The organism is Aliiglaciecola aliphaticivorans (genome assembly GCF_054782055.1).
In genome coordinates, this window is sequence record NZ_BAAGTF010000021.1 from 1 (window position 1) to 57,671 (window position 57,671).

Genomic DNA, 57,671 nt, shown 5'->3' on the forward strand with positions numbered 1-57,671 from the left:
AAGAAAACAGCAGGGATCGTTCCTGTAATCACAGAGACTAATTAAACTAAAACCGCTAAGGGTGGGTCAATTTTACTTTACCGAATTTAGCAGTTTAGTGGGTCAGTTTTGGAATACCGTTGACAATTTACGGGGCTAAAGCACCCGCCTACAGGGTAGCGGTTGAAGCCTGGTCTTTAGGCCATGGGTCTTAATGTGGGATTCAAATTGCATTTACGGGGCTAAAGCACCCGTCTACAGGGTAGCGGTTGTAGCATGGTCTTTAGGCCATGGGTCTTAATGTGGGATTCAAATTGCATTTACGGGGCTAAAGCACCCGCCTACAGGGTAGCGGTTGTAGCATGGTCTTTAGGCCATGGGTCTTAATGTGGGATTCAAATTGCATTTACGGGGCTAAAGCACCCGCCTACAGGGTAGCGGTTGTAGCCTGGTCTTTAGGCCATGGGTCTTAATGTGGGATTCAAATAAAGCACCCGCCTACAGGATAGCGTTTTGTAGCATGGTCTTTAGGCCATGGGTCTTAATGTGGGATTCAAATTGTATTCGCGGGGCTAAAGCACCCGCCTACAGGGTAGCGGTTGTAGCCTGGTCTTTAGGCCATGGAATTTAAAGAGGGATTCAGATTGCATTCACGGGGCTAAAGCACCCGCCTACAGGGTAGCGTTTTGTAGCCTGGTCTTTAGGCCATGTGTTTTAAATAGGCATAAAAAATCCGGCAGCGGCCGGATTTTTATCTTCGAGAAATTATGGAAACTTAGTGTTTAAAATGACGCATGCCGGTAAACACCATGGCTATATCGTGTTCGTCTGCCGCGGCAATAACTTCATTATCACGCATTGAACCGCCTGGCTGGATGACCGCTACTATGCCAGCCGCCGCGGCCGCATCGATACCGTCTCTAAATGGGAAGAACGCATCTGAAGCCATTACTGAACCTTTTACTTCGAGGTTTTCATCTGCAGCTTTGATGCCTGCTATTTTAGCTGAATAAACGCGACTCATTTGTCCCGCGCCCACACCAATTGTCATACTGTCTTTGCAATAAACAATCGCGTTAGATTTAACATATTTGGCCACTTTCCAGGTAAACATGAGGTCTTTTAGTTGCTCTGGAGTTGGTTGGCGTTTACTTACAACGGTCAGGTCTTGCTCTTCAACCATTCCAAAGTCGCGCTCCTGCACTAATAAGCCACCATTGACGCGTTTAAAATCATAACCATCAGTTAATTGACCAGTCCAATCGCCGCACTCCAATAAACGCACGTTTTTCTTGGTTGCGACAATTTCAATGGCTTCTTTGCTTACCACTGGGGCAATAATCACCTCCACGAATTGACGATCAACAATAGCTTGAGCGGTTTTGGCATCCAACTCACGGTTAAACGCTATGATACCGCCAAATGCAGAAGTAGGGTCGGTTTTGTACGCTCGGTCATAAGCGGTATACAAGTCATCACCTAAGGCGACTCCACATGGGTTGGCATGTTTCACTATCACACAAGCGGGTTCTGAAAATTCTTTTACGCATTCTAAAGCTGAATCCGTATCAGCAATGTTGTTAAATGATAACTCTTTGCCCTGTAATTGCTTAGCCGTGGCAACGGATGCTTCTTGAATCTGATTTTCCACATAAAACGCAGCCGATTGATGGCTGTTCTCACCATAGCGAAGATCTTGTTTTTTGCTCAGTTGAATATTGAAAGTCCGCGGGTATTCGCTGTGTTGGTGACCACAATCTTCATCGCAAGATTCGGAGTCTAGGCGCGCGCCAAAATAGTTGGCGATCATGCCGTCATATTCTGCGGTGTGCTCGAAAGCTGCAATGGCTAGGTCAAAACGGGTTTTATAGGTTAATGAGCCTTCATTTTCTGCCATTTCAGACAGAACCCGCTGATAATCTTTAGCATTCACGACTATGGTCACATCTTTGTGATTTTTTGCTGCAGCGCGAACCATTGTTGGGCCGCCGATATCGATGTTCTCGATGGCGTCTTCTAAAGAGCAGTCGTCGTTAGCTACGGTTGCAGCGAATGGATATAGATTGACAACTACTAGGTCAATAGCTTGAATGTCATTTTCTTGCATCACAGCTTCATCGATGCCGCGACGGGCTAAAATACCGCCGTGAACTTTTGGGTGTAATGTTTTAACCCTACCGGCCATAATTTCTGGATGACCAGTGTAATCAGATACTTCAGTTACATTAAGACCGGCTTCAGCAAGCAGTTTGGCAGTGCCACCAGTGGAAAGTAGCTCAACTCCTTGTTCAACTAGAGAGGTGGCAAATTCAACTATGCCTGATTTATCTGAAACACTTAATAGTGCGCGGCGGATGGGTTTAGCAGATGTCATTCTTTTACTCTTGATTGTGTGAAGATTAAATTGACCAAATAGTCAGGTATGGCGAAAACAAAAAGAGCACCATGAGGTGCTCTTTAGATTAAATTGTTACTAGAACCATAACGTGGGAAACCCCGATCATTAGTTCATTCCGTATTGCTTTAACTTTTTACGAAGCGTACCACGGTTGATACCCATCATGATAGCTGCGCGAGTTTGGTTACCGCGAGTGAAAGTCATTATTTCTTCCAATAAAGGCGCTTCCACCTCAGCTAAAACTAATTCATAAACATTTTCAACGTCAGTGTTATCTAACTGTCTCAAATATTTATTAACAGCTTGTTTAACGGAGTCTCTCAAAGGCTTTTGCGCTTGAGTTTGAGATGGAGTTGTCACTGTAGTAGTGAAAGGTGAAGTCACATTTTGATCGAACATAAACATCGTGCTCTTTAGTTGATAAAAAATTAAGCAGCAGGTGACATTGAATGACACTCTGCCAGTTTTTCAAAATACGTATTCAATTGGTCGAGTTGCTCTTGAGCATCTTCGATTAAATTGAATTTAGCTCGAAATACGCGTTCCTTGTCGTGATCTGCTAAATACCACCCCACATGCTTGCGGGCTATTCTGGCTCCCATAAAGTCACCATAAAATTGGTGAACATTACTGACGTGTTCAAGCATAACGCTACGAACTTCATCAATAGTTGGCGCGGGAAGCTCTGCGCCGGTGTTCAGGTAATGTAATATTTCGCGAAATATCCAAGGGTTACCTTGGGCACCGCGACCTATCATCAATGCATCAGCGTTAGTCATATCCAGCACTTCTTTGGCTTTCAACGCACTGCTGATATCACCATTTGCAACAACAGGAATCGATACCGATTGCTTGATTTTGGCAATCGTTTCGAACTCTGCATTGCCTTTATACATACAGGCTCTTGTACGTCCATGCACTGCCAAAGATTGGATACCATTGTTTTCGGCAATCTTCGCGATTTCTACACCGTTCCGATTATCTTGGTTCCAACCCGTTCTAATTTTTAATGTAACGGGTACATCGACAGCATTTACCACTGCTTGAACAATCTCTTCAACCAGTTTTGGGTATTGCAATAACGCAGACCCAGCCATCTTCTTATTCACTTTCTTAGCAGGGCACCCCATATTGATATCAATAATTTGAGCGCCAGTACTAACATTTAATTGTGCTGCTTGAGCCATAAGCTGTGGATCTGCACCGGCTATCTGTACGGAACGAATACCAGATTCACCCGTATGATCCATCCGCTGCTTTGATTTGTCTGTGTTCCAAACTTTCGGATTAGAAGACAGCATTTCTGACACCACAAGCCCAGCACCCAAACGTTTACACATTTGTCTGAAGGGTCTATCTGTTACACCTGCCATAGGTGCTAACATGAGATTATTGTCTAATTCGTACTGACCAATCTGCATGAGTTAGTAGGCCCTTATATTGAACATTAAATGTTCGGCTAGTCAAAACGGGCGCTATGTTACGGTTTTTTGACCGTTTTGAAAAGGCTAATTTTTAAACAAAAGTGTAATTTATTTGCTTTCAATATCTTGACAGACAAGGGTTTCCATGGCCTGACCAGTCTTTGGGTTGTTTTTTAATCTGCTGATTTAAAGAAATATTATTTGTTAAACAAAACCTTATGTTATTTCATATCAATCGGTGAAGTTTTGTTACAAATTTTCCAAATGGACTAATTGGTCTGTTTTTATTTTTAAAAAAAATTTGAATTTGCGCTTTATGTCAAACCAAGATGGTTAAATACTGCTATGAAGTTTCAAATTAAATTAAAAAACGAGCTTGTCTGTCAAAATTAAACAACCCTTAAGAAGGATTTTAACGATTCATTTTTTTACCTGACACCCTTGCCCAATCTCCTTCAATTGCGATGGGTTCCATCTCAAAATCTTCAGCATAAAGTTGATCTATTTCTTCAGCTTGATTAGCCAAAATGCCGGATAAAACGAGTAACCCACCTGGTTTACAATAGTCTGTTATAACGGAGCGCAACTCCCTTAACGGACCGGCTAGAATATTGGCTAAAACAATATCTGCTTGTAAATCAGGCTGGTCTTTAGGTAAGAATACGCTAATTTTATCAGCGACATCATTTCTGCCAGCGTTATCCATACTGGCTAACAGTGCTTGAGGATCGATGTCAATCCCGACCACAGATTCGGCCCCTAATTTTAACGCCGCAATGCCCAGAATACCCGAGCCGCAACCAAAATCGACAACGCTTTTATTGTCTAAACTGAGAGCGTCTAACCAACGCAAACAAAGAGATGTTGTGGGGTGAGTACCTGTACCAAAGGCCAAACCGGGATCCAACATCACGTTGACTGCCGAAGGATCAGGGATGTCTCGCCAACTAGGACAGATCCACAGTCGCTTTCCAAATTGAATTGGATGGAAGTTATCCATCCACTCCCGTTCCCAATCTTTATCTTCCAGTTGATCTAATTTATGGGCGAACCCTTTGCCTAGAATCTTCGATTTTTCAAGTTTGGATACAACGCGCTGCATATCGAATTCCGCATCGTACAAGCCAACCACTTGGGTGTCAGGCCAAAGCATAACTTCCCCTGGCTTAGGTTCATACATAGGGGTATCTTTAGCATCAGTAAAAGTTACAGCTTGGGCTCCATTGGCCGATAACATATTACCTATCTGCTCTGCATTTTCTGCATGTGTGTCGATTATTAGTTGAATCCAAGGCATCTGGGTTTCCTAAAAAGTCAATTTACAATAGTATCAAGTTCAGAAAAGATCGGCTTATTATTTTTTTAACTATTTTGGAATCAACGTTTTTTCATGATAAACAATAACCTATTTATTGCGCTGTTTTGTCTGATAAATTTGATAGTGCCAAATTTTGTTCAGGCGCAACAAAGCCTATTTGTTGCCATTGGCTGGGACAAGCCGCCTTATGTGATGAACAACGCCAAAGCTGGCTTTGAGGTTGAGTTATTGCGCGATGTTATGCAAACCATTGGCTATGAAGTTCAATTTGTTCAGATACCTTACGGCCGATCATATGACATTTTTAATATGAACAATATTGATGCGGTAGCCACTTTGAGCAGTAAGCGTAAGGCTAAACAACTATATCTTTCGAATGCCTATATTCAATATCAGAATGTGGTTGTGACTTTAGCTTCATCCAATATCCAACTCGATAGTGTTGCAGACATGTCTGAGATATCGACTGTTGGATTTCAATCTGCTTACAAACTCTTGGGGGCTGATTTTACCAAAATGACTTCTATTAATCCCGCCTACAGAGAAATACCTGATCAGGGGCGTCAACTAAAACTATTATTTAGTAAAAAGACTCAAGCGATTGTGCTAGATGTTAATATATTCAATCACTTAAGTCGCACAATCATAAAAAAAGCCAATCAACAACCGGTGGTCATTCATCAGCTTTTCTCGCCTAATATGTATCGCGTTGGCTTTCGCAACCCTGAGATTCAAGTTAAATTTGATCAAGGTTTAACAGCATACTTAACCTCTGAAAGGTATGTAGAGTTAAGCAAAAAATACCACTTTTACAGCTCTAACGTTTCTACTGAAAGCCACGCAACGCCATCTTTTACGGAAGAATAAAGGCTCTCATATCCTTAACTAAAGCTTTAAAGGAGGGCTCATGAATATACATCATGTGGCCAGCTTCATAATATTTCATCGTAACACGACTAAGATCTATGCCGTGGTGATTCATAGAATGTTCAGTAGCGAAAAATGGCGTAGCTAAATCGTAATAACCATTGGCCACAAATACTCTAAAATCTTTATTCTGACGCATTCCTTTTGATATGAATGGTGTAACGTTCATAAAGCCTTGGCTGCGTGCTGACTTCTCGTACAACCAATTCCAACTCATGAAAACTTCACCACTTAAAATGTGGTATTGCTCAGACCGTTTCACGTTAATATCATTGGCAAAGTAATGCTGTATGGCCGCTGTATATGCCCCGTCTATAGCATAAGACGACGGGTCAGCTTCAAAGTAGCCCGCTACGATGTTGGCCTCTTCACCTAAATAACGGCTGTCTAACCGACCAATGGCCTTTCCTTCATCTCGCATGAGCTCCTTCATGAATAAAAATTCGCTAATCCGCAGTTTAGATTGTTCAATATATTGTTTTTTTAAGCCGGTATAAGTATGCAGCTTGTTAACTACATTTTTTACTTCTTCAGGCTTAGCTAATGCGCCTTTCAATAAAACCGATGCGTATTCATTTAGGGCAAAATCACGCGTATCGGCTAAAAACTCCTGCAAGTTATTCCACTGTGATTTATTCGGTACTTTGTTGTGATACCAAGCTGTAGCAGCATAGGTAGGCAAGAATGTAACATAGGGTAAATCATTGCCTTCAGTGAAGTCTCCAGTTTGAAAATCAATGATAGATGAAATCAACAAAATTCCGTTTAGATCAATGGACCCCCAACCTTCTTGTAATTCTTTAACCATTGCACCAGCACGGGTGGTGCCATAACTTTCACCCGCTAAAAACTTAGGAGAATTCCAGCGGTTATTTTCAGTGATATACACTCGCACAAATTCAGACAGTATTTCCGCATCTTCTTTAACTCCCCAGAACGCTTTACCTTCATACTCGCCAAGGGGTTTGGAAAATCCGGTGCCAACGGGGTCAATAAAGACTAGATCTGCAATATCCAACAGACTTAACGGATTATCTTTCAAATTGAATGGCGCCGCACCCATGGGTTCAGCATCACTTGGCAACACCACTCGTTTGGGTCCGAATAACCCCATATGCATCCACACTGATGATGAACCAGGGCCGCCATTGAATACAAATAATAAAGGTCTAGATTCGGCGTTCTTTACATCTGTTCGTGTGTAAGCGATATGGAATATGCTGGCTTTAGGTTTACCTTTTGCGTCTAGTAAGTGACTGTCTCCTGCGCTTACTTTGTATTTAACCGTAGTGCCGTTAAATTTTCCTTTGTGCTCAGTAACACTCATTTGCGCTTCGGGAATTTGCTTTACCTCCTTGCTTGATTCTTCTTTAGCATCCGCATGTAAGGTTAAAAACAACGTTGTGGTGAGGATCAGTATTATTTTTTTCATTTAAGTCTACTTATCATCTATTTTTGTTAAAAAATGTTTGTTGATAAACATTTTACCCAACCCAATCTGATTTGGATACGGTTAATGCTCGCTTACCATAAGAATCGCGAGTTTAATGATAAACTGCTCTTATTGAGTTGAAAATAACAGATTGAAATTGAGTGTATTTTCAACAATATTAGTGCGGAAACACCAATCAATAACACTAATATTGTTGTACTAAAAATGTACAATAATAAATTAAATAACAGATTTTATTGAATTAATTAACAGATTTAATTTGACAGAATCTCAGAGTAGGGTATGCTGCCCCTAGCTAAGAAAACCTCGTTAAAGATCTACATGTTCGTTGTTATATCGTTGTTCTTCGTCCTGTCGTTTTTAAGTTCGGTCTCTTTTTATGCTAAACCTGCCAATTATGGCACCCAATTTAATTTTTACAGGAAGATATAATATGTCTGATAAAGTAGTAGGAACTGTTAAGTGGTTCAATGAAGATAAAGGTTTTGGTTTCATCGAGCAGCAAGGCGGCCCTGATGTTTTCGCTCATTTCCGTTCAATCGTTGGTGACGGCTTCAAGACTCTTAAAGAAGGTCAAAAAGTTGAATTCACTATCGGCCAAGGCCAAAAAGGTCCTCAAGCTGAGAACATTCAAGTTATCTAATTCAATTTATCGTTAGATTTTTCTAACGAATTGATAGAGAACTCAAAAAAGGCAATCTAATGATTGCCTTTTTTATTGTCTTTTTAACGCCTTTGGTATGCCATTCTTATTCGCTAATCTTGTTTCGATGGTACAAATGGGCTAATCCGCTGCCATACCTCACTGGGCTCCAGTCGTGACTTACTACCCACTACACAGAAAAGCCCTGGGCAGTCTGATGAAAAGCTTTTGGCCGTATCCCACGTTTCGTAGGGATGAGAATCATGGATCAGCAATAATTGTGGGTGGCTTTGACTTCCTGCGGTGATATGGAACTTATCTAGATTATTTTTTTTCATCGCGCACAAATAATACAGTGAATACTCTGTCCATTTAAGCATCAGAAAGCGTGATATCCGCCAGTTTCTGGGGTCTTTAGGGTTATGTAACGAACACAACGCTTTTACCCAATCTTTTTTCCAAAGGGCACTTAATTCTTCGGTTAACTGGCTTGCCAATTTAGTCGACAGTATTGCCGGTGTAACATGCATTCCTTTGGATGTGTCGCCCACATTTGCCGACATTTTTAAAAGGCGCGCCGATGACTTCCACCATTTTGGATGAAAACTTCGAGGTTCGTATTGCAGCAGCGCTTTACCCTGATCAATCAGCTTTTCTATGGACAGAGGTTTTAAACAAATTACGTCGGCGTCAAAGGTAATGTAAAATTCATCAGTGAATTGTGTATGTGCAGCAATTTTGACAACTTGTTGTTTCCGCCAACCGCGCATATGCTGATGTTTAGCCAATTCAGGGACAAGATCTTCTTCAGACATCACAACCGGATTAAACTGCGCCCAACGCTGCACTTTTTCCCTGACTATTTGTACTTCGTCTGGCGGAGTCACAATCAAAAACTTAGAGAATAAACCGGGTTCGCAGAACGCATCTAGGGTTTTAAATAGGATTTCAGTTCTACCTAAGTCATCTACATCGTAACTGCCCCTAACACTCAATGGTAAAATTGCACCAATTGTCATTCTATTATCCTATTAAATTTTCTGATGTATTAACTGTAAACGACTCTCATTACCTAAAACTGGCAGTGACCACTTACCTAGGCTACTTTACTAGAGGTTTGAATGAAAAGGCAATCCATTGAATTGCCTTAAATTTACCTTATAACCTATGTGTTACTTTTTTAACTCGGAGCGCAATTTTTTAGTTGAAGCCTCTTTGTGCAGGTATGTCATTGCCAATTGCTGAGCGGCATCTTTTAATTCAAGTTGCTCGATGTGTGCTTGCCTGAGTGAAATATAGATTTCGGCTAAGGTTTCCAGCGCAACAAACAACGATTCTTTGTCATTTTGCGCCACTGTTTTGACTAACTTTTGAGATAATTTGGGTAGCTTGAATTCAATTTTACGAAGACCATTGGGTTCAAACCCGCTGTTATACATTCCTAAGGGACCAATTACTGTTTGTCGTATAAAGGAAACAAAATCTAAGGCTTCGTAGAGTTCGCCGCGGGCTACTTTCGTTACGCCATAGTGCATCCATATCCAAAACCGGTCTTCAAACCATTGGGGAGAATGGATGGGGTAATGCCCTTCGCCCTGCTCATATATATGGCTTAAGCAATTATCAATTTCCCATAATATTAACGGGTTATCTACTCGCTGATGGGCGTCTTCAATGGACACAAACTTCAAATCTACGTGTAAAGGCTCGACTGTATCGAATAGACAAATTAATAATCTGGGTTCCCCTACATGTTCTCCTGTCGCACAAGCGACTAGTGTACCCAGATTTGCTGCTATTGCCTCACGTTGCAGCATTACCTGCTCAACTTGAGATGGTACAACAGCAATGACTAAATCAAGATCACTGAATCTATCGACTTTATTTTCAGCAGCAGATCCAGATAGGGCTAACCCCATAAAACGATTATCTGTTGATATTTGTGGGATCAATTCCGTTAAAAAACGTCGTTGGTGGTCAAGTAAAGAACTTGGAATATTTGACATGAAAGCATGCTCCTTCGCTGGCTTGAATTGGCTGTTCGGTATACAGCCAATTCAAGCCTAATTTTCAATCCCTTCGGCTTCTCCTTTCTACTATGCAAAGCAGCATTTTAGAATCGCATTAATTTTTGAAGGAGTAAATAGGTTGGGGACAAAAAAGAGGTTACCAAAAACACCAGTGTTTGCAGTTTTGTTGCTGCAGAAAATGCTCGGCATTTTGGCCTTGCAATAGTGCCAATGTGGCGAGTAACCCACTTTGAATACATTGTTGCGCTGCAACTGTTACCGATCGTGGTGCCTGTTGGATAGGGTAACCGGTTTTAGGATTCAAAACATGACCATAGCGTACCCCATTTTTAAGTAGGTACCGATTCGCATCGCCACTTGTTGCCAGTCCTCCACTGGCAATATTCACCATGGCTATGCCTCCCGAAGTATTGCTCGGATCCTCAATTCCTACTTGCCAATAGGGATGATCTTTGCGGGCTTGAGTAACTTGTATATCCCCACCGAAATTAACTAAAACGGATACCTGTGTTGCGATTTTCTGGCAAGTTTTGGCGACGCAATCTACAGCGTATTCTTTGCCAATACCGCCGAAGTCCAATTCGAAACCGACTGGTAAGGTAATTGACTCTGAGGTGTATTTAACACGTTGCCAACCTAAAAAGGGTAGCAATGCTGTCACTTGTTCTTGTTTCGGGAGGTTATCGGAACCATCAAATTTCCAAACCTTTCTTAATACGCCTGAAGTGATATCAAATAATCCATCACTAATTTGATAACAGGTATCTGCAAACGTCAGTAGTTTTGCCGTTTCTGCATCAATTGCAACAGGCCGATTGTTACTTTGGTTTATCTGGAACATCAGATTGTTATTCTGATAACGACTATATTTGTTTTCGATGCGTTTGGTTTCGGTGTAAGCCATTTTAGTGAGTTTTTTAGCTAGGTTTGTATCCGTACTGTCCACTAATATTTCACAAGGACTGGCCATCGCAGAAAAGCGACCACAAATATGGTCGCCTCGCTTTTCTATCGTGAAAGGCAGTTTAGTGTTATGCATTTCTTGTCGATCTCAACAAGCGGCTAAAAACTGTAGCTTACCTGCGCAATGACCGCTTTTAAAGCTGGATATAAGTCTTCATCAGCTAATGTCCCAGGTTGCTCGAATCCGGCATTCTCTGGGGTTTGCTGATAATATTCCAAACGAAATGCCAGTTCGTTACCGTTTTCTAACTGCATGCCGTACTTCAATCCTAGGGTAATAGCGGTCATTTTCCCGAGTCGGTAGTCTGCGCTGGCATGTTCAGGAAGAGGTGTTCCTTGGGATAAAAAGGGGTTGTAAAATTCCGCCTCATTCTGTTGATAGTAACGAATGTGTGGCTGGATATAGCTGGTTTCCGATAGGTTATATCGAAAACGCGTGTCAATTGTATGGGAGTCTATTTCCCAATCATCCGTAGCAAACCGATAGGAAAAGTCCATTACACCTTGATCAAGAGCATATTTAGTTTGCCAATACACACTGTGCTTGGTTCTTTCTGTGGGGCGAGATTCATGCACTATGTCTTGGGTCAAACCTTGTTGGTCAACTATGCTGAGTACTTTGTACGGGTCATTGTGATAACCATCAGACATCGACAAACTATAGTTAAATTGCATTAACATCCGGCGATTAATTACTTGGGTGACACCAAACAGCAAATCTATGGTGTCTTTTTGTTCACTACCTTGTGATCGCGTCGCATCAAACGCTTGTTGATAGGCTTCAGTACTATCGAATTGTCCGTTATCAATGACCATGCTGGAAAAATCAACTGGACGCCCACCTACAGGATCTATGCTATCAAACGCATAGGATACACCCGCCGATAGGGTGGTGTTTTTCTGATTTAAGTCCATATCTAAAGAGCCATTACCGACAATAGATAAATAATCATATTCTTTGGAAGCTTGTAAACCAGCGCTGATACGGTAATTTTCAGCTAAAGGCTGAGTCCACTGTCCACTAGCTTGCACACGGGTATCTCTAAATGTGTCATCTAGTGGTGTTTCGCCACCTTCTACAGTATATGAATCGTTGCCGGAAGGGCGTGTGAATGTTTGCACTCCAGACTGCGCAACCGCGCCTGAGGCAGAAGCGCCAGTGAGTGTATCGATGACCAATTTACCATTAAAGTAGTGTTCATCACCGAAGTCTTTATTGGCATTAAATACTCCCTCAACTAATTGGACCCGATCTGTTTCGCCGTAATACAAGATGGCTGTATCAAACTGCCATTCATCACCTCTGTCTTGTGCTTGCACAGGCGCACCTAACAAAGCACACGAAGCTGCGGCGAGAATAGCACTGACGTTGTTATTTTGTTTTAGTTGCATCCACAACCTCCGCCTGCAAATGAACGGCCACCACTGGTCGCTTCTTTACTAAAGTAAATGTGATCATCTAAGCCAATATCGACACCTTCTGAATCAAGGGCCATTTCATCCTTTGCGAGTAAATCACGCTCCCAAGGTTGGACACCTAAATTTGCACAACCTGCGAGTTGCAGTACTGCCATCATGGCAATAAAAATCGTATATTTTCGTTTCATTTCTAGGTTCTCCTATTGTTTTAATAGCGCGACAATTTCTTGTTCATAAGTTGCGGATTTATCTATATGAAATCCTTTGTGAGCGACCACCAGTTCCCCTTGTCTGTTGATTAAGTAGCTTGTTGGCATACCGGGAATTTTATATTGGCTGGCTAAACTGCCGTGGGGATCGAACGCAATGTGAAATTGAGCTGGGTATTTGCTTAAAAATTTTTGTGCTAACTTAGCATCCTTATCCAAATTTACAGCTAAAACGACCAATCCTTCAGACTCGTATTTACGGGTCATTTCATTCATCCATGGAAACGATTTTCGGCAGGGCTTACACCATGAGGCCCAGAAGTCTAGATAGACTACTTTGCCGCTGTAATCACTTAATTTAATGTCTTGCAATTGAAAGTCAGGTGCAGGTAAAGCACTGGATTGAAAAGGTAGAAGTAGAACCAAAGTGAACAAGAAAAGACGCATAAAATACTTACTCTAAACAACAATGGCTATAGGGTAAGTTATCAACCTTAAGGGAACCTTAAGCTCAATGAATAGGGACGTTTTTCGCCTTGGTGAATCGAATTTACAGTACCAAGATTAAAATTCGTACTCGAGAACAAAGCGCAAAGTATGATCTTTACTATCGCCATTCAAACCAGAAATAAAACCCAATTCCCATTTTAATTGCTTTTGACCTTGGTAGCGCTGGATCCCCATAAATGCAGGACCAATTCCAACGAAGTCTTCTCCCGTATATATTTCTACTGAAGGTTGCAGCCAGGGGTGCCAGCGGTATCTATATTTTAGTCTGAATTGAGGGATGATCTCGCTTTCGGATTCGCTATCTCTATCATTTCCCCATGTATAGGCGAGTAAAAAGTTGGTGGTTAAACTGGTTTGGCCAAACTCCTTTTCAATCAAGATACCAGATGTTGCTTCCCAAAGATCTCGGTGATGGGCTTTCTCAATTTCAAACAGTGCACCCCAGTCAGCCCAATATTGACCTTGCTCTGTTAGCATCCAGCGTGCTTCTACTTCATATGATGCTAAATCAAAGTCATCGTATTCATCTCTGGCTCCGACTAAATAAAACTCTAACATCACATGTTCTGAAACCGCTTTTCCAAATGCCAAACGTTGGGTAAGTAGATTACCATCATCATTCTGGCGAGAGGCAAATCGCCATTCCACTTCGCGCTCATTGGGTAAAACGTAGGGGTGGTAAACTTTGTCTACTGAACCTTCATCGGCGAAAGCTAGTGGCTCATATATTAGGGATGCGAGTAAACTCAAAAAACTGAAAAGCCTCATTTCATTGACTCCTTATTCCCTTTTCTCATTGAATTGATAAAAAGTCTTAGCAAATTTGGCGTTATTAACGCGATTAAGTAGATCAAAATATATAGTCCTGTGGGAGATGACTCATAACCTATTAATGTGGCAAGAAACTGACCTATTTCATTTTCATCTGAAATGAATTGTTTGCTATTCCAAATTTGTTGTGAAGTGACTAAGTCTGTTTGTTGTAACAAGTAGGCAATGTGGGAAAACTGACCAACAATAAATACTAAAAATAGGTAACGGGCTACTTTGACTTTTTGCAGGGGTTTTAATAGCAATACCAGCAAGGTAGCGATGCTTGTGCAGATACCGATACCTAAAATTAAACCTAAAAATAGCGAATGAGTCTGTTCGTTGAGACGCCAGAAACTGACATAGAACAGGAGTAGATTACTGGCATTTAGAATAATAATACAAATGATGAAAAGCGCTGCCAAAAGCCCAGCTAATAAACTGTACCTGAGCTGATTATTCACGAAAAAGGCCACAGCAATGAGGTAAGCAATGATAAGTAACAGGATCTTTAGAAACTCAAACCCCAAACCATCAGCGTATTGAGAGATAATTCCGATGTTATTGAACACAAGTAAACAAACAATAATGCCACTCACAATGCCAAAATACAGCCAGTGCTGCCACTTCGGTATCAATACAATTAGGATGGCTATTGACCAAAATATTGGTAAAGCATCTTTTAAAATCAGCACCACTGTATTACTTAGCATCTTGATGCTCCTCAGTGGACACGACATTCACGAAGCCTATTGCCGTATTCGGGTGATACTCTCCAAAGTAGCGATATCTCCCCGCTTCTAGAGGACCGACAAAGATACTCGAACGGCTATTAGCAAACACAACTTTTTCCCGATTGAGGTCAAAACTATCAATCTCTTCAGGGGTGTCATCTTGATTGATAAAGTTAATTTTGACTTTTTTGTGCTCAGGAATATCAATTTCAGGTGGGTAAAATAGGTGATTTCGAATGGTAATAGTAATTTCGTCGATTGCAATGGCGTTAAACGACAAGGTAAGTAACACTAACATCATGAATTTTTGCATGATGTTTTTAAGCTCATGACGGCGCACTTTACTCATGCAGAATTGAGCTCAACAAGCACACTTAAACCACCTAAGTCTGATTTACCTAGTTTGAGTTTGCCATTGTGCATAGCGACTATTTGCTCGACTATGGATAGTCCTAGCCCACTCCCTTCAATTTTACTTTTTTGATGATTCTGACCGCGATAAAAGCGCGCTGTAGACTTTATTTGTTCGTGTTCGGGAATTCCCGTTCCTGAATCTTCAACAAGAATGCTTAGACATTTATCCTTGAGGCTTATGTTTATGCGTATATCACTATTTTCTGGCGTGTATTTATTGGCATTACTAATCAGGTTTTGTAGCAAAGTATATACAGCAAACTCATTGCCTCTAAATTCACAGGATTCACCATTAAGTTCAATATTTTGGTTTTTCTTATCAATATTCACATAGATATCGGATATCACTTTTTGAGCAATTTTGAAGGGGTCACAAATATCAAAGTTAGCAGAGATGATTTCAGGGTTGGTGCGACTGAGTAGTAAAATTTGGTTAACTACGTGAATCATTCTATCTGTATCTTGTTGTAATTGCTCAACTTCCTCGTGTTCAGCGCTCTGACTCTGTTGTAAATTATGTAAATTTATTTTCATTACGCTAAGTGGTGTTCTTAGTTCATGGGCGGCATGGCTGGCGAATTGTTTTTCTCGCTCAAATGCTGAATTTAAGCGGCTCAGTAAGCTATTTAGGGTACTCACCGTGGGCAGTAATTCTGCAGGTGTTCGCGACAGCGCAATGTTGGAAAAATCATTTTCTCGACGTTTTGATAACTGAGTCGTGAGTTCTCGTAGCGGTGCCAAACCGTAGGTAACGAGAAGGAATATTGCAAGGGCTAACACCGGGATGGCTAGAAAAAATGGGGTCATCGCCGAAATCATCATTTCCTCAGTTAGCTCAAATCTGGTTTTTAATGGTTGAGCGACAAAAACCCATAAAGAAGTTTGCTGATTGAAACTGGCATATACCCGCCATCGTTGAGCATTAAAATTCTGGTCAGAATAACCCACTTCAAAGGGAGCTATAGCAGTCAAAGGGACGTTACTGGTGCGTAAAACTAGTTCATTGTCTGACCAACTTTGAATGGCCAAGTCTTCATTGGAAGCGCCAATGGCATGGCTTATTTGATTGGGTAAGTTAGTAATACTTTGGGCAAGGGTTTTTAATTCAGCATCGAACAACTCTGACGACATTTGCATACCTGAGCGATATCCTTGCAAAGCAGCCATAAAGCTAATCAGCGCAATAGCACTGATAAGAAGTAGGGTCAGATATTTGCGAATTGAATCCATTTAGTCAGTAGGATCGTTGATTAATACTGTAGCCTACACCACGAACGGTTTTAATAAACTCCTTTGGTAATTTTTTACGTAAGTTATGGATATGCACTTCAATTGTATTGCTCGCCACCTCATCACCCCATTCATAAAGCTTGGATTCCAGTTGTTGTTTGGATTGAATACGCCCTAGGTTTTCCATCAATGACTTAAGCAAGGTAAATTCGCGACGAGAGGTTTCTACTTGCTGATTATTAATAAGCAGTAAGTGGTGGGTAATATCAAGGCTAACCGGACCGCAGCTTACTAAAGATTGTTGAGAGGTGCCTAACCGTCTTTCCATTACGCGCAAACGTGCCAATAACTCAGACATCTCAAAAGGCTTAGGCAAATAGTCATCAGCGCCTTTGTCCAAACCTTGGATTTTATCCGAGGTGGAGTCCCGCGCAGTTAGAATCAATGTTGGTATCGTATTTTTTTGTTTGCGGATTTTATCGAGTAAGGTTAATCCGTCCATATCAGGCAAGCCAAGGTCTAAAATCAATAAATTACAATCATCTATCTCTAGCGCGGCTATGGCGTCTTTGCCATTAAATACACAGTTTACGGCATAACTTTGCTTGCGCAATGATTTGCTTAGGGCTTCAGATAAAGCAAGGTCGTCCTCTACTAATAATATACGCATAATAGTTGGTTCTTATTCATAAACTGCAACGGGGTAGCAAATCGATAATAAAGTAATTCCATCGAAATTTGCATATTGATTGTCCCTATAAGGATAGAAGCTTTACCTTAAATTAGCCTTAACACCGAATTTTTAATATCGATGTTTTCAAGCTCCAATAAAAAGGGGCACTAGCGTGCCCCTTTCATGCGTATTGAACAGGTTTAGAATTTATAACCTACGGTGAGTGAATAAACAAAGGGGTCAATATCCACATCTACTGTGCCTGCAGTACCATCATTGGTAAATGTCGCTTCAGTACTGATATCGATATAGCGAGCAGAAGCGTTAACAAACCAATTGTCATCCAACATATAGTCAAAACCAATTTGCGCAGACAAACCAACAGAGTCGTCTAATTCTAGGTCACTAAAGCCTGCTTCTTGATTGGCAGCAGTGAAATCTTCACTGAAGAAAATAGTGTAGTTGATGCCCAAACCTACATAAGGTTGAAAGGCACTATCACCGTCTAAAAAGTGATAATTAGCTGAAACAGTAGGGGGTAAGTGTTTAGTGGAACCTAAAGCACCAACGGTATTTAAACCAATATCGTGCTCAAAAGGGGTTGCTGCTAATACTTCAATTGCCCAATTAGGAGATAGGAAGTACGCAAAATTTAAGCCTAATTGAGAGTTATTATCAACGTTTACACCTACTCCAACATCCGCTCCGCCGATAAAAACATTGCTGCTAGATTCGTCTGGGGCAACGGTTGTTACACCAGCACGTATGATCATATCACCGGTTGTGTAGGCTTGTGCATTCGTTGCACCAAGTGCGACTGCGACTGCTAGATAAACTGCGAGTTTTTTCATGTGTTTCTCCATCGAAATAATGTGTTTAAATTTGATGGAGAAAGCTTACCGAATTGAATTTTTATGATATTGATCTGGCTCAACCAAAAAGATTCAAAACATTGATGTAAATCAAAGTTTTATAATAGGCTTCTAAAAATCGATATTGGCGAGCAAATGTATGACGTTTAGTTTTGGTATTCAGTGCTTTTTCTAATCTGCCAAACGATTCCTGCGCCAAACGCATAATTGTTGTTATCTACGAGCAGGGGGCTATGGATATTGGCGGCGTTATTTTGTAAACGATAAGATGCACTCATAAACATGCGAACTGTTGGGGTTACATTGAACATGTAACCGCCAGATAGTGAGACTCCTAGATAGCCCGGTTTTGCATCATATTCAGGTCGTTGTGCCGTGGCGAATTGAGCATCGACTTGATAAAAATAATCGTGTAATTTTTCTGTTCCCCAAATGGGCGATATGCTGATTCGAAAGCGATCTTCTGATTGCAATGCACCAATATATTGGTAGGTTAATTCTGGGTTTAGTACATATCCACGGTGGGTAATAGATGAAAAGTCAGTGGAGAATACTCCACGGCTTTGTAGTTTAAATTGAATTTGTTGGATACCGGTTGCTTTTTTACCGCTTTCGAACAGTTTAACACGAATTTGTGGCCCTACTTCAAACACAAAATCGAGATCTGGCATGCCTGCTCGTACTGAATCATCGCTAGAGTCTGCGCTAAATGCGGCATCTAAAGACAAGTCTATTTCCAACCAGCTTTTTTCTACTGCCACTGCACGAATAACACTGTTTTCTCCTACTCTGATAATGTCACCACGGTAGATGAAAAAAGGTAATACAAAACCATTGTTATGATTGTCAGCTGCTCCAGGGTATTCCGGCGTGCTGAAGCCTGCGCCTATAATACCGGCTTCCCAGCGTGGTTTTTTAATATAATCTTCATCCATCGATGTATCAATTTGCGCAAAACAAGGGAAGTTAATAAGGATTGCAATTAGCCATAATAGACTCAGTTTGAGAGACACAAAAATACCGTTTGAATGGGAATAGTAATGAAAATTTACTACAGCAGATGTAACTAGCTCAAGCTTAATATTATAAAAATGAAAAAGTATAAGACTAATTCGTGAGGGAGTGGAGTATGGCTACAACGAATGAGGTGATAGAGCCGGTAAATAATAATCAGAGCCTACCTAATTTTCACTAGGTAGACCCTGAGAAGCATAAACTACAATCAGAGTTTCAGCTTTTTCTCTAGATAGTGGATATTTGTGCCACCGTTAAAGAAGTTTTCATCTGCCATAATGCTTTGTTGTAAAGAGATGTTAGTTTTAATTCCATCCACAACAAGTTCATCTAGGGCATGACGCATTCTGGCTATAGCCACATCACGATTTTCTCCATAGGCAATCAACTTGCCAATCATAGAGTCGTAATGAGGTGGGACACTGTAACCTGCATAGATGTGAGATTCCCAGCGAATACCAAAACCACCTGGTGAATGGAACATATCAATTTTGCCAGGGCTAGGCATAAAGGTCTCAGGATCTTCTGCATTAATTCGACATTCAATAGCATGACCGCGAATTTGCACATCTTTTTGTTCGATGGATAAAGGTTGACCAGCGGCAATACGAAGTTGCTCTTTGATCAAGTCCACGCCGGTAATCATTTCTGTTACTGGGTGCTCAACCTGAATACGGGTATTCATTTCAATGAAATAAAAATCACCGTTTTCATAAAGGAATTCAAAGGTTCCCGCACCACGATAGCCGATTTCAATACAGGCTCTACGGCAGCGCTCACCGATTCGTTCACGGGTTTCTGAATTAATTCCTGGTGCTGGTGCTTCTTCAACGACTTTTTGATGGCGTCGTTGCATTGAGCAATCACGTTCACCTAAATGAACCGCGTTACCTTGACCGTCGGAGAGTACTTGAATTTCAACGTGACGTGGATTTTCTAAGAATTTTTCCATGTACACAGTCGCATTACCAAAGGCTGCTCCTGCTTCGGCCTGAGTCATTGAAATAGCTTCAATTAGCTCTGACTCTTCACGCACCACGCGCATTCCTCTACCACCACCGCCACCAGCGGCTTTAACGATAATTGGGTAACCAATGCGTTTGGCGATACTTTTGTTGCGTTCTGGATCGTCATTAAGAGGACCATCAGAACCAGGTACACAAGGCACTCCTGCTTCTTTCATGGACTTAATGGCCGAGACCTTGTCGCCCATCAAAGTAATGGTTTCTGCTTTTGGACCAATGAAAATAAAACCACTTTTTTCAACTGCTTCTGCAAACTCTGCATTTTCAGCTAAAAAACCGTATCCTGGGTGGATAGCAACTGAATTAGATACTTCAGCGGCGGCAATGATTCGGGGGATATTTAAATAGCTTTCTGTGGCTGAAGCTTTACCTATACAGATAGATTCATCTGCAAGCAAAACGTGTTTCAGATCCTTATCTGCAGTGGAATGTACAGCGACGGTTTTGATCCCCATCTCCTTACATGCACGCAGAATACGAAGTGCTATTTCACCCCGGTTCGCAATTAAGACTTTATCAAGCATGGCAATTCGCTCGCTTATTCGATTACGAACATGGGTTGATCAAATTCAACAGGTTCTTGGTTTTCTACCAATATTTGTTTTATAACACCTGTTTTATCGGCTTCTATTTGGTTCATCATTTTCATTGCTTCAACAATACATAATGTGTCACCAACATTCACTTTTTGACCCACTTCAACAAATGCAGGTGAAGTAGGTGAAGCTGAGCGATAAAAGGTACCGACCATAGGCGATTTCACAACATGACCTGATATTTCAGGACTTGCTGCAGGAGTGGCAGGAGCTGCGGCTGGAGCAGCGGCTACTGGAGCAGGTGCTGGAGCATACTGTATAGGCGCTTGTGAAGAAGCACTCGCCCGATGAATACGTACTGACTCTTCACCTTCGGTAATTTCAAGTTCAGAAATACCTGACTCTTCTACTAGTTCTATCAATTTCTTTATTTTACGAATATCCATTTAAGCTCTCTTTAGTTACTCATTAAATTAATTTTGGCAATGGCCTTTGGCAGCAATTAATGCAGCTTTATAACCGTAATCTCCCAATCCACAAATTACCCCTTGGGCAACATCTGATAAGTAGGAGTGTTTTCTAAATTCTTCGCGCGCGTGCACATTTGATAAATGCACTTCTATAAAGGGTATACTCACACTCAATAGCGCGTCTCTAATCGCAACGCTTGTATGGGTAAATGCTCCAGGATTTATAATAATAAAATCGACATTCCCCATGGCATTGTGAATTGTGTCTATCAATTCATGTTCAGCATTTGATTGCAAATGCACTAGCTCAATGCTTTCCTGATTTGCTAGTATTGTTAATTCATCTACAATATCTTGTAACGTCTTCGACCCATATATGCCGGGTTCACGCTTTCCCAACATATTGAGGTTTGGACCGTTTAATAATAAAAATTTCACGAATTTGTCGCTATCTTCTTTTAAATTTCATTGTAGTGATACTCTTAACGTAAATTTGTTCAAAGTCAAATAAGAATCGAACGAAAATTGGTCAATTAAAAGTTGTCTAGAGTAATTATAGAGAATAGTGCCCAATTAGCAGCAAAATACTGGTCTTATCAGCGAAGTTTACTGCATCTTTTCTAAGTTATAGCTCAAAAGGTAAGGTTTTTGAATTATTTAGCCCATATCCACCTAGCGCATGTTTCACAAACGAGCCTGTTGGGTAACTTTTTAGGAGATTTTGTAAAAGGAAGCAATTTAGATCATCTACCCACTTCTTTACAGCACGGCATTCGCTTACACAGGAAAATTGATTCATATACCGATAATCACCCTGTTGTTAAATCACTTCGAAAGCAGTTTTCTGCTAATTTACGCCGTATGTCAGGGGTTATGATTGATATTTACTTTGATCACTTACTTTCACTGCACTGGCCAAGTTTTACAGTCCAACCCCAGCAAGTGGTCTTGTCTGCATTTTACCAACAATTGAAAGAAGAGCCGTCTAAGCATAGTCAACATTTTGCTTCTGTGCGTGCGGGTTTGTTAAAGCATCAGTGGTTACAAAATTATAATGAACGAAAAAGTTGTTTAGGCGCTTATCAACAAATTGAGAAACGATTAAATAGGCGAATTGAATTCGCTCAGGAAGGGTATCAATTCATGAATTTATACCATGCTCAGATAGAACAAGATTTTTTGGCGTTCTATCCTGAACTCATACATTATGTGCAAACAGTAGAACTAGATTAAAGGATGAATTATGGCAGTCCACGAAATTAAACACCCATTAATTTTACACAAAATTGGCTTGATGCGAGCGAAGGGTATTAGTAGTAAAGATTTTCGAGAACTCGCGAGTGAAGTTGGCAACCTTTTGACCTATGAAGCGACTCGGGATCTGCAAACCGAGCAAGCAAGTATTCCAGGTTGGACTGGCGAATCCATCGAAGTGGCCAAAATTAAAGGCAAAAAGATCACTGTTGTACCAATTCTGCGGGCTGGATTAGGAATGTTAGATGGTGTTTTGCAATTAATTCCCAATGCCAAAATAAGCGTCGTAGGATTATATCGCAACGAAGAAACACTGGAGCCTGTCGCGTATTTTGACAAAGTGGTTAAGGATGTTGATTTGCGTACTGCGTTAATTGTTGACCCCATGTTGGCAACTGGAGGCACTTTAATCGCTACCATAGACCTATTGAAGCAGAAGCAATGTAAAAAAATACTAGGCTTATTTTTGGTCGCCGCGCCAGAAGGCATTGCAGAGGTTGTTAAAAAACATCCAGATGTAGATATATATGTGGCAGCAATTGATGAAAAGTTAGACCACCGAGGTTATATATTGCCAGGGTTGGGAGATGCTGGAGATAAAATATTTGGCACCCGTTGATATTGGCTTCGTTTGTTAGCAGGTATTAATCGCAAATTCCGCTGTTGTATAGGTCAAGTTATAAAATAGTTGGTTAGCAAGCTATATTGAGTAATAATCAAGTTTTGCTTTTTAGTGTATTTATTCAACATGTTTGGCTAAAACTAGTACAACCTTGGGGCGTTACCAACTTTGCTTGAAAATTCTAAAAATAGCGTTGCATGTTGCGGAAGAAATTTATGTCAGTTGATTAGTTCTGCTTTTATTGCTTGTATTTCAATTCTCTGGGGATTGCATGTTGCAGCAGACCCACTAATTAGTGAACCCAAATTTGTACAATTATCAACCGTACAAGGGTTGTCGCAAGATACAATTAATGACTTACTAATTGATTCCAGCGGCTTCCTTTGGCTAGCCACTCAAGCTGGATTAAATCGATTTGATGGTTATCGAGTGGAACATTTTGACGGCAATGAAATGCAACTGGCTGACATTTCCATCGAAATTATTTTTGAGGATAACAACCAAAATATTTGGGTAGGTACAGGTCGTTCCGGTCTTTTTAAGATCGAGACGAAAACCGGCGAAACCAAGCTAGTTGACGATTTTATTGAAGGCAATAGTACTTGGTCGGATAGTGTCACTAGTATCAGCCAATTGGCGAACAACCAAATTATAGTCAGTACTGAACGAAGTGTTTATATTGTTAGCCCTGATCTGGGTAAAGCCTCGTTATTGTATCAATTACCGAAAAACCAGCAGCTCGTTCAATTTAGAATCAATGCCGCGCTATTTTTGACGGATAAATTATTACTGGGGCGCAGTGATGGATTATTCGAGGTAAACTTGGATAGCGGCAAAGAGCGTCAAATAACCTTAGTCGATGAAGCCAACCTCGAACCAATTAACAACTTATTTTTAGCCAGTGATAATGTTGTTTGGATTGGCAGTAAGTTAGGTTTGTTTTGCATTACATTAAACCCCAACAATGGGTTAAACCTGATTGATCACGCATTAACTATTCCTATTTTAGACGTTTATGAGACAAGCTACGGAAGTTTGTATATTGGTTCCGAACGAGGGTTGTTTAGCTTTGACCCTTCATCAGGGCAACTGCAAGATTATCTAAACCCCTCTGATAGTCGCTTCTACATATCATCAGATAGCGTGACCGCAGTTGAAATGGATAGCAAAGGCAACTTGTGGTTAGGCTCTCCATTTGATGGTGCGCTGTATTGGTCGACCCAAAGCACGAAGTTCGAAAACGTGGGTCAAAACAAAGATGATGAAATTCAGTTAAGTAGTAATAGTGTAAAGTCTTTTGCACAATTTAATGATGAAGGTTTGTGGATAGGCACAAGCAACGGTCTTAATTATTATCATCTTAAAGAACATGAATTACGCGGTCACTGGTTTACTGAAGATATTGTCGGCACTAAGCGCGCCAGAATACGCGATATAGAAACCTTTGGTGACAACACCTTATTGTTAAATACCGATGGGGGATTATGGTCTTTTGATACCAAGACCAAAACTTATGCGCTGGCGAACAGTTCTGATTCAAAGGTGGCGCAACTTTTAAGTTCGAGGTTAGGTAGCTTTGCCAAAGATAATAATGGGCGCTACTGGTTTAGTAATTTTGAAAAATTTTATACCTATGATGCACTTACGGGCGTGGTGTCCGAAGTCGAGACCCTGAATAAACAAATTGATGCCAGTGCGTCATATGGCTTTTTAGGCGCTAGCCGGGCTTACAAGGCTCTGTTGTGGATAGCTGAAAGGGAAAAATTGTGGGCATACAATACGCAAACCGATAGTTTACAAAGTGTACATGAGTTAGAACGCGCTAACATGGGGCAGCCAGTATACCCAGAGAGCGTGGTTGAAGATAATAACGGAACCCTGTGGATTGCCTATCCTGGAGCGGGCTTGGTTGGCTTAGATTCAACAATTTATACGCCGAAATATGGCTTCGACAAGCAGAGTTTACTGCCAAGTAATATGATTTACGGTATTAACCAAGATGAAAATGGTGCCATATGGATGAGCTCCCATGCGGGGTTGTTGAAATTCGATCCCGCAGGGCCTTATCTACAACAATTTGGAATTTCTGAGGGGTTAGATGGAAAAGAATTCAATGGTTTGTCTCATATCGTTTTACAGGATGGACGTTTAGTCTATGGCTCTCAAAAAGGCCTTAGTATTTTTGATCCGGCCTCTTTTAAAACACAAGACGCGGTGCCGCCCGAAGTCAAAATAACCTCGATCAAACTCAGTTCCAGTACTCTTAATATGCCCTTAGTAAACTTGGACAAAAGGGTGGTGTTACTCGATCATAAAGATGCTGGTTTAACCATAGAGTTTTCTACCCTTGCTTTTGAACATCAAAATACTACCCAATACCAATATAGACTTGATGGAACGGATAGCTATATCTATCCAGCAACAACGGATTCTCAAGTCACTTTTCCTAAACTAGATCCTGGTGAATATGTTTTTTCCGCGATTTCTTTTGACCCTATGACTGGGGTCAGAAGCCCTCCAGCTTCTGTGCATATTTTTGTAAAATATTCACCTTGGTTATCGCCAGCGGCATATACCATCTACATTTTTGTTTTCGTGTCTATGGTGCTGTTTTGGTGGTACAGACGAGATTTACAAAATAAACAGGTGATGTCGGCTCATGCTCAAGCATTGCAGAGTAAAAATCGCTTAACCCTAGCCTTAAGTGCCAGTAACAGTAATGTTTGGGAATGGCGTTCGGATACCAAGGAGTTTTATGCTCCAAGAATTTCCGAAGAATTAGGTTATAAGTCTGATGATAATGTATTGAGCTTTGACGCACACATGGATCTTATTCATGAAGAAGACAGAGCTGTATTCAAGTCTAACTGGCAGGGCTTTATCAACAAAAACAGTCATGGTTTAGACGTAACCTACCGATTACGTTCTCGAACAGGTGAATGGCTTTGGTATCGTGATGTTGGCAATGAGGTTATCGATGAAACTGGCATGGAAAGAGTTGTTGCTGGTACCTATAGCAATGTGACTGAAACCGTTGCCGACCGAGAAAAGGTTAGATTGTTCGGTGAAGCCTTTAAACATACCCGAGATTGGGTAGTGATTTTTAATACTCAGTTAGTGCCCGTGGCAGTGAATACCGCTTTTTGTGACGCTTTTGGCATAGATGAAGATGGCGATTTAATGCGCCAATTAACGCGTCTGTTTAAATTGAATGCCGACTACCCCCCTCGATTCTGGAAAAAGCTATCTGAATTGAAGGTCACAGGGCATTGGAAAGGTGAAGAGCAGTTAAATATTAAAGACGATAAAGTGTTAAATGTGCTCATTAATATGACGTCTATTGCCAGTATGCGAGCACAAGGAGAAATCGATTATTATCTAATGATCATGTCGGATATTAGCGAACAAAAAGAAGCGGAAAGTGAACTACGCCGACTGGCTAACTTCGATGGTTTGACCGATCTTCCTAATCGTACGTTGCTATTAGATAGGATCAAGCATGGTATTGATCATGCTGCTCGACATAAATCTAAAATGGGTGTGTTCTTTATCGATTTAGATCGTTTTAAACAGGTAAACGATAGCTTGGGGCATAAAGCCGGAGATGAACTGCTTAAAGTTGTTGCTCAGCGACTGACCAATCTATTAAGAAAGGACGATACGGTAGCGCGCTTAGGCGGCGATGAATTTGTTGTGATGGTAGAAGAGGTTAAGCACCCAGATCGTTTAAGTATTTTGGCTGAGCAGCTAATTAATATCCTTGAAGCGCCTATACAATTGGGCAACCAAACCGTCAGCGTATCTTCAAGTGTGGGTATTGCTATTTATCCCGGTGATGCCGATACGCCGGAAGAGTTATTAAGAAATGCGGATTTAGCTATGTATCACGCTAAAGAGCAAGGGCGTAGTAACTTTCAATATTTCACTCAACATATGAATGAAAAAGCCAAAGACCGTTTGTTAATGGAGAATCGTCTTAAAAAAGCTCATCAAAGCAAAGCTTTTATCAATTACTACCAACCCATAGTCAATACGAAAACAGGGTTAGTGGGGGGCTTTGAATTATTGATGCGTTGGCCAGATGCCAATGGCATGGTACCTCCTGATCAATTTATCCCTGTTGCTGAAGAGTTAGGGCTAATTGAAAACATGACTTGGGATGCTTTGGAGCGAGCCATGCCGGTGCTAAGTGAATGGCAGAGCAAAGGGCGGGAAGTGTATTTATCGGTTAATCTCTCAGCACGCCACTTTGAGCGACAAATCTCAATTGACCACATAGAACTGCTATTAGAACAATACGGTTTACCTGTGTCTAGCTTAAGATTTGAAATTACTGAAAGTGCGCTAATGAGAGACTATGAGCGTGCCTTACATTATATGGATTCAATGCGTCAACGTGGTTTTATTATTGCCCTAGATGATTTTGGTACAGGTTATTCGTCTCTAAAATATCTAAAAGAATTTCCCATCCAAGTTCTTAAAGTGGATAAAAGTTTTGTCGATGATATTGGCAAAAATAAGAGCAACGAAGCGTTAGTATTAACCACTCTGCGGATGGCCGATAGCCTCGGGATGTATTGCGTTGCAGAAGGGATTGAACAACAAGTACAAATTGATTTCTTTAATCAACATGGTTGTAATCATCTGCAAGGTTACTTTTATTCTAAGCCTGTACCAGAAGATCAAACCGCCGCGTTAATTGCTAAAAGTTGGTTGCTATAAGCGAAATTGCTCTGGGAGCTAGGTATTTATCAGCTTCCCTAACCGCTAGTCGAAAACAAGTTCTTTGACTACCTTTGACTGCTCATGATTTGTGCCCAGCCAGTGGCTTATAATGAAGCTTACACTACTCCTACCGAAGCTTGCTTAGCAGCCTGTATAACGGCTAATCAAATACTTGATTCACATGGTTTGCAAAAGGGCTTGCTTTCATAAACCCGGTTACTCTGGCAGAAGACAATTCATTACCCTGCTGGTCAAAAAATAAAATGGTGGGCAATCCCAAAACATCAAAGGCGTTTTGAAATTCAATATTCGTATCCGTGTTGTCGGTAAGATCTATTTGCATCCACACTGTATCTGCAAGTGCATCCACCACTTGGGGATCTGGAAAGGTGTATTTTTCAAATTCTTTACAGGCTACACACCAGTCGGCGTAGAGATCCACCATCACGGTTTTTCCCTGGGCATTGGCAGCACTAAGTTTTTCCTCAAAATCCTGTAGGTTCTTCACCACTATAAACTTGGGATGACCACTGGCACTGATGTTGACCGATGAACTTGCAGTAGAATGAAGCCCAGACGGTGACTGGGTGTACTGATGATAACCATATAATGCTGAGCCTATTAGCCCAATAAATATAATTAAACTGCGTATTCCTTTCCACAAGGAAGTGGGACTATTGATATTCATGACATAAAAATAGGTAAAAGCGGTTAGACCAAGTGCAGACCAAACATATTCTATCCAAATGTTACTGACTAAGCGCTCCAAGAAGGTTAGCGCAACCACTAACATCATAAAGCCGAACGCGACTTTTACCACGTTCATCCAATTCCCTGCTTTGGGCAGCAATTTACCTCCGGTTACGCCAAATAAGATCAGTGGAATGCCCATGCCGATACTTAACGCATATAATGCAAAGAAGCCCAGAAGTTGATCACCTTGTTCGGCAATGTACAATAAAATCCCCGTTAGTGGTGCTGTGGTACAAGGTGAAGCCACCAAACCTGAAATGATGCCCATAATAAATGCACCAATAAAACTGCCACTTTTTTGCTTATTACTCAATCCGTTTAATTTTTCTTGCCATTTAGACGGTAATTGCAGCTCGTAAGCGCCAAACATAACTAAGGCTAGACAGACAAAAATGACAATTAATCCCCCTAAAATATAAGGGTTCTGCAAATAGGCAGTAAATTGCGCACCCGCAGATGCGATTACTAACCCTAATATTGAGTAGGTAATGGCCATGCCCTGAACAAACATAAAGGACAAACTAAACGCCCTAGAAGTGCGGATTGATTTACCTTGACCAATGACAATACTCGATAGAATGGGGTACATGGGAAACACGCAAGGCGTAAAAGCTAAACCTATACCTAACAGCAAAAACGCAGCTAACTTAAGGATAAGTAACTGCTCACCTTTGAGTAAGTTGGCAAGCTCGAATTGTTGCGAGACTGGAGTTGAATTCGCTCCTTGGTTAGAGTTGTTAGGTTGCTTAGTTTGAGCCCCTTGATTGGCTGTTGTGGCGTTTCGTACCTCATCTAAATACACCACCTGAACCGTTGGTGGGTAACACAATCCTGCGTCTGCACAACCTTGGTATTGCAGTTTCACTACTGCGTCTTTTTCTGAGTTCAGTACCTTGTAGTTAATCTCGACTTGATCATAAAACACCGGTTGGGGCTCATCGAAAAATTCATCTTCTTTGATAATGGCCTCAGGGTAAATTGGTTGGCTTATTTCGCCATTTTTTGTGACTGTCTTAAATTGGTTTTTGTATAAGTAGTACCCTTCTGCGATGGTGAAACGCAAATACAGTTGATCACTTTTCTGATCGAAATCGAATTGAAAAGCTTGCTCAACGGGTAAAAATTGCGGTTCATCTGCAAACAGATCATCAAACGCTAGATTGCTTTGCGCCCAACTTGTGGAACAGAATAATACAAATACAGTGAACGATATAAGACGTCTAAAATTCATTTAAGGCTACTTTTTATCCAATTTAAATATGCATCGCTGGCGGACGCATTATCAAGAATTATCCATTGAGGAATATCATAGGGATGCAAACTTAACGTTAACTTAAAGGCATCCTCTACTTTGTTCGACATGGTTTTTATAATTAAGTGCATTTCAGAGTCAGTAACGACTTCCTCTTCCCAATGGTAGAACGATGATATCGGCTGAGATACCTGCACACAAGCAGCGAGCTTTAGGTTTACCAACTCACTTGCTATTTTTTCTGCTTGTTTCTTTGTCGGACAAGTTGTTAATACTATACAAAATTGTGAACTCATTAATATACCTTTTGTACTCTGGCCATAATTGACCCTAATGATAAGAGATATATTTCAAAAGATAGAGATTTGATCTATTCGCACTGTATAGAATTTTATACTTGCTCGAGTGGAAAAGTTTCTTGCTAATTTGCAAAACGGCCCCAGATCACATGTTTAATCAAGGAGTCTATCGTGTTTGGTAAATTGTTTATTTTGTTCGCTATCTTACCCATAGCCGAAATTGCTTTATTAATTAATGTTGGCGAGCAAATTGGTGGGTGGAATACAGTCGCTATTGTTGTTGTGACTGCCTTTATCGGTGCTTATTTTGTGCGACAGCAAGGAATCGCTACCCTAATGCAAGCCCAGTCAAAAATGCAGTCTGGCAATATGCCAGGACAAGAGATGGCTGAAGGTTTATTACTCGTAGTAGCAGGAATTTTATTGGTAACGCCCGGGTTTATTACCGACGCATTAGGTTTTTTATTGGCGCTACCTATTACGCGTCCGTTCATTGCCAAAAGTTTACTTAAGCAAATTTCCGTTAACGTTGTTGCAGGGCAGCCTGGTCAAGGGCAGCAAAGTTATTCTCACACCAGTTACACACAAACCACCTATTCAAATCGTGGTAATCAGCAAGATGGCGATATTATAGAAGGAGAGTATGTCGATAAAGATGAGGTTGAGAACCGACCAAAAATCGATTCACCACCAAAACGTGACTAAGTGTACTGACATTATTTGAGTAAAGACTAGTTTAGTTTTGTTTGGCTTTTACTCCGCCGGTTAAAGCAATGCGCATGGCTTCTTCCACTCCAATATCTAGTTTGCTGATCTGCTCCCTTTTTACATAGAGTGTATATCCCCCTATTTGATAACTCAGTGGGATATACACGCCAATTTTATCGTCATCTTTAAACAATTCAGTTGCAACCTGATCGGCCGTAATAAAGCCAATTAAATGCATGTCGGGCTTAATCTCTACAGAGACTACTGCTTTTGTATTTTCTTTATCGCTAATTTTGAATACGGTTAAAGTATCTCGTATGGCGCCGTAGACGGATTTAATGAGTGGAATTTTTTCCACTTGGCGGTTTGCTGTGGCCACTATCCAGCTAACAAAAAATACATTGACCAATAAACCTGCCAGTAAAATCAATATACAAGCGGTTAATAGGCCCATTCCGGGAAAATAGTATTCTTGCGGTACATAGGGAAACAATAGCGCTTCGGCACCTGACATAAACCAATAAATAAAATATAGGGTCAATGATAAGGGTAAAATAGCGGCTAACCCCTGAAAGGATAAAGACAATAGCTTTTTCATTAATTAACAACTCATGTAGTAACGAAATCCAGGTTATAATGACAGAGCTTCACCCAACTGGCGAGAATATAAGGATGAAAAAATGAAAGCAGGTGTATGCCATATATTGGTCAAAGACAAACAACAAGCCGAAGAATTAAAACGCCAGCTTGCCAAAGGGGCCAATTTTCAACAGCTCGCCAAAAAACATTCCCTATGTCCATCCGCTAAAAAAGGCGGGGATTTGGGAGAAGTGAAACCGGGACAAATGGTAAAGGCGTTCGATAACGTTGTTTTTAAGAAAGCGACGTTAACCATTCACGGCCCAGTGAAGACCCAATTTGGCTTCCATTTAATTAAAACTCTTTACCGCATGTAATCGCCTGAATCCCTTCGCTTTCCATAAAAATAGCAAAAAAACACAAAAATCCTCTTAAAAATAGATTTTTTTTAACATAAACCCTTGAAGTCAGTAAGGCTATCCCCATCTTTGCTCGCAGACACTCATTCGAGTTGAGGTGAAAGCCGCAACTCAAACCCCGATGTTCGGGAACTTTAACTTTAAAATTGGAATTTTCAGGAGATTTGAAAATGGCAATCCGTCCTTTACACGATCGCGTTATCGTTAAACGCCAAGAGCAAGAAAGTAAATCTGCTGGTGGCATCGTGCTAACTGGCTCTGCGGCCGAAAAATCAACTCGTGGCGAAATCGTTGCAGTGGGTAATGGTCGTGTTTTAGATAATGGTGAAGTAAAAGCACTTGACGTTAAAATTGGCGACGTCGTGATTTTTAATGATGGATATGGTGTTAAAACCGAAAAACTAGATGGCGAAGAAGTGCTTATTATGAGCGAAGGCGACATCCTAGCGGTTGTTGAATAACAGCATAATCAATTAGACAGAATTAAGAGGAAATTAAACATGGCAGCTAAAGAAGTACGTTTTTCTGATGACGCTCGCAACAAAATGCTTGCAGGCGTTAACATTCTTGCTAACGCGGTAAAAGTTACTTTAGGACCTAAAGGTCGTAACGTTGTTCTAGACAAGTCTTTCGGCTCACCTACTATCACTAAAGATGGTGTATCTGTTGCTAAAGAAATCGAACTTGAAGACAAGTTTGAAAACATGGGCGCACAGATGGTTAAAGAAGTTGCGTCTAAAGCAAATGACGAAGCGGGTGACGGAACAACAACTGCAACCGTACTAGCACAAGCTATCGTTACTGAAGGCTTGAAATCAGTTGCTGCGGGCATGAACCCAATGGATCTTAAACGCGGTATCGACAAAGCTGTTTTGTCTGCTGTTGAAGAACTTAAAGCGATTTCTACAAAATGTGCTGACAGCAAAGCAATTGCTCAGGTTGGTACTATCTCTGCAAACTCTGATTCAGAAGTTGGCGACCTTATCGCTGAAGCAATGGACAAAGTAGGTAAAGAGGGTGTTATCACTGTAGAAGAAGGTCAAGCACTTCAAAATGAACTTGAAGTTGTTGAAGGTATGCAGTTCGACCGTGGTTACCTTTCTCCTTATTTCATGAACAACCAAGAAAACGGTACTGTTGAGCTAGACAGCCCTTACATTCTTTTGGTTGATAAAAAAGTGGCTAACATCCGCGAATTGTTACCTACACTTGAAAGTGTTGCAAAAGCCTCTAAGCCGCTATTAATTATTGCTGAAGATGTTGAAGGCGAAGCCCTGGCAACTTTGGTTGTAAACAACATGCGCGGTATTGTTAAAGTTGCTGCTGTTAAAGCGCCTGGCTTTGGTGACCGTCGTAAAGCAATGCTACAAGACATCGCTACACTAACTGGTGGTACTGTTATCTCTGAAGAGATTGGTCTTGAGCTTGAAAAAGTTCAACTAGAAGATCTAGGTACTGCAAAACGTGTTGTTATCAATAAAGACAACACAGTAGTTGTTGATGGTGCTGGTGATGAAGAAGCGATTAAAGGTCGTTGTACTCAAATCCGTGGTCAAATCGAAGAATCTACTTCAGATTACGATAAAGAAAAACTTCAAGAACGCCTGGCTAAACTAGCTGGTGGTGTAGCCGTTATTAAAGTGGGTGCAGCAACTGAAGTTGAAATGAAAGAGAAAAAAGCACGTGTTGAAGATGCACTTCATGCTACTCGCGCAGCGGTAGAAGAAGGCGTTGTAGCCGGTGGTGGTGTTGCCCTAGTTCGTGCAGCAGCTAAATTTGCTGACCTGACAGGCGACAACGAAGACCAAACTCACGGTATCAAACTAGCACTACGTGCGATGGAAGCTCCTCTACGTCAAATCGCATCTAATGCTGGCGCAGAAGCATCTGTAGTCACTAACGCAGTTAAAAACGGTACTGGAAACTACGGTTACAATGCTGGTAACGATACTTACGGCGACATGCTTGAAATGGGTATCCTAGATCCTACTAAAGTCACTCGTTCAGCTCTACAATTTGCAGCATCAATTGCAAGCTTGATGATCACTACCGAAGCGATGATCGCAGACGCGCCAGCTGACGAAGCTCCTGCTATGCCAGATATGGGCGGCATGGGCGGCGGTATGGGCGGAATGGGCGGCATGATGTAGTCGAAAGACTCGCTTCTGCTCAAAGCTTAGCTCTATGCTATCTACAAATAAAAAACCCGCTTCGGCGGTTTTTTTTATCCCTATTGATGCTGTTCAGTATAGCTTTCAATTTGTTGTAAGTAGCCATTCTTTGTCTCGTCATCTAACCAAGCGACCTTGAAGGCGTTTTCTACCATTGTGGTAATCTGAGCTTGACTAAACTGACCTTCTTTTTGTAATTCAAGGAAGTTTTCGTTTAGGTAAGCCCTAAAGTAAGCAGGGTCATCGGAGTTGATCGTCACTAGCATTTCTTTTTCTAACATGCTGTGTATTTCATCAGATGTGAGGGATTGCACCACAAATCGGTTTGAAACTGGACATACTGTCAGTCCTAACTCTTTGTCTTTTATAAGCTGACACAGCTCGTCACTTTCTAGGGAATTAATACCATGATCAATGCGATCAACTTCAATGGTATTTAAACACTGCTCTATATGTGTTTGGGTGTTGAGTTGATTGACATCACAATGCATGGTCAATTTTAAGCCCATAGTTTTGGCTTTAGCAAACACCTCTGCAAACTTGATCGGCGGGTTATTTCTTTCATCGGAATCAAGACCCACTCCCACTAGCCAGTCTAAATAGGGTTCAGCTAAGGTTAGATGTTGCATAGCCGACTCTGCACTCATGTCTCGCAAAAAACATAAAATCAGCTGACTTTTAATGCCTAAGTTTTTTTCAGCGTCAAGTTGTGCTTTGTGTATGCCGGTGATGACTGTCTCAAAGTCAACCCCTCGGGTTGTGTGAGCTTGAGGGTCAAAGAATAGTTCTGCATACACAATTTCTTGGCTACGGGCTTTGCTTAAATAAGCATAAGTTAATTGATAAAAGTCGTCTTCGTCTATCAGTACGCTCATGCCGGCATAATAAATGGATAAAAACGAGGGTAAATCATGAAAATCATAAGCAGCGACCAGCGCTTCTGGCGTATCGTACGCTAAGGTTACGCTATTTTTCTTAGCTAAGCTAAAACTCAACTCTGGTTCAAGGGTGCCTTCAAGGTGGACGTGTAACTCTGCTTTAGGGATGTTTTCAATAAAAGTCTGCATAATAACTTACTCAACATTTGTTTATTTTTGTTTATGTTCGTGTAGTTAAGCAAATTTAATACCTGTAGCTCACACCTTATTTTAATGGCTATGCTTAAAACTAAAACACAAATTGCACTGAAAACTCGGTTGCAAAGAACTTTTAGCCCCTCAGTCGCACTTATTCAGTGCAGGTAACGCTCAGTACAAGTTATTCACTGTGCAAGCTAGCCTCAATCCAGATAGTTTCTTAGAAGGTTGTTTACTGCTTACGACTCAAGGTTTACGCCGCTAGTTCCGTCATTGTTATTACGGGTTATTTTAAGTGCCGTCCGCCGTCGAGATGAATGGTGCGGCCGGTAATGTAATGACTTGCCATTAACCATTCTACTGTGTTTAGCACTTCCTGGAATGAGCCTTCGGTTTGTAGCAAAGATTTATTCCGTGCCTTTATCTTGTAACTTTCGTCGTCGTGCTCGTTAAATGCTAATAAGGCTGGAGCAATGGAATTGACTTTGATCTGAGGACTATAACGCTGGGCAAAAGACAAGGTTAAGTTTTCCAACGCCGCTTTACTGGCGGCATAAGCCATGTGTTTTTTACTACCTTTAAAGGCAACATAATCACTAATGTGAATAATATCACTGTATTGCACTTGCGGCTGGTCAGCGGCTCCCGACTTACTAGCCCTAAATTGTTGTTTAAAGGCTAAATTAAGCAAGTAAGGCACTTCAGCATGAATAGTCATCATGTTCGAAAAAATAGCATGATAGTCAGCAAATGCTAAATCATCTTTATCATCGTGCCAATCAGATGCATTGTGAATTAAGCAGTCGATAGCAGCATGCTTGCTCTTCACAGAGTCAATAAACTGCTGGATCTGCTGTTGCTGGTAAAAGTCTACTTGATAGAGTTCAGCCCCCTTTGCCTGCAAAATATCGATAGATGCTCGGGGGGTCCGATAGGTACCAATAACCTTATATTTTTTGGCTAAAAAGTACTCGGCTAAGCACAACCCAAGGCGCTGACCCACGCCTGTTATTATAACGGTTAGCATTTACCTTAAGAACTCTTGCCGAGTAATGGCATTATCTTTAAAACTGCCACCTAAGGCCGTGGTGGAGGTATGAGAATTAGCATCCATTACCCCACGAGACTTTACACAATAATGGGTAGCATCAATTGAAACTGCTACATTTTCGGTATTCAGTAGAGTTTGCAATGCCACTAAAATTTGCTGGGTTAAGCGTTCTTGTACTTGTGGGCGTTGAGCAAAGAACCGCACTATGCGGTTTATTTTGGATAAACCAATAATGCTATCGTTGGGGATATAGGCTACGCGAGCTGTACCATCTATTGTGACAAAGTGGTGTTCACAGGTACTGATCAGACTGATGTTGTCTACTTTGACCATTTCATCCACATGCATTTTATTTTCGATGGCGGTAACTTTAGGGAACGACTTGTAATCCAGGCCAGAAAATATCTCGTTAACATACATTTTAGCGAGGCGATGGGGCGTTTCGCACAGGCTATCATCGTTTAAATCTAAACCAAGTGTACTGACTATATCGGTAAAGCTGGCTTTAATTTTGGCGTATTTTTGCTGATCACTTAGCTGATTATCGAGCATAGGGGTTTCTAAACCACGCTTAATCAGCGCATTTCTAACCATTAATGCTTCTTGGCTAATGGGTTGAGACGACTTATTTTCACTGGCGATACTCAAAGTGGCAGATTGTGATGACATAATTATTTCTCCTGAGTAAAGTTGTTGTGATAGTCGAGTGATAGAGATACCGAATCGGCAAAGCGCAGGGCATGAGGCTTGTCTATTTTGACTTTCGCATACACAACATCTTGATGCTGACTACAAATTCCAAGCACATCGGCCACTAACTTTTCTAGCAACAAAAACCTTCCAGATTCAACATGCTTGATAATAGCTTTGGTGATGGTTTTGTAATTCAGGGCATCGGATACCTGATCTTCTAAACACCCGCTGCTAAGGGGGTAGTGGATTTGAGCATTAATCACTATGTCTTGTTGTTTGTTTTTTTCGTCGTCATTGAAGCCAATAAAAGTTCTGAGCCTTAAATTGGTGATCTCGATGATAGCATTCATCTTTGTAACAGTTTGTTTTGACAACTGACTAACAGAGTTATTGTCTAAAGCGAAAGCAGGAGCATTCATTAAGCATCTCTACACTATGTTGATATTAGTCAGTTGTACGCCTTATGTGTTGTTTTGGTTCAAATAAAAAGCTCTAACAGCATGTTAGGCATGAAGCAGTCAAAGCCACTATCAAAGTTGGTCAGCAATGACTCCGTGAAAAAAGGCCATGGAGATGGCCTTCTTACATGAATGATTAAATCTTATTTCTGGTTTTGCTTGAAACGAATAGCGAATAGGTCAAGGTCCATTACGGGCAATTTTGCTTTTCTTCGGCGTTAGAGCGAAGCAAACATATCCCTAACCAGGAAAACCAGACTATTTGACCTACACCAAAAATTTCCTTGAACACATCTGCTGGATAGATGGTGAAGACCCCAACCAGACCGACAATTGCACCAATATAGTTGAGTCCATTTGGCAAGCATTTAGCTTTTATGGCGATGATAGATATAAGAATCATCCATATTGCGCCGACTATTTCAATGCCGCCGCCAAGAGATTCTTGAACAACACTTACTGAAAGCCATACGGCTCGAGCCTGCTCAGGCTCTGTAACGGAAAGGCCAATAACTGTCTGTAACCCTATGTTTGCCACCATTCCTGCGGCAATAATAATACCGACCCAGATAAGTCCAAATATGCTTGCCGTTTGCGTCAATGTTTGCGAATGTACCTTTAGTCTGGCGTGAAGTGATTGAACAACCACCACCAATAAGATGCCAAACAATATATATCCGATGAAATTCATCAATGATAAAGGCAGCTGGTTTTGAGACAAGTAAATGAGCTTTTCTTCAACAGTTGAATTACTCGGATAACTAAAATAAGCCCCATAAAATACAAACATTATTATATATATTAGTGCTTCTCCCAATGCCGCGATGCCGCCACTTTTTTGCATTCTACTCATTAATGTTCTCCCTATTGATTAATATTAAATTTATTAGCCAGATAAAACTGGTGCGTCGTTAAATTCAAGTGAGCGGGCAAAGGTTTAATATATGCCACTAAAGCGAAGTCCAAGCAATGTGTAATAGAAAACGCTATCTACAAGTTTGCATTGTGTTCTACCCTTGGCTGGCTTTTTATATGCTCTGTTACCAACTAGTTAAGAATATGAGAATTATGTAGAATGCCTTAAGTAATGTCGTCCGAGCTTGTTGTCTCGGACTATCTATACGCTTTATCCTATAGGGGCGGACGTTTGTATAATGCTTGGAAACCCTCGTACTTTCTGATTTGCATGGTGATCGAGGTTTTATTGTGATAGAGAATTCAGTGTTACTCGCACTTAATGTTTCCTCCTTAATAGTCATTGCTTTTAGTGCGAATTTACTGGTTTTACGCTCTTTTGAACGGCAAACATATTTACCATTAGCTATCTGTTTTATCGCCATTGCGGTGATAATGTGCCAGCCAACCTTAGCTGTTTTTTTCCCAGCGTTACAAAACGCATTGCTGATCCTTGCGCTGCCTGCAATGTTGCTTATCAGTCCTTGTTTTTGGTTTTATGTTCAAGGACTCACTTCTGAAAAACCATGGCGTTTTAGCCGAAAATCATTACCTCATTTTATGCCCGCAGCCTTGGGCATGTTGATTGCGCTACTGACAATAATAATACCTGCCGACATTATTAGTGCCTTATTAGTTGAAGGAGATGATAGTGTTCTTACCCGCTCCCCCATCCTATTGCGCTACTTAATCTACGGAATGCTTATTATCACTTTTATCTTAATACTGGGCTGGGTATTACAATCGGGATTTTACTTTTACAAAATTATTCAAAGGCTTAATACATATCGTCAGCACTTAAAAGACTTATTTGCTAGTACCGAGTCGAAAGAAATTAAATGGCTAAGCTGGTTATTATTTGCGGTAGGAACAGTTTGGGTAGCTGCGGCGGTTTATATTGTGCTAGATAATCTATTTTACTCCATTAAGATCGATCCTGTTTGGGCGAATGCAGTAATATTCGTGATGCTCTGGAGTGTCGCAATTTGGGGGCTTAGACAAAAACCAGGCTTTGAAGAGCTGTATGAAAGCAAAGATGATATTAGAGAAGTGCTTGAACAAGAAAATAACCAGCAGCGTAAATATCAACGTTCAGCATTAGATGAGCAACAATCCACACTGATTGCAGCAAAAATAGAAAAAGCAATGCATGAAGGCAAAATCTATTTAGATGCATCATTGTCCATGCAAAAGCTGGCCAAGCATATTTTTACGTCACCTAATTACATTTCACAAACACTGAATGAAACACTGGGAATGAATTTTTTTGATTATGTAAACAAGTACCGTGTAGATGCCGCTAAACGCATGTTAGAACAAAGTAATGATACCGTGTTAGATATTGCTATGTGTGTCGGTTTTAACGCGAAATCGTCTTTCTATACTGCATTTAAAAAAGAAACCGGACAAACGCCAAGCCAATACCGAAAACAAGTTAAGTTAAATAAGGTACAGGCTTGATCACATTAAAAAGTGTTAACTGCGCCCATCAAACCAATAAAATTTACATTGGTCGTATACATGAATGTAAACAGTGGTACGAGGCAGCAAAGAAACTAATACAAAGGCGTTAGATTGAATCCCTGCGCTTTTTTATTTTCAGTTATATCAGTAAGTTAGCAGTTTAGCGTGGTATTCAAAGGGATAGGGTTTTGATGTGTGAGGCACCCCGTTAATGTGCAGAATAGGTGGTTGTAAAGCGCAAATTAGTGGCGGTTGAATATTTCAGGCTTATCGTTTACTTTGTATATAAAATGAACACTTGTTAGCTTTGCCGATGGACAACATTTTTATAGTTTGGCAAGTAGAACCATGCGCCGCATTTTAGTTGATCACGCCCGTAGCATTAGTCGCTTAAAACGCGGTGCCAATGGTATGAAAGTTACCCTCAATACCGAGCTATTAAGTAACAAACAGGATGTTTCGCAATTTCTTTCCTTAAATTCAGCCCTTGAAAAGCTAGTGAAGCTGGATAATCGAAAAGCCAAGATGCTTGAATTAGAAACATTTGTTGGTTTAAACATTAAACAAATTGCAGAGATATACGCACTCTCTGTGAGAACGGTAGAGCGGGAATTGAAGTTCTCAAAGGCATGGATTTATAAAGAGATGGCCTAAACGGCTAAATAACCCTAAAACAGATTCAGCCTCACTACAATTTTCACAACACATTGCATTCCATTCAATGGTTTTTGCAATTCTTGCACACTTTAAGTCTCAACTTCTCCTGCCAAGTAACGGTAATTGAATAATATTTATCAAAAACAGTGGTTTAGGTGGTTGGTAAGTATCTTGCACCTATTTCTATTGAACAAGTTTGAATGTGCAAAATCTGTTTGAAATCAATCAGACAAGCAAACAACTTAAGTTAATTGGGCGTCAAAACTAACGCGCCGTAAATTAAATGGAGATAATCAATGAAAAACAACAAGCTTTTAGCAGGAGAAAAATTTCCGAAAATACAAATTAGCGACTCGAAGGGCAATCTCGCCAACCTTTCTGAGGCGGCTCACAGTGCTAGTGCCACTGACAGGTGGTCATTAGTCGTCGTTTATCGTGGCTATCACTGCCCTATCTGTTTGAAGTATTTGAATAAGATGACCGAATACACTGAAAAACTAAACAATTTGAAAATCGACATTGTTGCCATTTCAGCAGACACACCAGAACAATTAAATAAAATGATTGATAAAGGTTTAGACACTAACTTTCCTGTACTCACGGGCTTAACCCTAACGCAAATGAACGCCTTAGGATTATATATTTCCGACCCCATGAGTGATTCTGAAACCGACCACCCATTCCCTGAACCCGGTTTGTTTCTAGTAAACCCTGAAGGTGACACTGTCATGATCGAAATTGCCAATGCACCTTTCATTCGCCCGGATCTTGAACAACTCGTGAATGGAATTGAGTTTGCTTTCGAAAATGACTACCCAGTCCGTGGTACTCACCAAAACTAGCGTTTAGCTATCTGGCTTTTGATCTGGTCGGCAATTACAAGTTGCCGACCTCCTATAAATCCTATTCACTTTCCCCTTTTTAAGCAGTTAAACTCTACTTAAACCAATCCATTTCCCCAAACAATTCCATTGTTATGGGGGGCAACGTTAACGGCTATCGCTGTAACTAATGATGAAAACTTACCACACACACATAAAAAAAGAGTCGATGTTACATCGACTCTTTGCGGACAATTCAACGGGTAAATATTGAGACTTATCTCCAGTTAACCATATTCTATTCTTGATTAATCATAACGGATTTAATATTTACAAATTCAGTTATACCAAAGCCACCATGTTCTCTGCCATAACCACTGGATTTAACGCCTCCAAAGGGTAAATTAGGCTGTGCTAAACCGTAACCATTAATATTTACCATTCCGGTATCAAACTCTTCAATGGCCATTTTCACTGCTTTTTCTTCATCTGCTGAGAAGATGCCACCACCTAATCCATATCTAGAATCATTTGCTACCTTTATTGCTTCTTCATTGTCTTTAACTTTTATCAGCGCAGCCACGGGTCCGAATAGTTCGTCGTCGTATGCGGGCATACCTGATTGCACATTTTCAAGAACTGAAGGTGGGTAAAAATAGCCTGTTTTATCTGGAATTTCACAACCCACAAGCGCCACTGCTCCTTTATCAATAGACTCTTTGACTTGCTCATGTAACTCGTCACGTAAGTCTTCTCTGGCCATGGGACCTAAATCCGTATTTTGGTTGTTGGGATCACCCATTTTCATACTTTCGATTTGCGCCACAAAGGCTTCCTTGAATTCATCATATTTTGCTGCGGTGACGACAAATCGCTTGGCTGCCACACAGGTTTCACCGTTATTAATCATGCGACCTTTTACGCAAGCCTCTACAGCGGTTTTAATATTGGCGTCATCAAGGACGATAAACGCATCGTTGCTACCTAATTCTAGAACCGTTTTCTTTGCGTATTTTCCTGCTGTCTCAGCAACTTTTTTACCTACGCTGTCACTGCCCGTAAAGGTTACGCCACGTATTTTGTCGTGAGAAATTAGTTCGGTTGCAGTTGAGCCTTTGATGAGTAATGACTGGTATACGTGTTCAGGGAATCCTGCTTGTTCGAACATTTCTTGTAGTTTAACGGCCATACCAAACACATTGGAAGCGTGCTTCATTACGGTTGTGTTGCCGGCCATAATGTTGGTGATACTGTATCTAATTACTTGATAAAGTGGGAAATTCCAGGGCTGAATACCTAAAATAACCCCAATAGGTTGATAGCTGATGATTGCTTTACCACCGTCTATTTCCCGTTCTTCGTCATCAAGTGCCTTTATGGCTTCTGTTGCTGTGTATTCACAAATGCCTGCACAAAGTTCTATTTCTTGAGCGCCTTGGGCTTTCACTTTTCCCATTTCTGAGATCATTAACTTGAGTATATCAGATTCATTTTCACGAATGATGGAGGCTAAATTTAATACCAACTCGGCACGTTTATCTTTAGGCATCTTCCTCCACGATAAAAATGCTTGGTGACTTTTGTCTACAGCAACATTTGCTTCTTCTAAGTTCAAAAGTTGGAACTCGTCAACTACCTGTTCTGTATAGGGATTGATCGTTTTTACGGTGTTCGACATGATATTTCCTCTTTTTAGTTCAACGGAACAAGAGGTGCAAAACCTTTACCAACTTGGCTATATTTTTAAGTGATTGAAATATAGTGATAATTTCTATTTTATTATCTAGGCTCTATGAATTCGGTTAAATAATTTTGAAAAATATTCACAGCCTGAATTTATTATTGTGAATGTTACAGAAGGATATAAAAAGCCTGTAAAATTGCTTTTACAGGCTTTTAGAAAGGTTAAATGGCTGGGTTAAGACACTATCAAGTTAGTTACCATATTAAATGACTGCGGGTCTCAATGGTTATGGAATGACACCTTTAATAATTCCACTGAGTCTGCAAAGGTTAAGGTTTGTAACTCACCTTTACCTTCAACATTTATGGTGTTGACTTGCTGAGGCCATAAATCTCGCAACGCATCATGACGTATGCTCAAGTTCTCCAATTTAGCCGGTTGGGTAGTTTCCTGATACACCCAGAAAAACTTCCCTTCTATTTCATGGCCTACTACTTTTAATGGCAAAGCCTGCTGCTGACTATCGAATAACTTAAATCGCTTACTCACATAATTGCTAAATTCATTTTGCGTATTTTTTGAATCGAGTATATCCGCATCTTTACCGAATATTTCTTTTACTGCGTGTTCGGCATCATGAACCCTGAAGCGATGCATGATTTCGATATTCTCAGTGCGAGGATTAAACAATACTGTGCTAATCGACGTTTTTTGTTGGTGAGCGCTTAAGGAAAACGCTGTAAATAACAGCGCCCCTATTATTAGTTTGATGAAATTACCCATGATTAGTTATTGTCGTCTTCTTCAATATCATCTGCATCATAGGTTTTTACCTCGGTTTTTATGTCATGCATAATGTCTCGATAAACCTTGCCACTGCGCTTTTTGGTTTTATAGGCTTCAATCCGCGATGGAATAATTTTTCGCGGATAATGGTTGTTACTGACATCCACATCTGCAGTTTCCCAGTGAGGGTCAACGGTAACGCTAACTAGCTCTTTATTTTTGTCGGTGATAATGAGTTTGCTAACAGCTTTCGGCGTTCGACGCCAGATTTCTGCCGGAATATACTGGTTTTCAACACTGCCATCGGCAAAGGTGAGTTCCAATATAATGGGCATGACCAGGCCACCTTTATTTGAAAAATCCAGCACATAGTAGTTTTTATCTTCTTCCACTGCGCGCTCTAGGGCTACTTTTTCCCAAGGTTTGAGTTTGCTTAGGAACTTCTGATAGGCATTGCGCTCTTTATTCGTCACCGTAAAACGATCGTTTTCGTCATAGAAATCGGTGATATCAGGGAAGCGTTCTATCCAAAGTTTTCGCCCTTCAGCTTTGTTACGTTTGTCAGTGAGTGACACTGGTTTATCAAGCTCTTCTTGACGTTGGCGGTCAAAATCGATATCAGGATCATGGGTGTCTAAGCGCAGCTTATAAATTTTATCGATGGAGATATCTACATGGTCGGTACTGTAAAACCAACCCCGCCAAAACCAATCTAAGTCCACCCCTGAGGCCTCTTCCATGGTGCGGAAAAAATCTGAAGGCGTAGGGCGTTTATATTTCCAACGCTGTGCATATTCTTTAAACGCAAAGTCAAATAATTCCCGACCCAGGATGGTTTCCCGTAGAATATTTAAGGCCGCAGCAGGCTTAGTATAGGCATTTGGACCTAAACGTAACACGCTGTCCGATTGGGTCATAATCGGGACCTGGGTTGATGATTTCATGTAATCCACCACATCCCTTGGTTCAACTCCCCAAGGAATACTGGGATCCCACTCACGACCGGCTACTCCGTCTAAAAAGCTGTTTAAGCCTTCGTCCATCCAGGTCCATTGACGTTCGTCAGAATTAACCACCATAGGAAAATATATGTGGCCAATTTCATGAATTACTACGCCAATTAAATTAAGCTTACAACGATGGGATGTTAAAAGAAATGTTATAACATAATATTATTTTTGCTACTAAGACCTAAAATGTATAAATATGATTACAGCCAGCAGCGGCTTGATTCTACCAAAAATTTGGGGAATTTTGAAATACTCTAAAGTTAGCTGAGTTGATTGCTCAGAGCCTTAGCAATTAATACTGCCGAAATATTATCGTTGCCGCCGTGTTGATTTGCTCGGTGACTCGTAAGGAGATGCCAGCTACTTTAATGTAAGAAGCGTAAAGCAGTATAAAAAACCATCAAAAAAGTGAAAAAAATATGAAGATCGCGAGTTGTCAGACTTTATATATCTGAATTGTATGAGTATTTTATTTTTCAAAGATGTGGAATTGCTTTTTAAATTAGCGCTTGTTAGGATGCATTTTGCACACTTGATGTGGGGACGACCTCACCGCTCTTCTTTATTTACGGGGACGACCCCAACATAATAAGAGCGTATTTATGTCTTGGTTTATTCTTATCATTGCAGGGTTTTTAGAAGCTGGCTGGTTAGTCGGTATTCAAAAATCTGAGTCTTTTACACATATTTCCTACGTATTACTTGCGGTGTTATCTATGGCACTGAGTCTATTGCTATTTTCCATTGCCATAAAAGATATTCCCATTAGTCATGCATACCTTGTTTGGTTGGCTGTAGGTGCATCTAGTATTTCCATTATTAATCATTACTTCTTCGCACAAAGTCTTTCTATCAAACAATTAATCTATTTAGCTATCATTGCATTGGGAGTGATTGGTTTGAAGTTGACTAGTTAATATCGGAATAGAAAATTAATATAAAAAAGTGAGAGTTTTATGTCTGGTGAAAAAGAGTTAGCCAAACTCATCGCTTCAATGGAGCCTGTTTTGTTGCCCCAGGAGTACGTGTTTGCAACCTTTGAAAATTGTGATTATCAACGACTGGAGCCATTGAATCCCATTGGTACTTTTCTAGAAAGAGAAGGTATGTCGGTGATTATTGAAAAATGTATGGCCGACAAGCACGAAATCCCTTATTCAGGCGTATTTAAGTGTATAACCTTAAATGTACATTCAAGTCTTGATGCCGTTGGTTTAACCGCCGCAATATCCACAACACTTACTCAATCAAACATCAGTGCAAACGTCGTTGCCGGGTATTACCACGATCACATTTTCGTTAAAGTGGCAGATGCAAATCGAGCCATTGCCGATTTATGTACCCTGGCCGAAAATGGGCTAGTAAATTAATCAGATTAGTTGCTGTAACTAGCCTATTGAGTTGTGCCTTGGCCTAATCGTTAATCTTGAGTTATTTTCCGTGGGGTGGTGGGCCATTTGGAGGCCCGCCTGCACCGCCGGGTCCGCCTGGTGGGCCGCCAGCGGGCCGAATGGACTCGCCGTGTAAACAGCCAATGAACATATTTTCACTGGGGCTGGCTGCGTGGTAGTGATAGCCTCTAACGTCGTCGCTCTGACCTCGGCACTCATCAAGAGGCTCTGCTTCCTTGCCTTGTGCATCTCGCATCGCATAAATGCCATAACCATCTGATGCATATCCAATTAAAGGCGCGTGACCATCATCGGTTTTATCGGGAGTATCAGTACAGCCAGTTGTTGAGTGATAATGATATCCTTGATGAGCATTAATATGCCCGCCACAGTCATCAAATGCCGCTATGGTGTACGCGCCTAAGATAGCATTAATAGGGGCTGGACCTGATAATTCAGAGCCATCTAATGCAATTCCAACTGTGTGAACGCGCCCTGTTTCTGTGCTTGGGATAGGTTGAGTGGGGATCAGATAGGTGACTGAAAAGTCTTCGTCAAGATATTCGAGTTTGCACTCAATACAGTTTTGCATGTACTCCTCTTCGACGTCAGGTTTAGCCGCACCAAAACAAGCTTCTTTAGTGGCGGTGTATCGTACATCACCGGTTGCGGCGTCGTACACCATCCATTTTTCGTCACCGTAGTACTCACTCAGCTTTAGAATAAACTCTCCGGTAATATCTACCAGATCTCCTGTTCCTTCTTTACTAAACCACGCTCCGCCTTCTTCTGCACCATCGGTGATTTTTCTCGGGCAAAAAGGACCAGGCTCGCGACCCGCTGGCGCCCCCGAGGTGACTAATTTATAACACCTGGTTTTTGTCCCTTGAGATGTTTCACAGTCTATTATTGTAGGCGTTTCTAAAAATGCCCCTTGCGCAAACATTGAAAGGTCGATGCCGTTACCACTGCTTGTTTGCGTCGAGTTATTAACAGAAGCGTCATTACAGCCTGTCAAAGTTATTGCACAGGAGACCGCAACCATCATTACTGTCCAGTGATTTGATAGTCCCATGATTTAATCCCTATATTCCCGTTTCTGTTGCGCTGACTGTTTAACTAACAATTAAATTAGTCTACAACAAAAATGTGCATATAGTATGCAGCCTCGCCTTTTTAAATAATAAAAAGAACCGGAGCCCTTAATTATGCGTAGACAGGATTAAAGCTCACATGTGTTAGCTAACGTATATTCAGGACGGAAATTTGAAAAGATGTTTGAGTGTACATATTTATTTACGTGTTTTCAGCCACCCTAGAAAGCGTTAACCCTACCTTAACCTTGTGATTGTTAAGCTTTGCTCAATTATCGACTAATACACTTTACTGATACCCCATTGAGTATTCATAAAGTGGCTTCGTTTCATCTTATTTTATGTAATTAATTAGGAATGCTTAATTATGAAATCTTCAATCAGCACAGTAGCACTATTCGCGGTACTAACTTTGCTAATAAGTGGTTGCCAGCAAGAAAGCCAACCTACAAAATCTGTTTCTGTTCCGGCAGTTTCTTACGTGGCAGTCACCGCAAGTGAGCATAAAATTGATACAAAAATGCAAGGCCGAGTGGTGGCATCCTCCATTGCTGAAGTTCGCCCACAGGTTGGCGGTATCGTGCAAAAACGTTTGTTTACTGAGGGTAATACCGTAGAGCAGGGTGAGTTGTTATATCAAATTGATCCTGCAACTTATCAAGCCGCTTACAATGAAGCAAAAGCCAGCTTGAGCAGCGCTAAGGCTGCCCTTGAAACAGCGAAATTAAAAGATGAGCGTTATGCAAGTTTGTTGAAATTTGAAGGTGTATCCCAACAAGATGCTGACGATGCGCATGCTACTTATCTGGAAGCCAAAGCCAATATCGAAAAATATGAAGCAGCGTTAGCCACTGCCGCTATTAACCTTGAGTTTACCAAGGTGACTGCGCCAATATCTGGCCATATCGGCATCTCCAACGTTACCCAAGGGGCGTTAGTAACGGCTCAGCAAACAGATGAGTTAGCCACTATTCGTAAGTTAGACCCTATTTATGTCGACATGACCAAAAGTAGTAAAGAGATGCTTAAATTGCGTCGATTACTCGGCTCAAATGGGATTTCAGAAGGTTCAACGGAAGTGTCACTTACTTTAGAAGATGGCTCGGAGTATGACCACAAAGGCCAGTTGAAAATGCAGGAAGTGTCAGTTGATGCGTCAACGGGTACCGTGACGCTTCGTGCTGAATTTCCCAATCCAAATGGTTTGCTATTACCCGGAATGTTTGTAAGAACTCAAGTGAACGAAGCGGTTGATGAGCACGCTATATTAGTGCCTCAACAAGGTATTTATCATTCAGCTTCGGGTGAAGCTTATGCCTATGTGATTGATGAAAATAATGTAGTAGAAAAGCGAGTGGTTGAAACCATTAACGCGGTTGAAAATAAGTGGCTGATTTCAAGCGGTCTATCAGAGAATGATAAGCTTTTAGTTGAAGGCGCTGGCAAAGTACGTCCTGGTAGTGAAGTAAAACCTGTGCAGGTTGAAATGAACGACCAAGGAACCATGATAACCGTGGTTAAGCAAGAGCAAAATACTTCCTCTACACAAGTGGGAGTCTAGTAAATGTTTGCTCGCTTTTTTATCGATCGCCCGGTATTTGCATGGGTTATCTCAATCATTATTATGCTCACAGGTATTGCCTCTATTTTCTCTTTACCTGTTGCTCAGTATCCAAGTGTGGCACCACCTACAATAAGTGTAAGTACTAGCTACATAGGTGCCGATGCGACTACGGTTGAAAATAGTGTAACGCAAATATTAGAACAGCAACTCACTGGCTTAGATGGACTGTTGTATTTTTCATCTTCGAGTACTTCAGATGGAAGTGCATCGGTGAATATCACCTTTGAAGAAGGCACCGACGCTGATTACGCTCAGGTACAGGTGCAAAATAAAGTACAACAAGTTACGTCACGTTTTCCAGAATCAGTGCAAGATCAGGGGGTTACGGTCACCAAATCGAATACTGACTTTCTTTTAGTGACCGCGCTGTACGACAAAACAGATCAAGCGACAGCCTTTGATATAGCCGATTACATTTCCTCTAATTTACAAGACTCATTAGCCCGTGTTGAAGGTGTGGGGGATGTGAGGGTTTTCGGTTCTCAATATGCGATGCGTATTTGGTTAGACCCAAATAAACTTGCTGCATACGAGCTAATGCCATCAGATGTCAGCAGTGCCTTAAGTGCACAAAACGTGCAGGTTCCAGCAGGTAAAATCGGTGCGGTCCCCACGTTAGCAAATCAAGAGTTAAATGCCACAGTGACGGCACAATCAATGATGTCTACCCCGGAAGAGTTCCGCAATATCATCATTAAATACGATTCTACCGGTGCAAATGTACGCTTAAGTGATGTGGCGCGAGTAGAAATTGGCAGTGAAAGCTATAGCGCCATTCCTCGTTTGAACGGCCACCCTGCGTCTGGTATCGCTATCATGCTATCTCCTGGCGCTAACGCACTGGACACTGCTACTCGAGTTAAGGAAAAAGTGGCGGAATTATCGGTAAATTTACCTGATGGCTATGAAGTGACTTTCCCCCGTGACAGCACTGCCTTTATTAAAATATCCATTAGTGAAGTCGTACAAACCTTAGTTGAAGCGGTTATTTTAGTTGTCTTGGTAATGTGGCTATTTTTGCAGAATTGGCGAGCCACCTTAATTCCGGCCATCGCTGTTCCTGTTGTTTTGTTAGGGACCTTTGGCGTACTCCAAGCATTTGGTTTTTCAATTAATACCCTCACCATGTTTGGCATAGTGTTATCTATTGGTTTGTTGGTGGATGATGCAATAGTCGTGGTTGAAAACGTTGAACGCTTGATGCATGAAAAGAATTTATCGCCACGAGACGCAACTATAGAGTCAATGTCGGAGATCACTGGCGCGCTGATCGGAATTGCAGTTGTATTATCTGCGGTATTCTTACCCATGGCATTTTTCGGCGGTTCAACAGGGGTAATCTATCAGCAATTCTCAATCGCTATTGTCTCTTCCATGACATTATCGGTAATCGTTGCATTAACCCTCAGCCCGACTCTGTGTGCAACGATGTTAAAGCCATCTGAACGTAACCCCGAAGGAAAAGGCTTTTTCGCCAAATTCAATCGTACCTTTGATCGAATGACTGAATCATACACCGGAAAAGTACAAAGTATGGTTACCCGTAAAGTCCGTTGGCTACTCGTTTACGGCGGAATTGTGGTGGCGCTAGCATTACTTATTGTGCGCTTGCCAACCGGGTTCTTACCGCAAGAAGATCAAGGCAGCACTATGTTCCAAATTGTTTTGCCTCCAGGTGCTTCAATTAAACGTACAAAAGCGGTAGCTGAACAGGTAGAGCAATATCTAGTAGAAAATGAGAGTGAAGATGTTATTCGTATGTTCTCAATTGCTGGCTTTAATTTCACTGGAAGTGGGCAAAATGCTGGTATGGGGTTTGTGGCGTTAAAACCTTGGGATGAACGACCCAACGATGATCAAAGTGCCGAGGCCCTTATTGACCGTATGAATAAAAATCTATCAGGGATACGTGATGCCCAAGTTTTTGCAATGTCACAGCCTGTTATTCAAGGTTTAGGGCAAAGTAATGGATTCACTTTCGAAGTTCAGGCGGCAGCTGGTACCTCTCGTGAAGAATTAACCGAGCTGAAAAATGAACTGCTAGTACAAGCGCGGCAAAGTAGCCTTCTTGTAGGTGTGCGTGAAGGTGCACTAGGAGATACTCCACAATTGAAAATTGACATTGACAACGGCAAAGCAACATCCCTTGGTTTGTCGCTATCTGATGTGTCCAGCACCTTAACAACAGCATGGGCTGGGTCTTATGTTAATGACTTCATTGATGGTGGACGAGTGAAAAAGGTTTACTTGGAAAGTGATGCTCAATTTCGTTCGAAGCCAGAAGATTTGGGCGACTGGCATGTTCGCGGTTCCAATGCGGACGGTGAAACTACCATGACACCTTTCTCTGCATTTAGCAGTGCAACTTGGTCAAATGCCCCTCAAAGCTTATCTCGGTTTAATGGTATTGCGTCTTATCAGCTGCAAGGTGCTGCTGCCAGCGGTGTTAGCTCTGGTCAAGCTATGGCTGAAATGGAAAGGCTTGTTCAAGAAGTTGGGCAAGGTAAATTAAATTACGCTTGGAGTGGATTGTCATACCAAGAGAAGTTATCTAGCGGGCAATCAGGCTATTTATATGCTATTTCGATTTTAGTCGTATTCCTCGCGTTAGCAGCGCTGTACGAAAGTTGGTCTGTGCCATTATCCGTTATTATGGTGATCCCATTAGGTGTGATTGGTGCTGCACTTGCCGCGACTTTTAGAGGTTTGGAAAATGATATCTATTTCCAAGTTGCGTTGGTAACTACCATTGGATTGGCTTCAAAAAATGCCATTTTGATTGTTGAATTTGCAGAGGCTTCTTATCAGCGAGGTATGTCGTTGGTAGATTCAGCAGTACACGCAGCTAAATTGCGCTTAAGACCGATAATTATGACATCCCTGGCGTTTATATTTGGCACCATACCCTTGGCGATTTCATCAGGTGCTGGTGCGAATAGCCGTATCTCAATTGGTACTGGTATTGTTGGTGGCACCTTTACCGCTACGATATTAGGTATTTTCTTTGTTCCGCTATTTTTCGTGCTTATTCGTGGTTTCTTCCCAAAAAGACGTCCAGTTTACGATGATGCTAATGATTTAGCCAATGACAACCAAACTAAATTGGAGAAAGCCGATGTTTAATTTCTCTTTACCTAAAACGGGAGTCGCAAAATTACTACCCATAGCTGGTGCATTGGTGTTAGCAGGTTGCAGTACCTTAGGGCCTGAATATTCTCGTTCAGATCTTCCTGTTGCAGAAACTTGGGAGAATGCACCGCAAGGCGAAATCCAAGGCTTGTCTGAGCAACAAGCCATTGACTTGCCTTGGAAAAGCTTCATCAAAGATCAGCGCTTAAGCCAAATTATTGAGCTGGCTTTGAATAATAATCGAAGTCTACGTCAGACCTTAGCAGATGTTGAAGCCGCGCGAGCGACCTATCGAATCCAGGACGCGAATTTGTACCCAACTATCAATGCAGGGTTAAGTGGTAATAGAACCAAAGCGTCGTCGGGTACAATTAGCACAACTTACGAAGCAGAAGCAGGTTTAAGCAGCTACGAAATCGATCTTTTTGGCAAAAATCGCAGTTTAAGCGAAGTCCAAATGGAAGCCTATTTGTCGAGTCAAGAAACGGCTAAAGCGGCAAAGATTTCATTAATTGGTGAAATTTCTAATGCTTGGTTAACCTTAGCGGCAGATAAGAATCAACTTAAATTAGCCCAAGAAACAGCAAGTAATGCTGAAAAAGCTATGGAAATAACCAATAAGCGCTTAGAAATGGGGGTTGATTCTAGAATCGATGTGGCCAGTGCGGAAACCATTTACTATAACGCCCGCTCGGATATTGCGAGTTACACAACCCAAGTGGAACAAGATCTGAATGCACTGCGCTTGCTGGTAGGTGAACAAATTGATGAAAACTTACTGCCTGATTTACTGCCAAGCAGCGAAACCTTAGTGGCAGATGTGCCCGCTGGTTTATCCTCCTCATTGCTATTGCAACGTCCAGATGTATTAGCTGCTGAGCACACCTTAAAATCGGCCAATGCAAACATTGGGGTTGCCAGAGCCGCGTTTTTTCCCACCTTATCATTAACGGCAACCGGTGGTCTTGCTAGCTCAGTGTTAGCCGACATATTTAGCGGCGGCGCAAGTTCAATTTGGACTTTAGCCCCAAGCATTACCCTGCCTATTTTTGACGGTGGCGCTAATGATGCCAACTTAGCCTACAGTGAAGCTCAGCATCAGAAATACCTAGCTGCTTATGAATACGCAATCCAAAGCGCGTTTTCCGAGGTGGCAGATGCGTTAGCGCGCAGGGCAACAATTCAAGATCAATTAAACAGTGAAAAATCCTTAGTCCTCGCCTCTACTCGTAGCTATGTTTTATCCCTTGCTCGCTATAAAGGGGGTATTGATAACTTTCAAAGTGTTTTAGAAGCCCAGCGAACCATGTATCAAGCTAATCAATCGCTTATTTTAACGAAACAAGCGGATTTGGAAAATCGTATTACCTTGTATCGAGTATTAGGTGGCGGTTTGGCTGATGATAATGCTTCATAAAGTAAATGAGTAAGGGTTAATAATCATGAACGTTTTATTAGTTGAAGATGATATAGACCTTGCAACAACCATTGTTGATTACCTGGAAATTGAAGCTATTGAGTGCGACCACGCAAGCAATGGATTAATGGGGTTGAATTTAATCGAAAGTAACTCCTATCAAATGATAATTCTCGATATCAATATGCCGAAGATGGATGGGTTAACCCTTTGCAGTACTTTGCGGGAAAAAGGCATGGATATTCCCATTTTGATGTTAACCGCGCGGGATAGTTTAGAAAATAAATTGCAAGGATTTGCAGCGGGTAGTGACGATTATTTAGTTAAACCTTTTGCCATGAAAGAGCTGGTGGCACGGGTACAAGTGCTGGCAAAAAGACGCAGTGGTGAGGCTAAAAAGTTATCTGCCGGTGATTTAAGCTTGGACTTAACTCAGCATAAGGCAAATTTGAAACAAACTACTTTGAAGCTCTCGCCAATGGCATTTAAGTTATTAGAGGTACTGGTGCGAGCGTGTCCGCAAACGGTGAGTCGACAACAACTTATTCAGCAAGTTTGGGGTGATGAACAACCCGATAGCAATAGCCTTAAGGTACATGTTCATCATCTTAGAAAGCAATTAGATGTTGAGCAGAGTAACGTAAAACTGGAGACTGTATCCGGTGTTGGTTTTGCCATTAAAGTGAGTCAAGAAGGACAACAATCGTGATAATCAGGCCAAGCCTTAAACTACATTTTTTCTTAAGTGTTGTATTGCTTGGCTCTTCAATGGTGATTGGTTTTTCTTTTTTAAGTGTCAATTACTTTGTTGACGGCCTGGATAGAAGCTTAGCAGGAGTTATGCGCGAACTCGCCAAAAACACGGAAGTTGAAGATCAACATCCTAAAATCGTTGCCGGTATTCATATTGCCAGCCGTTGGCAAGATACCCCTGAAATGATTCAACAACAATTTAAAAATCGTCCCGTAAGAGAGGGGGAGCTACTAAAAATAAAAGATCAAAGTACATTTTTATCCATGCCAAAAAACTTGTACTTCGTGATGCTTTACCAGAACCAAAAAGGTGAAGACCGTTATATATCAAAATTGTTACTTGAAAAAGACCTGGTACCCGCTTATTCCGATATTCATCCAACTAACCGGCTCATTTGGACACTGGCAATAGCGACTGTTGCCATCTTACTGTTTGCATTGTTGCTAGTTTTAATTATGCTTAAAGTTACTAAGCCTATTAAATCTTTGAAAAATTGGGCGAAGTCCTTAGATCAGCGTAACCTCCAAAAGCCTCCCCCAGATTTTACCTTTAGTGAGCTCAATGAATTGGCTTCTTTACTGCAAAGTAGCCTGGTGTCAGCACACCAAAGTTTAGAACGAGAACAACGTTTCCTCAGTTATGCCAGTCATGAGCTGCGAACACCCGTTGCGGTCATTCGCAGCAATGTGGATTTGTTACAACGATTAAATGAAAAGATGCCAGCCAGTGAAAAGCAGAAACAAGTCTTAGAGAGAATCCAGCGGGCAGGTCTTACTATGACCAACTTAACCGATACTTTCTTGTGGTTAAGCCGCAATGAAGAAATACACATATCCAATGAGCCCATTAGTTTAGGTGAGAAAATTAATCAGGCCTGCAGTGATCTAAGTTATTTGTTAAGTGGTAAACAGATTGAGTTGAAAGTGGAAACCGACGATAGCAAGGTTAAGGTTGTTGCAGTTGCCTGCCATATTGTCATCAATAATTTAATTCGAAATGCTTATCAGCATACTCAACAGGGTGAAGTGCATATCAAGCAGCAAGGTAGCCGGATTACTATCATTAATAGTAATTCCACAAGTGATAATAATGCTTCGGTGGTAGACGCTAATGATGACAAAGTCGCTTTTGGATATGGGTATGGACTTGGCTTGCAGTTAAGTGAAAAAATTATTAGCAACCATGATTGGTTGTACGAAAAAACCAGTACTTCAGGCTTGTATCAGGTGACGGTAGATTTTAGTGGCTAAAACTAATTACCCTTAGTTTACGAATTTACTTTAAAATTCCACCTCTTTATAGATTAATCTAGGGCAAGACTATTCGCCCCAATGGACAGATATGCAATATAAACAGAAACGATGGATCAAGATGTTCATCGGCGTCATCCTCGTATGTTCAGGGTGTGCGACCATAGCAAGCCTAGATTTAAACCGACTTTATGGCGAAGAAAACACGCAAAATAGAACTCATGCCATGACTGCACAATCTTCACCAGAAAGTGCTGCAACTGTGTTTTATGAGAGCGAAGTTGAACCTGTTATTAATGCTCGTTGCGTGGTTTGTCATGCCTGCTACGATGCCCCTTGTCAGTTAAAAATGACCCATCCAGAAGGAATAGAGCGAGGCGCTAACAAAGAAAAGGTCTATCACGGCTCGCGTCTCATTGCTGCCACGCCCAATCGTTTATTCATTGATGGGCAAAACTCAACTGAATGGCGAGAGCGGGGGTTTTACCCAGTCTTAAACGAACGTGAACAGAGCGCAACAGCGAACACGCAAGCTTCAGTTCTAGCTAAGATGCTCACCTTAAAACAGGAAAATCCCTTACCAGACGATAAATTGCTAGATGAGCGTTTTGATGTGAGTATTGATCGCAGTCAACAATGTCCAACAGTGCAAGAATTCGAAGGGTATGCCCAAAGCCAAGCCTTTGGCGGTATGCCTTATGCGCTGCCTGAATTAAGCAATGAAGAACATAACACTTTGATGAAATGGATTGAAGCAGGTGCTTACATGCCTTCTGCTCCAACTATTTCAGCTGCAGAGCAACAAGCCGTCGAGAAACTCGAAGCGTTTTTGAACGGTGATAGTTTAAAAGTACAATTAAGTGCCCGTTACATTTACGAACATCTGTTTAGCACTCATTTGTATTTTAGTGAATTAAGCGAAAGCAATGTTCAACCGCAATTCTTTAATATCGTTCGTTCTCGCACACCATCAGGCGAGCCAATCGAAATTATTGCCAGTCGTCGCCCTTTTGATGATCCTAAGGTGGAACGGGTTTACTACCGCCTGTTCCCCGTTACTTCAACAATCGTCAATAAAACCCATCAACCTTATGCAATCCATAAAGCCCTAACCGACAAATGGCAAAAATGGTTTGTAGATGCCGATTATACGGTGACTGAAATGCCAAGTTATCAGCCTCAGGTAGCGGCAAATCCGTTAACTGCTTTTGCTCAACTTCCGGTAAATGCCCGTTATCGTTTTATGTTAGAGCGGGCACAAAATACCATCATGGGGTATATCAAAGGGCCAGTTTGTCGCGGGCAGGTGGCGTTGAATGTAATAAACGATAGATTCTGGGTGTATTTTGTGAAACCTGAAGTGGCCGCTTCAGCGGAGATAAATGCATTTTACGACACTCAGAAAAATAATTTGCGCTTACCTGCAGAAAAAGAGAGTACTGCCTTTGCTGTCACTTGGATTGAGTATGCTTCACGCCAAGGTGATTACATGCGCGCCAGACAAAGCTTTATGAATACCGAATTAAAAAAAGGCTATCATTTTAATCCTGAAGATATTTGGGATGGAGATGGTGAAAACAAAAACGCGACATTGACTGTCTTTCGTCATTTCGACAATGCCACTGTGATTAAAGGATTAGTGGGTAAACCGCCCAAAACGGCATGGATTATCGATTACGCGTTGTTGGAACGTATTCATTATTTACTTGTGGCCGGCTTTGATGTGTACGGTAACTATGGTCACCAATTGATGACGCGGTTATACATGGACTTTTTACGCATGGAAGGCGAAACCAACTTCTTGGCTTTTTTACCGCCAGATAGTCGCCGCAAAGAATTAGCTGCCTGGTATCAAAAATCAGGCCCCGAATTGACGTCTTTTTTTGAAGGTAACGTGCACATTTTTGACCAGCCAAGTGGGATTGAGTACAAAACCAAAAATCACAAAAAAGAACTATTTGGTATTTTTGCTAAGCATTTAGAAAAGGTGCAACCACAGCGTTATAATTTAAATAACAGTAAGTTGGCTACTAATAGCCAAGCACTTCTGGCTCAATTGGGCAATATTAAAGGAACGGGGGCATCTATTCTGCCTGAGTTAACCATGATTATGGTTGAACCTGCAGATGGCAAAACCGAGGAAATTTTCACACTGGTGCGTAATAGCGCGCATTTCAATGTGAATAGCTTATTTTCTGAAAATGACAACCGAGATCCCAAAAATGACAATGTGACATTAGTGCATGGCTTGCTGGGAAGTTATCCCGATGCGTTTTGGCGAGTAAAAGAAATCCATTTGGCATCCATGGTTGCATTGGCTCAACAAATTGAAACAGAACAAGACTACACCACATTTCTTGATACATTTGCGGTGCGCCGTACCTCGAAAGACTTTTGGCAATTTAGTGACAGACTAAATCAATTGTTCATGCAAGATAATCCTGTTGAAGCTGGTTGGTTAGACTACAACAGGTTGGAAAATCGTTAGACTAAATCAGATAAAACTATGACAAAGTACAAGGAGT

Annotated in this window: 52 protein-coding genes and 1 pseudogene; 20 read left to right on the forward strand and 33 right to left on the reverse strand. The window is 41.2% G+C overall.

The genetic code is table 11. From position 1 onward, the window contains the following. Positions 1 to 754: 754 nt before the first annotated feature. The 4 genes from purH to prmA all read right to left on the reverse strand — a co-directional run bounded on the left by purH (position 755) and on the right by prmA (position 5,098). Positions 755 to 2,353: a bifunctional phosphoribosylaminoimidazolecarboxamide formyltransferase/IMP cyclohydrolase gene (gene purH / locus ACYVIL_RS12340; protein WP_460312625.1), complete on the reverse strand. Its 1,599-nt coding sequence runs from the start codon at positions 2,351 to 2,353 to the stop codon at positions 755 to 757. A 129-nt stretch (positions 2,354 to 2,482) separates the two neighbouring features. Further along, positions 2,483 to 2,776, reverse strand: coding sequence for a DNA-binding transcriptional regulator Fis (gene fis, locus ACYVIL_RS12345; RefSeq protein WP_040523552.1), 294 nt, complete (start codon positions 2,774 to 2,776; stop codon positions 2,483 to 2,485). 29 nt (positions 2,777 to 2,805) lie between these two features. After that, complete coding sequence (dusB, locus tag ACYVIL_RS12350) at positions 2,806 to 3,798, reverse strand: tRNA dihydrouridine synthase DusB (RefSeq protein WP_303476099.1); 993 nt, start codon at positions 3,796 to 3,798, stop codon at positions 2,806 to 2,808. A 415-nt stretch (positions 3,799 to 4,213) separates the two neighbouring features. Next, on the reverse strand, positions 4,214 to 5,098 hold the full coding sequence (gene prmA, locus ACYVIL_RS12355) for a 50S ribosomal protein L11 methyltransferase (protein ID WP_303476101.1): 885 nt from the start codon (positions 5,096 to 5,098) through the stop codon (positions 4,214 to 4,216). Positions 5,099 to 5,191: 93 nt separating this feature from the next. Here prmA and ACYVIL_RS12360 point away from each other — a divergent pair, with 93 nt between their 5' ends. Continuing rightward, positions 5,192 to 5,986, forward strand: coding sequence for a substrate-binding periplasmic protein (locus ACYVIL_RS12360; protein WP_303476103.1), 795 nt, complete (start codon positions 5,192 to 5,194; stop codon positions 5,984 to 5,986). Here the strand turns inward: ACYVIL_RS12360 and ACYVIL_RS12365 are convergent. Further along, on the reverse strand, positions 5,973 to 7,478 hold the full coding sequence (locus ACYVIL_RS12365) for a S10 family peptidase (RefSeq protein WP_303476106.1): 1,506 nt from the start codon (positions 7,476 to 7,478) through the stop codon (positions 5,973 to 5,975). The two genes, ACYVIL_RS12360 and ACYVIL_RS12365, sit on opposite strands and share 14 nt — an antisense overlap. Before the next feature lie 454 nt (positions 7,479 to 7,932). Here ACYVIL_RS12365 and ACYVIL_RS12370 point away from each other — a divergent pair, with 454 nt between their 5' ends. Continuing rightward, entirely contained in the window at positions 7,933 to 8,142 is a 210-nt protein-coding gene (locus ACYVIL_RS12370; protein WP_008846166.1) for a cold-shock protein, read from the forward strand. Positions 8,143 to 8,255: 113 nt separating this feature from the next. On the opposite strand, the gene ACYVIL_RS12375 is transcribed toward ACYVIL_RS12370, so the two are convergent. The 16 genes from ACYVIL_RS12375 to aroQ form a co-directional block, all read right to left on the reverse strand. After that, a complete protein-coding gene (locus ACYVIL_RS12375; protein ID WP_460312626.1) occupies positions 8,256 to 9,161 on the reverse strand; it encodes a DUF6492 family protein in 906 nt (301 codons plus the stop codon). Between the two features lie 153 nt (positions 9,162 to 9,314). After that, positions 9,315 to 10,148, reverse strand: coding sequence for an aminoglycoside 6-adenylyltransferase (locus ACYVIL_RS12380; protein WP_460312627.1), 834 nt, complete (start codon positions 10,146 to 10,148; stop codon positions 9,315 to 9,317). 160 nt (positions 10,149 to 10,308) lie between these two features. Continuing rightward, positions 10,309 to 11,142, reverse strand: coding sequence for an FAD:protein FMN transferase (locus tag ACYVIL_RS12385; RefSeq protein WP_460312701.1), 834 nt, complete (start codon positions 11,140 to 11,142; stop codon positions 10,309 to 10,311). Between the two features lie 92 nt (positions 11,143 to 11,234). Then, entirely contained in the window at positions 11,235 to 12,527 is a 1,293-nt protein-coding gene (locus ACYVIL_RS12390) for a DUF3570 domain-containing protein (protein WP_460312628.1), read from the reverse strand. After that, entirely contained in the window at positions 12,518 to 12,742 is a 225-nt protein-coding gene (locus tag ACYVIL_RS12395) for a DUF4266 domain-containing protein (RefSeq protein WP_460312629.1), read from the reverse strand. Before ACYVIL_RS12395 ends, ACYVIL_RS12390 begins: the two co-directional genes overlap by 10 nt. 12 nt (positions 12,743 to 12,754) lie before the next feature. Next, on the reverse strand, positions 12,755 to 13,210 hold the full coding sequence (locus ACYVIL_RS12400) for a TlpA disulfide reductase family protein (RefSeq protein WP_460312630.1): 456 nt from the start codon (positions 13,208 to 13,210) through the stop codon (positions 12,755 to 12,757). A gap of 117 nt (positions 13,211 to 13,327) precedes the next feature. Next, the gene (locus ACYVIL_RS12405) at positions 13,328 to 14,041 is read right to left on the reverse strand and encodes a hypothetical protein (RefSeq protein ID WP_460312631.1); all 714 of its coding nucleotides are present in this window, start codon (positions 14,039 to 14,041) and stop codon (positions 13,328 to 13,330) included. Next, positions 14,038 to 14,796: a hypothetical protein gene (locus tag ACYVIL_RS12410; RefSeq protein ID WP_460312632.1), complete on the reverse strand. Its 759-nt coding sequence runs from the start codon at positions 14,794 to 14,796 to the stop codon at positions 14,038 to 14,040. Before ACYVIL_RS12410 ends, ACYVIL_RS12405 begins: the two co-directional genes overlap by 4 nt. After that, positions 14,786 to 15,130 (reverse strand): cupredoxin domain-containing protein, encoded by a 345-nt coding sequence (locus tag ACYVIL_RS12415; protein WP_303476308.1) that lies wholly within the window; start codon positions 15,128 to 15,130, stop codon positions 14,786 to 14,788. The genes ACYVIL_RS12410 and ACYVIL_RS12415 overlap by 11 nt, the downstream gene beginning before the upstream one ends. A gap of 32 nt (positions 15,131 to 15,162) precedes the next feature. Further along, the gene (locus ACYVIL_RS12420; RefSeq protein ID WP_460312633.1) at positions 15,163 to 16,461 is read right to left on the reverse strand and encodes a sensor histidine kinase; all 1,299 of its coding nucleotides are present in this window, start codon (positions 16,459 to 16,461) and stop codon (positions 15,163 to 15,165) included. Between the two features lie 4 nt (positions 16,462 to 16,465). Continuing rightward, positions 16,466 to 17,131: a response regulator gene (locus tag ACYVIL_RS12425; protein ID WP_460312634.1), complete on the reverse strand. Its 666-nt coding sequence runs from the start codon at positions 17,129 to 17,131 to the stop codon at positions 16,466 to 16,468. Positions 17,132 to 17,334: 203 nt separating this feature from the next. After that, positions 17,335 to 17,985: an OmpW/AlkL family protein gene (locus ACYVIL_RS12430; protein ID WP_303476132.1), complete on the reverse strand. Its 651-nt coding sequence runs from the start codon at positions 17,983 to 17,985 to the stop codon at positions 17,335 to 17,337. A 167-nt stretch (positions 17,986 to 18,152) separates the two neighbouring features. Beyond that, complete coding sequence (locus ACYVIL_RS12435; RefSeq protein WP_460312635.1) at positions 18,153 to 19,019, reverse strand: MipA/OmpV family protein; 867 nt, start codon at positions 19,017 to 19,019, stop codon at positions 18,153 to 18,155. Between the two features lie 209 nt (positions 19,020 to 19,228). Continuing rightward, positions 19,229 to 20,569: an acetyl-CoA carboxylase biotin carboxylase subunit gene (accC, locus tag ACYVIL_RS12440; RefSeq protein WP_303476137.1), complete on the reverse strand. Its 1,341-nt coding sequence runs from the start codon at positions 20,567 to 20,569 to the stop codon at positions 19,229 to 19,231. A 14-nt stretch (positions 20,570 to 20,583) separates the two neighbouring features. Then, entirely contained in the window at positions 20,584 to 21,027 is a 444-nt protein-coding gene (gene accB / locus ACYVIL_RS12445) for an acetyl-CoA carboxylase biotin carboxyl carrier protein (protein ID WP_460312636.1), read from the reverse strand. A gap of 27 nt (positions 21,028 to 21,054) precedes the next feature. Beyond that, on the reverse strand, positions 21,055 to 21,489 hold the full coding sequence (gene aroQ, locus ACYVIL_RS12450) for a type II 3-dehydroquinate dehydratase (RefSeq protein WP_303476142.1): 435 nt from the start codon (positions 21,487 to 21,489) through the stop codon (positions 21,055 to 21,057). A gap of 210 nt (positions 21,490 to 21,699) precedes the next feature. Here aroQ and ACYVIL_RS12455 point away from each other — a divergent pair, with 210 nt between their 5' ends. The 3 genes from ACYVIL_RS12455 (at position 21,700) to ACYVIL_RS12465 (ending at position 27,649) form a co-directional block, all read left to right on the forward strand. Then, the gene (locus ACYVIL_RS12455) at positions 21,700 to 22,284 is read left to right on the forward strand and encodes an acyl carrier protein phosphodiesterase (protein ID WP_303476144.1); all 585 of its coding nucleotides are present in this window, start codon (positions 21,700 to 21,702) and stop codon (positions 22,282 to 22,284) included. A gap of 10 nt (positions 22,285 to 22,294) precedes the next feature. Further along, entirely contained in the window at positions 22,295 to 22,924 is a 630-nt protein-coding gene (gene upp, locus ACYVIL_RS12460) for a uracil phosphoribosyltransferase (RefSeq protein WP_303476146.1), read from the forward strand. Between the two features lie 225 nt (positions 22,925 to 23,149). Beyond that, complete coding sequence (locus tag ACYVIL_RS12465; RefSeq protein WP_460312637.1) at positions 23,150 to 27,649, forward strand: EAL domain-containing protein; 4,500 nt, start codon at positions 23,150 to 23,152, stop codon at positions 27,647 to 27,649. Positions 27,650 to 27,812: 163 nt separating this feature from the next. Here the strand turns inward: ACYVIL_RS12465 and ACYVIL_RS12470 are convergent, their stop codons facing one another. Both ACYVIL_RS12470 and cutA read right to left on the reverse strand, forming a co-directional pair. Then, positions 27,813 to 29,636, reverse strand: a complete 1,824-nt coding sequence (locus tag ACYVIL_RS12470) for a protein-disulfide reductase DsbD (RefSeq protein ID WP_460312638.1) — start codon at positions 29,634 to 29,636, stop codon at positions 27,813 to 27,815. Beyond that, a complete protein-coding gene (gene cutA / locus ACYVIL_RS12475) occupies positions 29,633 to 29,953 on the reverse strand; it encodes a divalent-cation tolerance protein CutA (RefSeq protein ID WP_303476150.1) in 321 nt (106 codons plus the stop codon). Before cutA ends, ACYVIL_RS12470 begins: the two co-directional genes overlap by 4 nt. Positions 29,954 to 30,127: 174 nt before the next feature. Between cutA and ACYVIL_RS12480 the strand changes: the two genes are divergently transcribed. Further along, positions 30,128 to 30,661 (forward strand): FxsA family protein, encoded by a 534-nt coding sequence (locus tag ACYVIL_RS12480; protein WP_303476153.1) that lies wholly within the window; start codon positions 30,128 to 30,130, stop codon positions 30,659 to 30,661. Positions 30,662 to 30,692: 31 nt separating this feature from the next. On the opposite strand, the gene ACYVIL_RS12485 is transcribed toward ACYVIL_RS12480, so the two are convergent. Beyond that, positions 30,693 to 31,262 carry a DUF502 domain-containing protein gene (locus ACYVIL_RS12485; RefSeq protein WP_303476156.1) on the reverse strand — a complete coding sequence of 190 codons (570 nt, stop codon included), beginning with the start codon at positions 31,260 to 31,262 and terminating at the stop codon, positions 30,693 to 30,695. An 82-nt stretch (positions 31,263 to 31,344) separates the two neighbouring features. Here ACYVIL_RS12485 and ACYVIL_RS12490 point away from each other — a divergent pair, with 82 nt between their 5' ends. The 3 genes from ACYVIL_RS12490 to groL all read left to right on the forward strand — a co-directional run bounded on the left by ACYVIL_RS12490 (position 31,345) and on the right by groL (position 33,812). After that, positions 31,345 to 31,620 (forward strand): peptidylprolyl isomerase, encoded by a 276-nt coding sequence (locus tag ACYVIL_RS12490; RefSeq protein WP_303476158.1) that lies wholly within the window; start codon positions 31,345 to 31,347, stop codon positions 31,618 to 31,620. 212 nt (positions 31,621 to 31,832) lie between these two features. Further along, on the forward strand, positions 31,833 to 32,123 hold the full coding sequence (locus ACYVIL_RS12495) for a co-chaperone GroES (RefSeq protein WP_143834662.1): 291 nt from the start codon (positions 31,833 to 31,835) through the stop codon (positions 32,121 to 32,123). Between the two features lie 39 nt (positions 32,124 to 32,162). After that, the gene (gene groL / locus ACYVIL_RS12500) at positions 32,163 to 33,812 is read left to right on the forward strand and encodes a chaperonin GroEL (RefSeq protein ID WP_303476164.1); all 1,650 of its coding nucleotides are present in this window, start codon (positions 32,163 to 32,165) and stop codon (positions 33,810 to 33,812) included. An 80-nt stretch (positions 33,813 to 33,892) separates the two neighbouring features. Here the strand turns inward: groL and add are convergent, their stop codons facing one another. The 5 genes from add to ACYVIL_RS12525 form a co-directional block, all read right to left on the reverse strand. Beyond that, positions 33,893 to 34,900, reverse strand: a complete 1,008-nt coding sequence (add, locus tag ACYVIL_RS12505) for an adenosine deaminase (protein WP_460312639.1) — start codon at positions 34,898 to 34,900, stop codon at positions 33,893 to 33,895. Between the two features lie 295 nt (positions 34,901 to 35,195). Continuing rightward, positions 35,196 to 35,936, reverse strand: coding sequence for a dihydromonapterin reductase (gene folM, locus ACYVIL_RS12510; RefSeq protein WP_460312640.1), 741 nt, complete (start codon positions 35,934 to 35,936; stop codon positions 35,196 to 35,198). Beyond that, the gene (gene folE / locus ACYVIL_RS12515; protein ID WP_303476172.1) at positions 35,937 to 36,629 is read right to left on the reverse strand and encodes a GTP cyclohydrolase I FolE; all 693 of its coding nucleotides are present in this window, start codon (positions 36,627 to 36,629) and stop codon (positions 35,937 to 35,939) included. Between the two features lie 2 nt (positions 36,630 to 36,631). Continuing rightward, positions 36,632 to 37,003, reverse strand: coding sequence for a dihydroneopterin triphosphate 2'-epimerase (gene folX / locus ACYVIL_RS12520; RefSeq protein ID WP_460312703.1), 372 nt, complete (start codon positions 37,001 to 37,003; stop codon positions 36,632 to 36,634). A 298-nt stretch (positions 37,004 to 37,301) separates the two neighbouring features. Beyond that, positions 37,302 to 37,964, reverse strand: a complete 663-nt coding sequence (locus ACYVIL_RS12525) for a DUF4386 family protein (RefSeq protein WP_460312641.1) — start codon at positions 37,962 to 37,964, stop codon at positions 37,302 to 37,304. Positions 37,965 to 38,317: 353 nt separating this feature from the next. On the opposite strand from ACYVIL_RS12525, the gene ACYVIL_RS12530 reads away from it, so the two are divergent. The 3 genes and pseudogenes from ACYVIL_RS12530 (at position 38,318) to ACYVIL_RS12540 (ending at position 41,028) form a co-directional block, all read left to right on the forward strand. Then, the gene (locus ACYVIL_RS12530; protein WP_460312642.1) at positions 38,318 to 39,526 is read left to right on the forward strand and encodes a helix-turn-helix domain-containing protein; all 1,209 of its coding nucleotides are present in this window, start codon (positions 38,318 to 38,320) and stop codon (positions 39,524 to 39,526) included. A 318-nt stretch (positions 39,527 to 39,844) separates the two neighbouring features. Further along, positions 39,845 to 40,183, forward strand: a pseudogene (locus ACYVIL_RS12535) (ECF-type sigma factor); the annotation flags it as partial. A gap of 299 nt (positions 40,184 to 40,482) precedes the next feature. Continuing rightward, the gene (locus tag ACYVIL_RS12540; RefSeq protein WP_460312643.1) at positions 40,483 to 41,028 is read left to right on the forward strand and encodes a redoxin domain-containing protein; all 546 of its coding nucleotides are present in this window, start codon (positions 40,483 to 40,485) and stop codon (positions 41,026 to 41,028) included. Positions 41,029 to 41,305: 277 nt separating this feature from the next. Here ACYVIL_RS12540 and ACYVIL_RS12545 read toward each other — a convergent pair whose 3' ends face one another. The 3 genes from ACYVIL_RS12545 to ACYVIL_RS12555 form a co-directional block, all read right to left on the reverse strand. Further along, on the reverse strand, positions 41,306 to 42,685 hold the full coding sequence (locus ACYVIL_RS12545) for an NAD-dependent succinate-semialdehyde dehydrogenase (protein ID WP_460312644.1): 1,380 nt from the start codon (positions 42,683 to 42,685) through the stop codon (positions 41,306 to 41,308). Positions 42,686 to 42,970: 285 nt separating this feature from the next. Beyond that, positions 42,971 to 43,474 (reverse strand): DUF6702 family protein, encoded by a 504-nt coding sequence (locus ACYVIL_RS12550; RefSeq protein ID WP_460312645.1) that lies wholly within the window; start codon positions 43,472 to 43,474, stop codon positions 42,971 to 42,973. Between the two features lie 2 nt (positions 43,475 to 43,476). Further along, complete coding sequence (locus tag ACYVIL_RS12555) at positions 43,477 to 44,640, reverse strand: M1 family aminopeptidase (protein WP_460312704.1); 1,164 nt, start codon at positions 44,638 to 44,640, stop codon at positions 43,477 to 43,479. 449 nt (positions 44,641 to 45,089) lie between these two features. Between ACYVIL_RS12555 and ACYVIL_RS12560 the strand changes: the two genes are divergently transcribed. Together ACYVIL_RS12560 and ACYVIL_RS12565 are read left to right on the forward strand one after the other, a co-directional pair. Continuing rightward, entirely contained in the window at positions 45,090 to 45,404 is a 315-nt protein-coding gene (locus tag ACYVIL_RS12560; protein WP_460312646.1) for a DMT family transporter, read from the forward strand. A 39-nt stretch (positions 45,405 to 45,443) separates the two neighbouring features. Then, positions 45,444 to 45,857, forward strand: a complete 414-nt coding sequence (locus ACYVIL_RS12565; RefSeq protein ID WP_460312647.1) for an ACT domain-containing protein — start codon at positions 45,444 to 45,446, stop codon at positions 45,855 to 45,857. A gap of 61 nt (positions 45,858 to 45,918) precedes the next feature. On the opposite strand, the gene ACYVIL_RS12570 is transcribed toward ACYVIL_RS12565, so the two are convergent. Then, a complete protein-coding gene (locus ACYVIL_RS12570; protein WP_460312648.1) occupies positions 45,919 to 46,953 on the reverse strand; it encodes a YHYH protein in 1,035 nt (344 codons plus the stop codon). A gap of 386 nt (positions 46,954 to 47,339) precedes the next feature. Between ACYVIL_RS12570 and ACYVIL_RS12575 the strand changes: the two genes are divergently transcribed. The 6 genes from ACYVIL_RS12575 (at position 47,340) to ACYVIL_RS12600 (ending at position 57,634) form a co-directional block, all read left to right on the forward strand. Next, positions 47,340 to 48,533 carry an efflux RND transporter periplasmic adaptor subunit gene (locus ACYVIL_RS12575; RefSeq protein WP_460312649.1) on the forward strand — a complete coding sequence of 398 codons (1,194 nt, stop codon included), beginning with the start codon at positions 47,340 to 47,342 and terminating at the stop codon, positions 48,531 to 48,533. Between the two features lie 3 nt (positions 48,534 to 48,536). Next, positions 48,537 to 51,719, forward strand: coding sequence for an efflux RND transporter permease subunit (locus ACYVIL_RS12580; RefSeq protein WP_460312650.1), 3,183 nt, complete (start codon positions 48,537 to 48,539; stop codon positions 51,717 to 51,719). Continuing rightward, entirely contained in the window at positions 51,712 to 53,142 is a 1,431-nt protein-coding gene (locus ACYVIL_RS12585) for an efflux transporter outer membrane subunit (protein WP_460312651.1), read from the forward strand. Before ACYVIL_RS12580 ends, ACYVIL_RS12585 begins: the two co-directional genes overlap by 8 nt. Positions 53,143 to 53,164: 22 nt before the next feature. Then, a complete protein-coding gene (locus tag ACYVIL_RS12590) occupies positions 53,165 to 53,851 on the forward strand; it encodes a response regulator transcription factor (protein WP_303476313.1) in 687 nt (228 codons plus the stop codon). Beyond that, complete coding sequence (locus ACYVIL_RS12595) at positions 53,848 to 55,146, forward strand: sensor histidine kinase (protein ID WP_460312652.1); 1,299 nt, start codon at positions 53,848 to 53,850, stop codon at positions 55,144 to 55,146. The genes ACYVIL_RS12590 and ACYVIL_RS12595 overlap by 4 nt, the downstream gene beginning before the upstream one ends. A 91-nt stretch (positions 55,147 to 55,237) precedes the next feature. Further along, positions 55,238 to 57,634, forward strand: a complete 2,397-nt coding sequence (locus ACYVIL_RS12600; RefSeq protein WP_460312653.1) for a fatty acid cis/trans isomerase — start codon at positions 55,238 to 55,240, stop codon at positions 57,632 to 57,634. Positions 57,635 to 57,671: the final 37 nt, after the last annotated feature.

Bases quoted from the DNA above. Each gene is read 5' to 3' on its own strand.
- ACYVIL_RS12600 (WP_460312653.1), top strand. From the start codon at position 55,238: ATGCAATATAAACAGAAACGATGGATCAAGATGTTCATCGGCGTCATC.
- ACYVIL_RS12490 (WP_303476158.1), top strand. From the start codon at position 31,345: ATGAAAGCAGGTGTATGCCATATATTGGTCAAAGACAAACAACAAGCC.
- ACYVIL_RS12410 (WP_460312632.1), bottom strand. From the start codon at position 14,796: ATGCTAAGTAATACAGTGGTGCTGATTTTAAAAGATGCTTTACCAATA.
- accC (WP_303476137.1), bottom strand. From the start codon at position 20,569: ATGCTTGATAAAGTCTTAATTGCGAACCGGGGTGAAATAGCACTTCGT.
- ACYVIL_RS12495 (WP_143834662.1), top strand. From the start codon at position 31,833: ATGGCAATCCGTCCTTTACACGATCGCGTTATCGTTAAACGCCAAGAG.
- ACYVIL_RS12400 (WP_460312630.1), bottom strand. From the start codon at position 13,210: ATGCGTCTTTTCTTGTTCACTTTGGTTCTACTTCTACCTTTTCAATCC.
- dusB (WP_303476099.1), bottom strand. From the start codon at position 3,798: ATGCAGATTGGTCAGTACGAATTAGACAATAATCTCATGTTAGCACCT.
- ACYVIL_RS12365 (WP_303476106.1), bottom strand. From the start codon at position 7,478: ATGAAAAAAATAATACTGATCCTCACCACAACGTTGTTTTTAACCTTA.
- fis (WP_040523552.1), bottom strand. From the start codon at position 2,776: ATGTTCGATCAAAATGTGACTTCACCTTTCACTACTACAGTGACAACT.
- ACYVIL_RS12570 (WP_460312648.1), bottom strand. From the start codon at position 46,953: ATGGGACTATCAAATCACTGGACAGTAATGATGGTTGCGGTCTCCTGT.
- ACYVIL_RS12380 (WP_460312627.1), bottom strand. From the start codon at position 10,148: ATGTCAAATATTCCAAGTTCTTTACTTGACCACCAACGACGTTTTTTA.
- ACYVIL_RS12385 (WP_460312701.1), bottom strand. From the start codon at position 11,142: ATGGCCAGTCCTTGTGAAATATTAGTGGACAGTACGGATACAAACCTA.
- ACYVIL_RS12370 (WP_008846166.1), top strand. From the start codon at position 7,933: ATGTCTGATAAAGTAGTAGGAACTGTTAAGTGGTTCAATGAAGATAAA.
- ACYVIL_RS12585 (WP_460312651.1), top strand. From the start codon at position 51,712: ATGTTTAATTTCTCTTTACCTAAAACGGGAGTCGCAAAATTACTACCC.
- add (WP_460312639.1), bottom strand. From the start codon at position 34,900: ATGCAGACTTTTATTGAAAACATCCCTAAAGCAGAGTTACACGTCCAC.
- accB (WP_460312636.1), bottom strand. From the start codon at position 21,027: ATGGATATTCGTAAAATAAAGAAATTGATAGAACTAGTAGAAGAGTCA.
- ACYVIL_RS12560 (WP_460312646.1), top strand. From the start codon at position 45,090: ATGTCTTGGTTTATTCTTATCATTGCAGGGTTTTTAGAAGCTGGCTGG.
- ACYVIL_RS12545 (WP_460312644.1), bottom strand. From the start codon at position 42,685: ATGTCGAACACCGTAAAAACGATCAATCCCTATACAGAACAGGTAGTT.
- ACYVIL_RS12360 (WP_303476103.1), top strand. From the start codon at position 5,192: ATGATAAACAATAACCTATTTATTGCGCTGTTTTGTCTGATAAATTTG.
- ACYVIL_RS12580 (WP_460312650.1), top strand. From the start codon at position 48,537: ATGTTTGCTCGCTTTTTTATCGATCGCCCGGTATTTGCATGGGTTATC.
- ACYVIL_RS12390 (WP_460312628.1), bottom strand. From the start codon at position 12,527: ATGCAACTAAAACAAAATAACAACGTCAGTGCTATTCTCGCCGCAGCT.
- folM (WP_460312640.1), bottom strand. From the start codon at position 35,936: ATGCTAACCGTTATAATAACAGGCGTGGGTCAGCGCCTTGGGTTGTGC.
- folE (WP_303476172.1), bottom strand. From the start codon at position 36,629: ATGTCATCACAATCTGCCACTTTGAGTATCGCCAGTGAAAATAAGTCG.
- ACYVIL_RS12575 (WP_460312649.1), top strand. From the start codon at position 47,340: ATGAAATCTTCAATCAGCACAGTAGCACTATTCGCGGTACTAACTTTG.
- ACYVIL_RS12405 (WP_460312631.1), bottom strand. From the start codon at position 14,041: ATGAGGCTTTTCAGTTTTTTGAGTTTACTCGCATCCCTAATATATGAG.
- ACYVIL_RS12470 (WP_460312638.1), bottom strand. From the start codon at position 29,636: ATGAATTTTAGACGTCTTATATCGTTCACTGTATTTGTATTATTCTGT.
- folX (WP_460312703.1), bottom strand. From the start codon at position 37,003: ATGAATGCTATCATCGAGATCACCAATTTAAGGCTCAGAACTTTTATT.
- groL (WP_303476164.1), top strand. From the start codon at position 32,163: ATGGCAGCTAAAGAAGTACGTTTTTCTGATGACGCTCGCAACAAAATG.
- cutA (WP_303476150.1), bottom strand. From the start codon at position 29,953: ATGAGTTCACAATTTTGTATAGTATTAACAACTTGTCCGACAAAGAAA.
- ACYVIL_RS12485 (WP_303476156.1), bottom strand. From the start codon at position 31,262: ATGAAAAAGCTATTGTCTTTATCCTTTCAGGGGTTAGCCGCTATTTTA.
- ACYVIL_RS12565 (WP_460312647.1), top strand. From the start codon at position 45,444: ATGTCTGGTGAAAAAGAGTTAGCCAAACTCATCGCTTCAATGGAGCCT.
- ACYVIL_RS12525 (WP_460312641.1), bottom strand. From the start codon at position 37,964: ATGAGTAGAATGCAAAAAAGTGGCGGCATCGCGGCATTGGGAGAAGCA.
- ACYVIL_RS12550 (WP_460312645.1), bottom strand. From the start codon at position 43,474: ATGGGTAATTTCATCAAACTAATAATAGGGGCGCTGTTATTTACAGCG.
- purH (WP_460312625.1), bottom strand. From the start codon at position 2,353: ATGACATCTGCTAAACCCATCCGCCGCGCACTATTAAGTGTTTCAGAT.
- ACYVIL_RS12420 (WP_460312633.1), bottom strand. From the start codon at position 16,461: ATGGATTCAATTCGCAAATATCTGACCCTACTTCTTATCAGTGCTATT.
- upp (WP_303476146.1), top strand. From the start codon at position 22,295: ATGGCAGTCCACGAAATTAAACACCCATTAATTTTACACAAAATTGGC.
- ACYVIL_RS12375 (WP_460312626.1), bottom strand. From the start codon at position 9,161: ATGACAATTGGTGCAATTTTACCATTGAGTGTTAGGGGCAGTTACGAT.
- ACYVIL_RS12540 (WP_460312643.1), top strand. From the start codon at position 40,483: ATGAAAAACAACAAGCTTTTAGCAGGAGAAAAATTTCCGAAAATACAA.
- ACYVIL_RS12425 (WP_460312634.1), bottom strand. From the start codon at position 17,131: ATGCGTATATTATTAGTAGAGGACGACCTTGCTTTATCTGAAGCCCTA.
- ACYVIL_RS12430 (WP_303476132.1), bottom strand. From the start codon at position 17,985: ATGAAAAAACTCGCAGTTTATCTAGCAGTCGCAGTCGCACTTGGTGCA.
- ACYVIL_RS12415 (WP_303476308.1), bottom strand. From the start codon at position 15,130: ATGCAAAAATTCATGATGTTAGTGTTACTTACCTTGTCGTTTAACGCC.
- prmA (WP_303476101.1), bottom strand. From the start codon at position 5,098: ATGCCTTGGATTCAACTAATAATCGACACACATGCAGAAAATGCAGAG.
- ACYVIL_RS12395 (WP_460312629.1), bottom strand. From the start codon at position 12,742: ATGAAACGAAAATATACGATTTTTATTGCCATGATGGCAGTACTGCAA.